The organism is Sphingopyxis sp. LARHCG72 (genome assembly GCF_052871675.1).
In genome coordinates this window covers 107,730-162,754 of sequence record NZ_JBIXJU010000003.1, presented here as the reverse complement: position 1 = coordinate 162,754, position 55,025 = coordinate 107,730, and the positions used below count along the sequence as shown (strand labels likewise).

Here is a 55,025-nt window from a genome sequence, read left to right as displayed (position 1 = left end):
GCCTGCAGCGCGGGAATGTCGGTGACGCCGGTATGGGCCTTGTCGCGCAAATCCAGCCCGCCCGCACTCATCGTCGCGGCGGTGAAATGCGAATGCGCGTCGATGAAGCCGGGGAGCAGGGTCGCGCCCGCAAGGTCGCGGACGGCGGCGCCCTTGCCCGCCGCCTTGCGCGCCGCCTTCTCGCTGCCGACGAAGGTGATCCGGCCTTCGCGCGTGACGACGGCTTCGACGGTTTGCGGCGCATCGCCGTCCATCGTGACGATCGGGCCGCCGCGGTAGAGGGTCATCTCCTGCGCGGACGCGGGCGTTGCGATCATGGCGAACAGCGCCGCAAGGCTGGCCGGTAATTTCATCTGTCTCTCCCTGTGTGTTCATCGTGCGGACCGTCCGCCGCGAGTCAAGTTTCCAGATGCAACTCATGTGGCGCCAAGCGTCGGAAGCCGCTTGCGAAACCCGTCGATGCATCGCATGAACCGGGCAGGGGAGCAGGGGGATTTTCATGCGATTGACTTGTGCAGCATCGATGCTGCTCGCGGTTCCGGGCGCGGCGATGGCGACGGGCCCCGAAGCGGCGGCGCGCCATTTTACCGAGAGCGAAATCGCGGCGATCGAAATGCCGGCTCTGGCGTTCAGGCCGACCGCCCAGGATGCCGGAACCTATGACAAATATTATTATTTCCACCGCGACGCGACGAGCTTCGATCAGGCCTTTGCCGATATCAGCGAGTGCGACGCGCTGGCGAGCGGGATCAGCTATTATCGCGGCGGCAGCGAGCCCTATCCGGGCTATTATGCGACGCAATATGGCATGGGCGGTGTCATTGGCGGGGTGATCGGCGAAATGTTGGCCGACGCCATCTTCGGATCTTCCGAGCGGCGCAAAGTTCGCCGCATCAACATGCGCAACTGCATGGGGTTCAAGGGCTATGTGCGCTACGGGTTGAGCAAGGAGCTTTGGGAGACCTTCAACTTCGAGGAGGGCAGCGGGCGCGAGGACGAGGCGACCCGGAATGCCGCGCTGCTGAAACAGGCGCGCGTCGCGTCGGGTGAAAAACCCCAACAAGCGGCGATCGAGCTGTGAGCCGCGCGCTGTTCCTCGCCGCCGCACTGCTTGGCTTTGCGAGTGCCGCCTTTGCCGCGCCCGCCGACGCGCTCGACGAGGGGAAGGTGTCGAGCGGAAAAACCGTACTCGACCCAGGAGCGGGCTATATCCTGCTCCATGGCTCCGGCCGGCAGGGCGGCACCTTCATCCGCGTTCCCGACGCCGAGGATCTGGAGGCGTTTCGCAAGGAGCGCGGGGACGCCTTCGCGAAGGCGCAGAAACGATATCAGAAGAAGCTCGCAGGCTGGGAGAGCGATGCGAAAATGGCCACGGCGCAGAAGAAGACAGCGCCCGCCAAACCCGCGGCACCCGACGAAGCGAGCTTTTCGATCGGCGATATCGAGACGCGCACCGCAGTGCAGTTCGGCCCCGACTTTGCCTATATCAAGGACAAGGCGAACGGGCGGTACAGCTATCTGATGGCGGTGAAGCCCGGCACCTATATCTGGTACGGCCCGGTGCTGTTCGACCCGGGTCAGGGGTTTGTCGGGCTCTGCTATTGCATGGGCAGCGTGCGCTTCGACGTGAAGCCCGGGGTCGTCACCAATGTCGGAAACTTTTTGACCGCCGCGCCGCTGGCCGAACAGCAGAAGAATGCGCCCTTGCTCGACATCCGCCATAATGGCGGCTTGTCGGGGTTCAAGGTCGAGGTGCCGGCCAGCTCGTCCGCGGTCGACTTCGCCGTGCCCTCCTCGCTCGGGAAATGGCCGGTCGAGCAGGCCATGTTCACCGCGAGCGGCAAGTTCAACAATATCTATGGTATCATGGTCTCGCGCCTGCCGCCGGTGCCGGGCGTGCTCGCCTATGAGCGCGACAGGGTGATCGACGCAAAGACCGGCGCGGTGGTCGGCAGCGGATTCTGAAGCGCGGGCGCGGAGGGTCAAACCTGCTGCGGCGGCACCTCGTCGGGGCCGCGGCCGGGCTGGTCGATATCGCCGCCGCCGGGGCGGCCGGGAATTTCGCTCGGTTGGCCGGCGGGGTCTTCGACCGGGGTTGGCTGAACCGGCTGTTCGGGCGGCGCCTGGGGTTCGATCGTGTCGGGCTTCGGCTTGGGAAGCGGATCGGGGCTGCTGGTCATTGTCACTCTCCTTGAGTTAACCAACGAACGGGCGCGAAGCATGTTCCGCCCGCGGGCGCTGAGCATGTTCCGCCCGCGGAACAGGGGGCTTTGCGCCCTTGCCCTTGGCGATGCGTCTGCTATAGCCCCGCGCGGCCCGCACGGGCGTGCGCGGCAGCGCGCGATTTCGTGCACCCGGCCGAAAACACCTGCGGGCGTGGCGGAATTGGTAGACGCGCTGGTTTTAGGTACCAGTATCGCAAGATGTGGGGGTTCGAGTCCCTTCGCCCGCACCAATCTGCAATGCAGGCCGGGATCATGGGGAACTTCGCCGTTTGGGCGGGGTTCGATACGAGATTTTGAGCAAGGATAAGACCAAGGCAATGAAGACCGTCGAAACGCTGAACGAAGGCCTGAAGCGCGAATATCGCGTCACCATCACCGCCAAGGATATCGACGCGCGCGTCGACGACGAGGTGAAGAGCATCGCCCCGACCATCCGCATGCCCGGCTTCCGTCCCGGCAAGGTTCCGCCGAACCTGATCCGCAAGATGCACGGCGCCGCGCTGTCGGCCGACGCGCTCAACAAGGCGATCGACGCCGGCGTGCGCGACCTGATGGCGAAGGAAAAGCTTCGCCCCGCGCTGCAGCCCGCCGTGGCGCTCGACGATGGCTATGAAGCCGGCAAGGACGCCGAGCTGACCGTCAGCCTCGAAGTGCTGCCCGACATCGAGGCGCCGTCGATCGATGGCCTGAAGCTCGAACGCCTGACCGTTCCCGCCGACGACAAGGCCGTGATGGCCAAGATCGAAGAATTCGCGGCGCAGATGAAGCGTTTCGAAGAAGCGCCGAAGACCAAGAAGGCCGCCACCGGCGACCAGGTCATCATCGACTTCGCCGGCAGCGTCGACGGCGTCGCCTTCGACGGCGGCACGGGCGAGGACATGGCGGTCGAAATCGGCTCGGGTCAGCTGATCCCGGGCTTTGAAGACCAGCTTGTCGGCGTCAAGGTCGGCGACGAAAAGGTGCTGAAGGTGACTTTCCCGGACGAGTATCCGGTTGCGGATCTCAAGGGCCAGCCCGCCGAATTCGCCGTGACGGTGAAGGAAGTGAAGGTTCCCGCCGCGTCGAAGATCGACGACGAGTTCGCGAAGTCGCTCGGCCTCGAAAGCCTCGACAAGCTGAAAGAGCTGATGAAGGACCAGGTCGAGCAGGAACTGAACGGCCTGACGCGCACCTATATGAAGCGCAAGCTGCTCGACCAGCTCGCTGCCGCGCACGATTTCGACGTGCCGCCGACGATGGTCGAGGCCGAGTTCAACCAGATCTGGCAGCAGCTCGAGCATGAAGTCAGCCACGAGGAAGATCCCGAAGCGGCGAAGGCCGAGCTCGAGAACGACCGCGACGATTACCGCGCGATTGCGGTCCGCCGCGTCCGCCTCGGCCTGCTCCTGTCGGAAATCGGCCAGGCGCATGGCGTGCAGGTATCGGCGCAGGAAATGCAGCGCCTGATCATGCAGGCGGCGCAGCAGTATCGCCCCGAAGATCGCGGCCGCTTCATGGAATATGTCCAGCAGGACGCGCTCGCCGCGGCCCAGCTTCGCGCGCCGCTCTATGAAGACAAGGTCGTCGACTTCCTGTTCGAAAAGGCCGAGATCAGCGACCGCGAAACCACCCGCGAGGAGCTGGAAGCCGCGATCGAAGCCGACGACGACGGCCATGTCCACGGCCCGGGTTGCGGCCACGACCATGACCACGACCACAAGCCCGCCAAAAAGGCTGCCGCGAAGAAGCCGGCCGCCAAGAAGGACGCGGTGAAGGAAGAGGCCAAGGCCGAGGAAGCGCCCGCCAAGAAGGCACCGGCGAAGAAGGCCGCCGCTCCGAAGGCGGAAGCCGAGGAAAAGCCGGCTGCTGCCAAGAAGGCTCCGGCCAAGAAGACCGCGGCGAAGAAATAAGCTTCGGCTGACGATCAACAAAAGGCCGGGTGGAGGATGCTCTACCCGGCCTTTTTGCGTGGGCAGTCGTCACCGGATGGCCGTCTTCCCGGCGGACGCGAATGTTATGGCTCCGGCTATGGTCAAATCACGGGCGCCGCGCGCTCTTGCGTCTGCATCCCGACAAGCTACGGGATCAAAGCCGTTTTCTCGCTGGGAATATTCATGCGTATCACGCGTATCTTGTCGCTTTTAGCCGCCGCATCCTTCGTCCCGGCGATCGCGTCCGCGCAATCGACGATGCCGCGACCGCTTCCAGCGGAGATACTGGCCGATGCGCCCGACAAGATGAAAGCCGACTGGCTGCGGGCGCATATCGTAGCTCAGGGCAAGGTCGCCGGCGGCATGAGCTTCGCTTTCCCCAAGGGCTTCTATCGCAGCCGGCTGATCCTGCTTGGTGAAAGTCATGGCGTCGCCGCCCCGCAGGGGCTCGACCTCGAACTTTTGACGCATCTCAACCAGCGGATCGGACTGGTCTATTATCTTGCCGAGATCGATCCGGTGCAGGCCGACTATTTCAATCGCTATCTCGAAACCGGCGACGAGGTGCTGCTGAAGCGCGTGTTCGACCATTGGACGAACAGCGGCGCCCAGTGGGGCAATCGGGCATTCGAGGACAAGGTCCGCGCAATCCGTAGCCTGAACGCCACCCTTCCTGCGGCGCGGCGTATCCGCTTTGTCGGCATCGATTCGGTGCAGGACTGGCGGCTCGTCGGCGAATGGATCGCCGGGCCGGGTGAGCCGCCCGCCGGGATTCTGGCGGCCAAGGCGGCGAATGATCGCGCATCCGCCGCGCTGACGGCACTCGGAGAAAAACCCGGCCATGTCGCCGCCGAACTTCGCGCCACATTGGCCGACATCGTCGCGGGCCAGCAGCGCGAGACAGTGATCTTCAACAACTATGCGCGCGCGGTCCGGGGCGGAAAGCTGGGCAACCGCCCCGCCTATGGCCTGTGGGGCCTATATCATGTGATGCAGGCTGGCGTGAACAAGACGCAGCCCTTTGCGGCGCGCGTAGCCGCTTCGGACCTTCCCGCCGCAAGCAAGATCGCCAGCATCGCCCTGCTGTCGCTCGACAGCGCGGTTCAGATTCCGGTTCCCTTTCCCGACGGCGTCAAGCGGCTGCGGTTGACGAACTTCAATATCGACGGTCCCTTCGTCATGGTGAAGGGCGCAGCGACCCTGCGTGCTGCCTCCGAACCCGCGACCATCACCCTGTTCGATACGGGCGCCCGCGGCTCGCCGATCGCGGCCACCGACTTCGGACAAATCACGACATCGGTCGGTCAGGGTTTCGTCCCTGACGATCCCGGTCCGCAGGCGCGCCGGCTGGTGCAATATGTCGGGGTATTCCGCGACTCCGATTGGGCTGCCCCCCGCGAATAGCGTCCGGCCCACGGCCGACGCGCCCGGCGCTCTCAGATCACATCCATATTGTAGCAATGCCAGCTGAAGATCGCCGCCGCACCGCGGTGCGGGCGCCAGGCTTCGGCGAGTTCGCGCGCCTGCTTCTCGCTCGGGCGTGCGCCGAGTTGCAAGATGCGGCCGACGGCTTCCTGTACCGCCAGGTCGCCCGCGGGCCAGATGTCGGGGCGCCCCTCGGCAAAGAGCAGGTAGATTTCGGCCGACCAGCGGCCGATGCCCTTGACCCGCGTGAGCAGCGCGATCGCTTCCTCGTCGTCGGCGGGGAGGGCGTCGAAGGCGAGTTCGCCGTCGAGGATGAGTTGCGCGAGGCTTTTGGCATAGCCCTGTTTCTGCCCCGAGAGGCCGCAGCCGCGCAGCGTATCGAAATCGGCCGCTGCGACGACCTCGGCCGGGCAGCCTTCGCCGAACTGCGCCTCCAACTTGTTCCAGATCGAATTGGCCGCGGCGACGCTGACCTGCTGGCCGACGATGGTGCGGAGCAGCGTCGTATAGCCCGGGGCGCGGATGCGCGGTTCGGGGTAGCCCGCATTGCCGAGCGCGCGTGCGAAGTTGGAATCCTGCGCCGCGAGCGCGTCGATTCCCGCGTTCAGCTGCTCCTGGCTGAGGCCCATCGCATATTCTCCTTTTGTTCCATCGGTAGCTGATAGCAACGCTTGATTTGCCGCGCAACGCGCGACATAGCGCCAGCGACAACGAAGATATGGGGACGAGCATGGCCAAGCTGATTGTCGTGACGCGCGACGGGACCGAACATGAGATCGAAGGCGACACGAGCCTGACGGTGATGGAAAATATCCGCGACGCGGGCTTCGACGAACTGCTCGCGCTGTGCGGCGGCTGTTGCTCGTGCGCGACGTGCCATGTCCATGTCGAGGCGGGCGCGACCGACCAGCTGCCCGCGATGAGCGAGGACGAGAACGACCTGCTCGATTCGACCACCGACCGCGACGATAATTCGCGCCTCTCGTGCCAGCTGCCGTTCAGCGACGCGCTCGACGGCCTCCGCGTGCGGATCGCGGCGGAAGATTAAGCCCCGCCATCGCCCCGGCGAAAGCCGGGGCCGCAAGCGATCCCGGCTTTCGCCGGGATGACGATCAGCCTTGCGCCGTCGCGACCGCGTAGAGCGCGATCGCCGCGGCGTTCGAGATGTTGAGGCTTTCCATCCGCGGCGAGATCGGGAGCTTCGCCAGCACGTCGCAATGTTCCATTACATTGTGGCGCATCCCGTCACCCTCCGAACCGAGCACGAGCGCGACCTTGCCGCCGTCGAGCGTCGAGGCGAGCGTCGTTTCGGTGTCGCCCATCAGCCCGATGCGCCAATATTGCGCCTCGGCGATTTCCTCCAGCGCGCGCGACAGGTTGACGACGCGCACCCATGGCACGGTTTCGAGCGCGCCCGACGCCGAGCGTGCGATGACGCCGCTTTCGGGCGGGCTGTGGCGATCCTGCGTGATGATCGCCGCCGCATCGAACGCCGCCGCCGAGCGGAGCACCGCGCCGATATTATGCGGGTCGGTGACCTGGTCGAGGATGACGAGCGGGCGCCGGCTGTCGGCGTCGGCTTCTTCCTGGAGCAGGTCGCCAAGATAGACGTCCTCGAGCGGGTCGACCTCGATCACCAGCCCCTGGTGCGGCGCATCGCGTGCGACGAGTCGCGCGAGATCGGTGACGTCGGCGTAGCTGATCGGGATCACCGGCGGCAGGTCGAGCTGCCCCAGCGCCTCGCGCGTGCCCCAGATGCGCTTGACGGTGCGTTCGGGGTTGGCGAGCGCGGCCAAAACGGCGTGGCGGCCCCAGAAACGGACGGCTTGTCCGCGCGAATTCTGGCCCTGCGGGCGGCGATGACGGGAAAATTGTCTCATGCGCGCGCCTTTCCCACGACTGCCATTGACAGGCAAGCCTCGTTTCGCCATTGGACCGCTTCCCAAAGCGGGCCCCAATGGACAGGTGGCCGAGTGGTTAAAGGCAGCAGACTGTAAATCTGCCCGGGTTTCCGTACGCTGGTTCGAATCCAGCCCTGTCCACCACCCTCTGGTCCGAGGGCATCTCCTAAAATCGCTAGAAACCGCAGAAAACCTAGGGTATTATCCCTCGGTCGCTCCTCTGCATCCCATGCCGTATCACTGCAGCGCAGTGAAAACTGTGGGGGGAATGTGGGGGTAAATTTTTGGACCCCTAAGAATCGGGCTTCCGAGTGTGGGGGTAAAAAGACGGGTTAACCATATGAAAAAGCTTACAGCTTTGGCGATCAAGGCAGCTTTGGCGAATCCTGGCACCTATCAGGACGGCGACGGCCTGTTTTTGAAGGTCGACAAGCGCGGCGGGGCTTATTGGCTATTGCGTCTGCAGCGCGATGGTAAGCGGCAAGACATTGGCTTGGGCAGCGCCAAATTGCTTCCGCTCGTGGAGGCTCGCCAGAAAGCCAGCGAGCTCCGCAAGGCGGTCAAGATCGATCGGCGCGATGTGCTGGCCGAGAGGAAGAGTGAAGCTGCTGCGAAGGTGACATTCCGCGAAGCAGCTCGCCAATATCACAAAGAGAATGCGGCTGGATGGAAAAGTGCCATCTATGCGCGCCAATGGCTTGCCAGCCTCGAAAGCCACGCCTTTCCGAAGTTGGGCGATGTTCCGACCGGCGGAATCGCCGCAGCGGATATCATCGACGTGTTGATGCCGATTTGGCAGGATATTCCCGAAACGGCCCGACAGGTGCGCAACCGAATCTGCGTTGTTCTGGACTATGCTCACGCCAAAGGCTGGCGCTCCAACGAAGCTCCGTCGGGAAATGGCAGCTTGAAAGCGGGACGCGGATTGCCTCGCCAAGTGAAGTCGCGGGAGAATCGCAAGGCCATGCCTTATAGCGCTCTGCCCGTCTTCCTCGCAGCTTTGCGCCGAAAGCCGGCATTCGGAAGGTTGGCGCTCGAACTGCTCATCTTGACCGGCGTACGCAGCCAGGAGGTCCGGCTCGCGACGTGGGACGAGTTTGATTTTGAGGGGCGGTTGTGGACCATTCCCGGTGATCATATGAAGCGGGGCAACGCCCATGTTGTTCCGCTGTCGGATGCGGCGTTGGCTGTGCTGACGAGAGCAAAAGCCTTCCGGCGTTCTGATATCGATGTGGTTTTCCCGGGAGCGGCCGGCAAGCCGATGTCTGATATGACGCTGCTAAAGGTGCTGCGCGACATGAAGGAGCCGTTTCACGTCCACGGTTTTCGGTCCACGTTCACCGACTGGGCCGCCAACGAAGATTTTGCCGATGCTGTTGTGGAGGCAGCGCTGGCGCACAAGACGCCCGACGCAGTGCAGGCGGCTTATCGGCGTACAACCTATCTAGGCACACCGGATCAGCCCGGTGCCCGTGTCAAATTGATGGAGGCGTGGGGGAGCTATTGTGCTGGCGGGGGTCCCGAAGCGGAGTAACATCGTCCCGCCGGGAAAAAAATGAGCGCGGCCGCAAATGCGCGCACACTGACGGCGGCAGGCGCCATCAGAGGTCGCGCGTTTTTACGGTTGGCCGCGCAGCGCTCTTGTTTCACTTCTTGCCGCCGCGGGCGCGCGGCCCTTGCGGCGGGTAAGCAGCGCGTGCGCTGCTCCGGGCGCGGCGTTGCCACGCCCGACCCGCCACCGGTCAGCGCACACCGCGGCGCCTGCGTCTGCGACAAGGGCGCGGTTGTTGTCCGATGGTGACGCCGCGCTGACCGCGCGTCGGCGCTGTGCTTGGGCCGGCCACGGACAGCGTGGCAGTCGGCGCACGGCTGTGGGACCGCTCGGCCGGCGCGCAAGCCGGGTCTTCGCCCCGGCTCCTCCATTGCATTACGGCCCTCTCGGGTGCGCGCCGTCCTTTGGCGCGGTCCCGTCGCCTTTCCTCGCCGCCCGCCCCGCCGTCCGGGGCCGGGTGTGGTTGAAGGAAAGGAAAAGCTCATGAAGCTCGATTTTATCGATGTGGACCATCTGTCGATTGCGGCGACCAATATGCGCGGGAAGGGCAAAGACCCCGATGTGTCCGACCTGCTGCCCAGCGTTCGCGCGCGGGGTGTGCTGGTTCCGCTGCTCGTTCGGCCCAATTGCGCCGCAGGCCATTATGAGATTGTTGCGGGCCGTCGGCGCTTTACCGCCGTCAGTGCCGTGGCGCGCGAGGGCGGGGCGGTGAAGCCGATCCCCTGCGCGATTCTCGACGAAGGGGACGACGCCGATGCGCTCGAAGCATCGTTGCTGGAAAACCTCGCCCGCGTTCAGCCGGACGAGGTCAGCCAGTGGGAGGCATTTGTTGCCTTGGTGAAGGCGGGCCGGTCGGTCGACGAGGTCGCCGACAGCTTCGGGTTCGAGCGGTCGGCAGTGAAGCGCATCCTCGCGCTCGGCAATCTCTTGCCGCGCATCCGCACGCTCTATCGGCGCTGCGAGATCGATGCGGGCACCGTTCGCCACCTGACCTTGGCAACGAAGAGCCAGCAAAAGGCATGGCTGGCGCTGTTCTGCGATGAAGCGGCCTATTGCCCGACCGGCCACCAATTGAAGGCATGGCTGTTCGGCGGCAACGCCATCGTGGTGAAACACGCGCTGTTCGATGTTGCCGAGGCGAAGCTCGCCATCGTCTCGGACCTGTTCGGCGAAGACAGCTATTTTGCCGACAGCGATGCTTTCTGGTCGGCGCAGATGGCCGCCATCGAAGCGCGCAAGGCCGAGTATCTCGACGCAGGATGGTCCGATGTCGTCGTCATGGCGCGCGGCGACTGGTTCCGGTCATGGGATCATGTTCATGCGGGCAAGCGCAAGGGCGGCCGTATCTATGTCGAGGTGCGCGACAGCGGCGAGGTCAGCTTTCACGAAGGTTATGTCACCACCAAGGAAGCGAAGCGCCTTTCGGGCGGCGGCGGCAGCGACGATGAGAACACGCCCGCAGCGAAGCCGGTGCGTCCCGAAGTATCGGGTCCGCTCAATGCCTATATCGATCTCCATCGCCATGCAGCGGTGCGCGCCGATCTCGCGAGCCACGGCGGCGTCGCACTCCGGGCGATGCTTGCGCATGTCATTTCGGGCGCGGACCTGTGGCGCGTCGATATCGAAAGCCAGCGCGCGCCCAAGGAAGACATCGCCGAGAGCGTCGAAACCTGCCCCGCCGAAACCGCCTTCGACGAGAAGCGCCGCGCGGTGCTTGCGGTGCTGGGGTTCGATGAAGACACTCCGACCGTAACGGGAAGGCCACTTCACCGGCCCCCTTTTGCCCCCTTGTTCGCGCGGCTGCTCGAACTGCCCGATCCGGTGGTGATGGAGATCATCGCGATCGTCATGGGCGAGACCTTGGCGGCGGGCAGCGAAGCGGTCGAGATGATCGGCGTTCATCTCGGCACCGATATGCGCCAGCATTGGCAAGCCGACGCGGCCTTCTTCGACCAGCTGCGCGACCGCGAAGTGCTGCTCGCCATCACCACCGAGGTTGCAGGCGCGGAGGTCGCGGCAGCGAACGCCGGTGAAAAGGCAAAGGGGCTGAAATCGATCATCGCCGACTGCCTTGCAGGCGCGAATGGCCGCACCAAGGCCGAGCCGTGGGTGCCGAGGTGGATGGCATTCCCGCCGACGGCCTACACGTCACGGGGCGGAGTCGGCAGCGTGAAGGCGGCGGCGCAGGCGGCGTTCGAGCTTTCCGCGCCCGCTGATCCCGATCCTGACCAGCAGGACAGGGAATCGGGCGCCGAGGGTACGCCCTTGGCGGCGTGAGGGGAGGGTGGGCGGCTCCGGTCGCCCGCCCTTTTCCGGCTGTAAATGTCGCGCTGGCCTTGCGGGCCAGCGCGGCGCTTGTGATTTTCGCGCGCCGTCGCCGCAAGCGGCTCCGGCGCGCGGGGCCTGACACCAAAAGGGGCGGCGCGAAGTCGCCTCCACGCCGCCCCAAACGAAGGATGCTGCATCCATCGCCCCACCGACCGCGGCGCGCCTGGGGTCGCAATCCGACACGCCGCCTCGGCAGATGCGGCGCCCGTTAGTGTCGTCGTTGCCGATTGAATTGTACGAAAACGCCAAATCGGAACACGCCGGCATGATTTTCTTGCTGCGAGGCCAGAAGGGGCGTCGGCGAGGATCGTCGATGTTCGCGGGCGGAGATGCTCCGGACGACGCGGATTACACGTTGATCGCTTCTCCCACTTAAATTGCGATGATTGATCGTTCCGGACGATACTGCGGAGGACGCCCCATCTGTCCCACAGGACCATTCCCGGCGACGGGCGAGATGACCTGTCCCGGCGCGGCGCCCCGCGAAAGTGCGGCGCCGCGATTATTTCCCCGCCGGCTGCGCCGGCTCCTCGCGGTCGCTTCGCTTTCAAATAATCGCGCCGCCGCACTCCTCCGCTTTGCTGCGGCCCTTGCAGGTTCGCGGAGCGCCTTATGCGCCGGTCCCTGGTCCGCCCATGCCGCAGGGATGGTCCCGCGGCACAGTGAAGGAGACGACCAATGGCAGCTATCGGCTTTGTGAACGGCACCATCGAAAAAGGCTTCGTGGGCCAGCTCAAAACCCTTTCGATCCGCGCTGCGATCGAAATCCGGACCAACCGCTCGAAGAACGGCGACGTCCAGCCAGACTACCGGGTTTATTCCGAAGGCGTCGAGATCGGTGCCGGCTGGGTCCGCATCGGCGAGGCATCGGGCAAACCCTTTGTGTCACTGACGCTGGCAGCCCCCGAGTTCGGGCCGCGCCGCATCTACGCCAACCTCGGCCGCGCCGCCGGCCAGGACAGCGAAGATGCTTATGCGATCATCTGGAACCCCGACAACTGAGCCGGGCTTCCACCCCGCGCCGCTTCGCGGCGCGGGGCTTTACCGTGTCGGCCCTCAGGCAGCGTTGCGGTCGCGGAGGCGGTCGAGATCGGCGATGGTGAACGAGTGCGGATTACGCAGCCACATTTCGACCTCGCCCGCGCGCCAGCCGCAACAGCGTGTCGCAAGCTTGTGCTGCGACGGGAAGGTCCCGGCGGCGATCTTGCGATAGAGGGTCGCGCGGCTGAGGCCGGTCAGATCGAGGACTTCATTGAGCCGCATGAGGCGGAGGGGGGATTGGAATGCCATGCTGTTCTACTCCATCTGTTGGACGAATTTGCGTCGACACGAGATAAAGAAAGCATGACGGGCGTTGTCGTCAACACCGCAGAAAACCGTCCTTTACGGCGTAGTGCGCTGGCGTAGGGCCGTGGGTATCCGCCGGTATCCATGGGGACTTCCTGGGAGTTGTGGCGTAGGCTGAAATTTTCTGTCTCATCAGGTCTCGCCGGCAATCGCTCCCCGCCTGATGAGGCCGTCGGGGACGGCCGCGTCCGCAGATGACGCGCCGTAAACGGCGCGGCGTCTTTCCGATTCGCGTGGAGGTGAGGGCGCCGCTGGCGCGCTCGCGGTCGCCGCTCTCGCGGCGGCGTCGTCTGTCCCGGCGCGGCGGGGGCAGGGTGGGCGTCACTCGCCTCTAGCCCCGCCCGGCCGGGCCGCAACCCGCGTACCGCGGGTCCTTCTCTCCGTTTCGGTCCTGCGGATGCAGCCCGCCCGATGATGCGGGTCTGCCGGCTCCTTCCTGCCGCCCACCCCGCCCCCTTCCGGGCCGGGGTGCGGTGGCTGGAAGGAGAAGGGACATGCGCAAGGAACGGAAAGAACGGGCGAGCCTCTACAGTGAGGTCACGAACAAGATCATCGCGGAGCTCGAAGAAGGACGGCTGCCATGGGTGCAGCCTTGGGACAGCGCGGCGTGCGGCTGCACGATGCCGCAGAATGCAGGGACGGGCCGCAAATATTCGGGGATCAATGTGCTGATCCTGTGGGCCGAGGTTGTTTCCAAAGGCTATAGCTCGCAGCGCTGGCTGACCTATCGGCAGGCCGAGGTGGCGGGCGGCAATGTCCGGCGCGGCAAGAAGGGCACGGTTATCTGTTATGCCGACCGCTTTACGCCGAAGGCCGAAGCCGAGGCCGCGCGCGGTGAAGACCGCGAGGCGCGGCAGGTTGCGTTCCTGAAACGCTTCGTCGTCTTCAATGTCGACCAGTGCGAGGGACTGCCCGACGACTATATCACGCCGATGATCAGCCCCGACCCGGTGCTTGCCATCGCCGAGGCCGATGCGCTTATCGCCGCGAGCGGCGCGCACGTGAACATCGGCGGCGGCGAGGCCTTTTACAGCCCGAGCCATGATTTCGTTCAGGTGCCGCCGCAGGGCGCGTTTCATGAGCCGATCAACTGGTATCGCACCGCGCTGCACGAGCTTGGCCATTGGACGGGTCATGGCAGCCGACTGGACCGCGACCAGAAGGGCGGGTTCGGGTCAGAGGCCTACGCCAAGGAAGAGCTTGTCGCCGAGCTGGCGGCGGCGTTTACCTGCGCGTCGCTTGGTATCGCGCCGACCGTGCGACATTCCGACTATATCGCGTCGTGGCTTTCGGTGTTGCGCGATGACGAGAAGGCTATTTTTCGCGCCGCGAGCCAAGCCAGCAAGGCGAGCGATTATCTGCTCGGCTTCGCGGGAGCCGAGCAATGAGCGCCCGCCTGTCGCGCGAGGAACGTCTAGCGCTGTGGCGCGCAGAGCGCGCCGTTGACCGCTTGCCTCGCATGACCCGCAAGGTCTTTCTCGCGATCCGCGTCGAAGAGCTGCGCTATTCCGAGATTGCCGCCCGGTTCGACATTACTGTCGCCGATGTCGAAGCCCATTTCGCGGTGGCCTTGCGCATCCTCATGAAAGTCATGGATGAAAAAGATCCATGGTGGTGGCGATTCCGGCGGTGATGACCGCGCGAAGGCCGGATGGCGCTTGCCATCCGGCCGATGCAATTACAGAGGTAAAGACGATGCGCACCGACCTCGATCATCTCCCCGCGAACAAGCAGCGCGAACTCGAGCGCGTGAAGCAGATTATCTTCGAGGAATTTGCCGACAGCATCGCGCTCGCGACGATGAGCTGGAAGAAGAAAGGCCGGATCGACAAGATCATTCTTTACGGCAGCTATGCGCGTGGCGGCTGGGTCGATGAGCCGCATACCGCCAAGGGCTATCGGTCGGACTTCGACCTGCTGATCATCGTCAGCGACAAACGGCTGACCGACAAGGTCGAATTTTGGCCGAAGATCGAGGACCGTCTCAATCGCGAGCTTCTGATCGACAAGACGCTGCACACGCCCGTGAACCTCATAATCCACACCATGTCCGAAGTGAACGACGGCCTTGCGCACGGGCGATATTTCTTCATGGACATCGCCAAGGACGGCATCGCGCTCTACGAGTTCGACGACAAGGAATTGCACAAGCCCAAGCCGAAGACGCCCGAGCAGGCGCTCGACATGGCGCAGGAGTATTTTGACGAGTGGTATCCGAGCGCGATGCGGGCTCACGTCAATTATGGCGACGATCTCGAACGCGGTTGGAATAAAGAAGCGGCGTTCATGCTTCATCAGGCTACCGAGCGGCTTTACCATTGCGTCCTGTTGGTCTGCACTTTCTACACCCCGCATGTTCACAATCTGGCGTTCCTGCGCACCCAGGCCGAACGCCTCGACATGCGTCTTGTCGATGTCTGGCCGCGTGAATTGAAGTCGGATCGCAGGCACTTCGAGAAGCTCAAGGAAGCCTATGTGAAGGCGCGCTATTCGAAACATTACCGCATCACCGAGGAGGAATTGCGCTGGCTCGGAGATCGTGTTGAGGAACTCGGTCGGGTCGTGCACGTGATCTGTTCGGAGCGGCTCGATCAGCTTCGCCGCGCGGCGGGACGACTGCCGTCCGAATAGCGCGGCGCGATTAATTCTGTTGAGCAGGTTTTCGGCATTTGTTTGGAAAGGATTGTCGCGCTAGAGGATGACCGAAGTGGTTAGCCCTCGAAGGAAAACGCGCATGGAAGATAGTGAAATGCTGGTCACGCTGACCGCCGATATTGTCGCGGCCCACGTCAGCAATAACAGCGTCGCCATATCGGATATCCCGCTCGTCATTCGCTCGGTGCACGAAGCGCTCGCCGGACTTGCGTCCGGCGCGGAACCCGAACCCGAACCGCAGCAGCCCGCCGTGTCGGTCCGGTCGTCGGTGAAGCCCGACTATATCGTCTGTCTCGAAGACGGCAAAAAGCTCAAGATGCTGCGCCGTCATTTGATGACGCACTATGCCATGACGCCCGAAGATTATCGCGCGAAATGGAACTTGCCGAAGGATTATCCGATGACCGCGCCCAACTATGCCGAGAAGCGCCGGGAACTTGCCAAGCAGATCGGTCTTGGCACCAAGGGCCGCGGCGGCGGTCGCAAGCCCGCTGCGCGCGGGAAAGCCAAGGCGAAACAGGGCTGAGGAATCGACCGGCAGGGGTACGTCCATGACGCTGAAATTTGCGAAGGCAGCGATGCTGTCGGTCCTTGTCGCGGCCTGTTCGCCGGAAGCCGAGCGCGACAAACTTCCGGATGTTGAGGCACGCGCGGTGAACTTCGGCGCCGATGCGTCGTCGCCCACGCAGCGCGACGCCGCAGTCACGGAGGGCGAGGCGCAGCTCGATTGAACGGCGCGTCGAGACCATCGGCAACGGATGTCGCCGCTCCGATTGTTGCGGCCCGCGGCCGGAGCGATTTTTGTTCGCGACATGCTGGACAGAATCAGTGCCCGCTCGCTACCGGCGCGCCATGGGTATCACCGCGACAATCATGAACACCGCCACCGGCCAGCCGATCCAGAAAATGAGCTTCGGGCGCATGCCGAAGCCCTGGGCAAGCTTCACGCTCGAAAGCGGCGAGCTGGTCACCGCCGAACGCATCGACGTCGGTAAACCTGCACCGGGCAAGTTCACCGCGCCAATCTCCATCTGGGTGACCGTTAAACCGCGCGGGTAAGCGCCGACGCAATGACGCGCGTCAGGTATCGCCCACACCGGCTATCCGACCTCGCCGCTATCGAACGCGCGCTTGCCGCGACGACGCCATAATGTCAGCTGCCGTTCGCGCGTCTCGCCGCGCAGCGTCGCGGCCGCTTCGACCAGCAGCCCGAGAATGACGGCGCGATCATCGTCGGTGAGTTCGATCAGATCGGCCTTGGCCACGAGGCCGCCAAGCTCGATCAGCTGGCGTGTGCGTTCGCGGCGCTTCACCTGCCACGCCCGCGTGTCATGCCGCGCCCGCTTCGCCTGAAGGCGATTGCGGGCTTGTATTGACCGCCGAAGCGCCGCGCGCGTTCCGGCCAGCGCCTTTGCGAATGCGGGCGCCTTCTCCGCGAAAGAAGGCCGCGCCGCTCTTGCGCCACGCCTCCTTCCGCGTCGTGTCTGCGCCGACAGCGTCGAGTAGGGCACCGGCAAGCTGCTCGATCGGCAACGCGTCGGCACCCGTCGCGATGACAAGCTCGCCAAGCTGCCCTTGCTTCTTCGTCTTGAGCGCCTTGGCCTTGTCGGTCAGCGCCTGAAGTTCGGCGTCGAAATCACGCGGTTTGCGCATCGTCTGTCCTTCCGTTTGTGAGGGTCGGACGAACCAGCTATGCCGAGTCTCAACCTCGTTCAAGCAGCTGAAATCTCCCGAGACTTTGTGATCCCGAGCGCGATGAAATCGTGTGAGGGCGCGCTTATACGTCGTGCCGACGTGCTCGTTTTGCTGTAAATGGATCGCCCTTATGGCGATCTATCATTTCTCGGCAAAAGTCATTTCCCGCGCGACCGGCAGCAGCGCGGTTGCCGCTGCTGCCTATCGGTCCGCCGATCGGTTGCATGATGAACGCCTCGGCCGCAGCCATGACTTCTCGAACAAGGCGGGCGTCGTCCACAGCGAGGTGCTGCTGCCCGAAGGGGCCCCCGAGGAGTGGCGCGACCGCGAAAAGCTGTGGAATGATGTCGAGGCGGCCGAGATCCGCAAGGACGCGCAACTCGCCCGCGAGATCGAGTTCGCCATCCCGCGCGAGATGACCGAGGAACAGGGGGTCGAGCTTGCCCGCGACTTCGTTCAGACCGAGTTTGTCGACCGCGGAATGATCGCTGACCTCAATGTCCATTGGGACGTGGGCGCCGACGGGCTGGCGCGGCCGCACGCCCATGTGATGCTGACGATGCGCGAGATCCGCATCGGCGACGATGGAAGCGCGGAGTTCGGCGCCAAGGTCCGCGACTGGAACCGCACCGAGCTTCTGACCCACTGGCGTGAAGCGTGGGCCGATCATGTCAACGAACGGTTGGCATCGCTCGATATCGACGCGCGCATCGATCACCGCAGTCTCGAAGCGCAGGGGATCGACCTCGAACCGCAGCACAAGATTGGTCCCGCGGCGTCGCGGATGGTGGAGCAGGGGCTCGAGGTCGACCGCGCCGAAGAGCATCTCGATATCGCGCGGCGGAACGGCGAGAAAATCCTCGCCGACCCGTCAATCGCGCTCGACACCATCACCCACCACCAGGCGACGTTCACCAACCGCGACCTCGCCATGTTCGTGCACCGCCACAGTGCCGGAACCATCCAGTTCGGCGCGGTCATGGGTGCGGTGAAAGCATCGCCGGATCTTGTCGCGCTTGGAAAAGATGGCCGTGGCGAAGATCGGTTCACGTCGCGCGCAATGATCGAGACCGAGCACCGCCTCGAACGCGCGACGGCGACGCTCGATGCGCGACGCAATCACGGTGTCGCCGAGCGTCATCGCGAACGGGCGCTTGCGAGAGCATCGGCCCGCGGGCTCGACCTGTCGGTGGAGCAGCGCGGCGCCTTTGAACACGTCACATCGGCCCGCGGCGTCAGCAATGTCATCGGCTATGCCGGAACGGGCAAGAGCGCGATGCTCGGCGTTGCGCGCGAAGCGTGGGAGGCGGCAGGCTACAAAGTGCAGGGCGCCGCGCTGTCGGGCATTGCCGCGGAAGGACTCGAACATGGCTCGGGCATCGCGTCGCGCACGCTCGCGGGCCTCGAGCATCAGTGGGGTCAGGATCGCGAACGACTGACGAGCCAACATATCCTCGTCATCGACGAGGCGGGAATGGTCGGCACACGTCAGCTCGAGCGTGTCGTGTCCGAGGCCGAACGTCAGGGCGCCAAGGTCGTCCTTGTCGGTGATCCGCAGCAGCTTCAGGCGATCGAGGCGGGCGCCGCGTTCCGCGCCGCCGCCGAGCGTCACGGCGCCATCGAAATCATGGACATCCGCCGCCAGCAGGAAGACTGGAAGCGCGAAGCGACGCGCGAACTTGCCACCGGGCGGACAGGCGCGGCGATCGATCGCTACGCCGGCGCCGGGTTCGTCCATGCTGCGGACACGCGCGAGGCTGCGCGCGCCGAGCTGGTCGATGCGTGGGATCGTGACCGGCAGGCGCATCCGGGCGCGAGCCGCATCATCCTCACCCACACCAACGACGAAGCGCGGTTGCTCAACACCGAGGTGCGCGAACGGCTGAAGGAAGGCGGAGCGCTTGCCGACGAGGTGACGTTGAAGGTCGAGCGCGGCGAGCGGAGCTTCGCGGGCGGCGATCGCATCATCTTCCTCCGGAACGAACGCGAGCTTGGCGTGAAGAATGGCTCGCTCGGCAGCGTTGAAAGCGTGAGCCCGGCGCGCATGGCTGTGACGCTCGACGACGGGCGGCGCGTGGCATTCGATCTGAAGGATTATGCCCATATCGATCACGGTTATGCCGCCACGATACACAAGGCGCAGGGCATGACGGTCGACCGGGTCCAGGTGCTCGCGACGCCGGGGGTAGACAGCCACTCAACATATGTCGCGCTGTCCAGGCACCGCGAGCAGGTGGAACTCTACTATGGTCGCAATGACTTTGCCAATCAGTCGAAACTTGTCCGCGTCGCCTCGCGCGAGCGCGGGAAGGATATGGCGAGCGATTACAAGGTTGCGGAGGCGACGAAGGCCGCCGAACCCAAGCGTTCCATGTTCGACGGTCTCAAGCTCACTGTCCCGCGCAAGGCGCTCGAAGAGCCTGCGCCCCCGCTGCGGCGCGATGCTCGCCTCTCCGAAGTGAAGATCAGTGCTCGAAGCCTCGACCCCGCACCGGCGCGCTCGCCCCTCGACGAGGCGGTCGAGCGCTTTGCGCGCGTGACGAAGGAGATCGTCGACGTCCGGCGCGCCGGCGGGAAGGAACTGCCGCACGAACTCGACACCTACAACAAGGCCCGGGCCGAGCTCGATGCGCTGCGCCCCGGCGGCGCGAGCGATCTGCGCGAGGCGTTCGGGAAGAGCTACAAGCTGACCAGCGAGGCAGCGGCAGGGCGCACCGCGGGCGCGATCGCAGCGATGGACGGCGCAGTTGCGGCCCGCGCTGCTGAGCGCGCAGCCGCCGACCGCGCGGCGCGCGATCAGGCGCGGCAGGCGGCTGCGGAAAAGCGGCTTGCCGCCGAGCTCGAGAAGCGCGCCGAGCTGTTCGTCGCCTCGTGGCAGAAGGAGAGTGCCCAGGCGCGCAAGGCCCCGTCCTATGCCGCGCGCGATGCGGCGCGCGCCAGCCTCAACGACATGGCGAAGAGCCTGCACCGCGACCCGCAGCTCGAGTCGCTGCTCCGGAACCGCCGCGCCGACCTCGGCCTGAAACCCTCTGCGACAGGATCGCTGTCGCACGACCTCCAGCAATATCTCGGCCGCTCGCGCGGGATGGGGATATCGATGTAGGCCGATGCCATGACAGCAAAACGCACCCGCTCGCCTACGCCGCCGACCAATGATGCCGCCGCAGCCTTCGACGACCTACGCAGCGAAGTATCCCTTCTCCGCGCCGCAATCGAAGGGCTCACTGCCGCCAAGGACAAGCTGCCGGACTACTCGCCTACACTTCGCGCCATCGAAGCGCGTCTCGACCATATCGATCAGCAAATCGAAAGCATCCATGACAAGCCGGCGATGCGGCTCACGCCGCTGACCCTGGCCGCCGAGAGCCACGAAGCAGCGAGGTCTTATGGAGCCGAGGATCGCAAATCGGTCGGGCAAGCCCGCGAGGAGCTGGCGCGGTCGCTTGGGCGCGTCGAGGGCATGATCGAGCAGAAGCGATCGAATGCGGAACAGGATTGGTGGGTGACCTGGGTCGGCATGGGTGGATTATTGTTCGGGGCATTTTTGGCTTTGATCGGCGTTGCGGTCTGGGGGTAACTCCGCTCAGCGCGGCCGCTTTGCGCCTCATGTCGGTCGTTGCGGCTTTTGGCGACCAGTGCCCGAAAGCGGACATTCGCTTCTCGACGATCAAAGGCGGCCGCGCGCCCGATGTTCCCGGGGACGCCGTTCAGGCCTCGTCTTCATATTTGAGCTCAAACCTGATCTTACCGCGGAAAGGTTCGATGGGTTCGGCTGCCGTGATGACATAATCGGCATCGAATGAGGACAGCGCCTCGGGCGTCTCGAACGAGAAGCTGAAGGTGTCGAGAACCTCTTCGCGGTGATGTTTGAGATCGCGAAAATGAAAGGATACCCGCCGGGCTTCGGGGTCGATGTCCATCGGGCGAACCAGCGAAGACATATAATCGGGGAAACGCGGCGCGGCGATCTCCGGTACCGAGAAAGGGTATAGCGCCGGCGCCGGCGGCGAGGGTGTTTTGGGCGGTTCGGGAAGCGCGCCTCGATCTCCGAAAAAGGTGATGAAGTCCGGAAACTGTATTTCGAGATCGATGTCGGTGGCCGGCGCCGTGCCGATATTCTTGAGCAGGAGGTCCACGTCCAACGACCGGATCATCAGGCGCTCATATTCCTTCTGTTTGTCGAGGTAGCGCTCGTAACTGCGATAATAGGCTTCGACCTTCTCGTTATGCGCGGCGCGCTGCTGGCGCGACCAACGTTCGACCGCCTGCATGTTCGACACAGGGATGACGGGCGGCGATGCGCTTTCTCGTCCGAGATAGATGATGTCGGGCGGAGGGTCGGGGTCAAGGAGGGGCGTTCGTTCCTTAATCTGGTCGAGCGTTGCGAAGCCGCGCAGGCTTGGCTCGCGCCGCGCAACGTAAATGCCTCCCTCCTCGGTTGCGCAGTCCACCACAAGCAATGGCTCGCGAACGATCGGCTTCGCGGCTTTGACCTGTTTTGCGGCCTTGAGGAGCGCGGGCGCGATCACGCCCGTAAATTTCTCCTTCAGAGCTTGGGCAGCTTCAGCCTTCTGCTCGTCGCTCGCATCGCGGTGCAATTTGTAGGTGACCGGCTGGCGCCAATGGCGAAGGTCAAACGGCAGCTTGGCGAGCGCCGCACCCTCGGCCTGGTTCATGACGAGCACGATGCGCTCGTTCCCAAGGACCTTGAGCGCATAGCCGAGCTCAATCATGACATTGGGGTTAGGCACCATCTTGCCAGCCCTCGTCGTGGCGATCGGCGTGAGATCGGCGACGAAGACGGCCGCCCCCTCAATTTTCTCGAGGATCTTGTCGGCGATCTTCGGAGACCCACCGACACCGAGCGTATCATAATCGACTTCGATGCGGTTCGACCTGACATCGTCTTCGCCGGTTTCTGCTGAAGCCTCCGGCCGCTCGGCTTCGTCGGTGTCGTCCTCGCCCTTGAGTTCCTCCGCGATGCTACGAAGCACCTCCCGCACGAAATAGCGCCCCGTCGGTTGGTGCGTGTCGCTTTGCCAGGACCAGAAGATTTTCATTCATTCCTCATGGCAAGAAACATCGGCGGGCGGGAGTGAAATTCGTCGCGACACAGATCGGCGAATGGCAATGCGCCAATGGATATCGGGTGGTTCGCCAGGGCGCTTTCCCTATTCCCCTCTTACACATCACCAGGAAAGCAACACTGCTCATTCGCCCAGAAACTCGACTAACGCTTCGATCCGAACGGGGTATGGCACCCACAAAAGGGCCAAGATTAAAGCAACATAGACTGCCGCAACAGGGACGACTGACAGCCGGTAGACCCATCGAGCCTTCGAGATCGGCTGCACGACAAGCTCATTCCATTGTGCTGCCGACATGAACGCATAGAGGCGTTTCCTCCACTGCTCCCGGACGCCTCTGGCGAGGACATCGAAACGCCAGTTGGAGAGCACTGTCGTGACCAGGCTTGCAAAGAGGAGGGCCGCGGCACTTAAGGCGATAAGATTTACCATCGTCGCATTGGCCGTCGCAGTGCGCAGTGCGAATGCCGCGCCGGCGATGGCAGCATCTCGCCAAAGGGCAGTGAGAAGGTCGCGCGTCGCGGTCTGGGTGCGAGACACCTCATCCTGTAGCGCCTTGCGGAGATCCCCGAGCGACTTGATCGCCTCTTTACTGTCCTCTTGAAGATGAAATGCAAACGCCTCGCGCGCGCTCGCCAGAGAATTCTGCAGCACCTCGGCCAAGCCGAGGGGCCACACATCACCATCTCGCCAATATAGCGCCAAATGATTGTTAAGCAGATGAAATTTCGTCTCCGTATCCCGTCGCTGGTCGTAGATCCAGCGCACGGCATCGGTCAGCGCATCGAACATTGGTGCCACCGACTGGGTGGCATTCACGTCGGCGAAGGCCGATCGAGCGCCTTTTAATACGACCTGGAAGCCGTCGTTAGCAGACCGGATTTCGGTTGGCAGGCAGAAGGCGAGCTGCTTTGCAGCCTGCTCCTTCCATGTTGCGAAGACGGCAGACCCGTCGTCACCGGGAACGGTGAGATACCATGGCCCGACATCACTCGGGGCCAGATGGTGGCTTTGATCGCGCACCAACCGGCGCGGGCTATCGAAAATATCCGCCGGGCCAATCGGGTCCGCCATGGCTCCCCAGGGCGCGTAAACGCATTTTTGCGTGGCGAACGGCAGAAACTCGTCCGCAACCCAAATCTTTCTGACACCAAGTATGAATGGATCGCGGCCGAGGGCCGCTTCGAATCCGGCGTGCGTAAGAAAATAGGCGTCGTCCGGCCCCGATTTCTTCGTCAAGCGGACGGATACCGTCTCGCCTTCGATAGCCGAGACTGGCTCCGCACCGAGATCGACCTTCCCGCTGATGTCTGCATAGACTTCGAGGCTCCCTAGATCCGAACCGGAAAGGGTCGAAGCCAGCTGTGCAATCCGTGTCAGGTTGCCTTCGGACAACCCGGCAACCTGGTCGGCTCGGCAGATCGTCTCCGTTTCGCTAAAGGTGGCGCCATCGGTTCCAGCCAATCGCTGAAACAGGTCGCCGAGCTCAATCATCTCCTCAAGGGTCATAGGCTGCTCAACCGGCGGGTCGTGATGGTGACAACGGTTCCGGCATCGGTGTTTGCCGTTTTAAAGGTGTCCGAAGCCTGCTCCGGAATCTCGATCTTCACGCCCTCCGCGGTCTTATACTTTTGTGGCCGCCGCTTTTTCACGGCACCTTTGTCGAATTTGAATGCCTCACCCTGCATTCCCTTCTTTACTAGGAGCTTATCAAAGCTTGCGCGGACATTGGTGCTGCCATGCGAACCGAAAAACTCAGAGAAAAAATCATTTGCATCAAATCTCTCGCGCTTCTGGACAGTTTCATAATAGCGGTCGCGAATGTTCTGCGTAATTTCATTCGGTAGTTCGTCCTGGTGCCTTTTGGCGATTTCGACGACAACGGCCTCCACGACCTTAGTCATCTGCTCATCGTCATAGAGCCGCTTGCATGCGAGAAATCCCCGGAAAAAGTCCGTAATCTCATGTCTGACGGTCTTGTCTATGACGACGATACTCTCGGCATCGTCCAAGATTTCGATCAATGCCGATTTCTGCAATGCGTCAGGTGATTTGGTGAACGAGTTCGCGATCGCCTTGAGGATGGCCTTCGCATCATCCGTGATGTCGTAGGTCACGGCCTCTTCATGATCATATTTTAGGAGCGACAACAGTCTGCGCTTGCCGGTGGATAGTTGCATCAGAATCATGACGCCAGCTTTGATGCGCTTGTCCCTGCCGGCATGGAATGCCTGTGCCAACGTCTTCGACACCGGAACAAATGCCTTGTCGTCATCCAGTATCTGTTTGAGCAAGGTTCTCGTAATCGACCCATCGGCAAACAGGAACCGGTTGCCTTTCAACGTCTCCATGGCTCTCGCTAGAAAAAAGTCCTCGAAGTCGCCGATCGGCGTCTCGTCGAGAAGTATCGGCTCGTCAGTACGCTGATGGACGACATGAAAGATGAACTTGTCGATCGAGAGATTTCCGATCTCTTCGTCTGAAAACTGCACTTGATTCCCCCCCAATGAATTCACGCGGAGCGCAAGCTACAGATTTCGTTCAGGAACGCAATTCGTTCTCATTATGTTCTATATTAGGCGGCAGGGGTTAGCAAGCCCGCAGTGAACGAGGTACGGCGCCCGTTGGTGCGCGAGAGGAAGAAAAACCGAAATCTGCCGGGCCGCTGGCGGCCGCCAGCTAGCGCAAAAGAAGCTGCGAGCGCCATCAAATCTGGGTAAGGATTGCGCTGGTTGCCGCCATCTTCCATGTAGGTTGTTGATGGCTTGCCAAGCATACGCTCATCCGAGTGTGCAGCGGATGCCACGGCAGGTTCGATAGTGTTGTTGTACAAAGCTGCTTGGCCGTTAATGGCCAGCGGCAGACGACGACGCGGTTCCCATGATCGATGACATGGCGGATACCCTCGGGGAACATCCTCTGGAAGATAAGTCCTATTTGACTTGAGGCGCGCCCTTTCCGCTCGCTCATACTGACATCGATCATCGGCGTGCTATGACATTTTGCGGCATCGCCAGGGAGAGAGAGCAATGAGCATACTTGAGTTTGTTAATCAGGATGTACTCGACGACCTTGACGAAGATCCAAACACCGCTTTCATGCAACTCGTAAACGCCGCGCAACGCAGCCTTTCTTCCAAGATCGATGCCCTCGATCCTGACAATCAATATGAGTGGCAGAAAATTGAGGAATTTCGATACAGCTTTATGAATGTCGTCGTGGCAGCCGGCAAACGCTTCGAGATCGAACCGTTTCATTCGATGCAGGTGCCACAATACTCGAATTTTCGCGATGCTGACCATCGTCAGTTTAAGTCTGACCTCGATCATTATGTGACCCAACTCGTTTTGGATAATAGCCTTCGCGCGAAGCGCGACACGGTCGAGGTGCTTCCGAAGACGAAGGACCAGTTGAGGACTTACGTCAGCGGCCTCAGGCAGTGTGTCGAGAAGGGAAATATGAGCGCCGCCAAGCGCGAAGCGCTGCTGAAGAAACTCGACGCCTTCGAAGCTGAGTTGGAGAAGCGTCGACTCAACATGATGGCCGTCGCGCGATTGACCTATCTTGTTCTAAGTGTGCCTGGCACCGTTTGGGCATCGGCAGACATAACGCACAAGCTGACCACCAATATTATGCAGACCGTGGCGGAGGCGAAGGCTGCAGAGGAGGAAACGAAGCAGCTTCCGGCCGCCGCTCCACCGAAAGCTCTAAGTGCTCCCCGCAAACCTCCGACACCGCGGCCGCCGTTTGATGATAACCTCGATGACGACGTGCCCTTTTAAGCCGTGCTATCATCAAAGCTGTTGAATGTCCGCTTCTCTAGGTGTCCGACCTAGAAGCTGCCAGTCTCCTAACGGCCATTAACCGCGATACCGCGCCTCGGACAGATCGAGCTCGCGGATCAGTTTTCGGGCCACCTCGCTACCGATCGCGCGAGCGCGGCCAAGCTTCACCAGTGCTTCGCGTTCGGCTTTGACACCGACCAGCTGAAATTCCCGGATGAGTTGCTCTTCCGCCCGGCGTGCCTCGGAGAGGCCCTGGCTGCGGCTCTCGATTCGCTCGCGGTAAAAGTCCATGACGCGCGCGCCCGCGGCGGCATAGAGGTCGGCTTCGCCATGATCCTCGGACAAGGCGTGCTGGCGCCGCTCGATCGCGCGGATGGCTGCTTCGGCCGTTGCTACGCGAGCCGCATCCTCCTCGGCCTGTTTCGATGGTTCCGGCGGCATCACCAGCCCCTTGAGCAACAACGGCAATGCGACGCTGGCCAGGACCAGCGAGACGATGATGACACCCGCCGCCAGAAAAATCGCAAGATCGCGCGCCGGAAAAGCTGTGCCATCGTCGAGCGCCAGCGGCAGCGTCAGTACGCCTGCCAAGGTGATCGCCCCGCGCACGCCGGCGAACGACATGGCGGCAACCAGTCGCCAGTCGGGGCTTTGAAGGCCGCTGTCCTTGTCGCGCTTGCGCAAGATGGTGAGCCTCAGGGAAACCCACACCCAGAGGAAACGCAGCGCCGCCAGTCCGGCCACGATCGCGATCACATAGATGCCGAGCCACCAGGGTGCGCTGTGGCCGGTCAGCGTCACGGTCTCTTTCGCGCCAGCGAGGATCGCGGGCAGTTGTTCGCCGAGCAGCACGAAGATGATGCCGTTAAGCGCGAACTGAATCGTGTCCCACACCGAATTACGCCGCATCCGCGTGACCGCCATCGCCTGGCGCGATATTTCCGCGAAGCTCATGGTCACGCCCGCGCTCACCGCGGCAAGGATGCCCGAGGCGTGAAAATGCTCGGCGAGGAGGTAGGAGCCGAAGGGGATCAGCAGGCTGACGAGAACCTGTGAGCCCGTATCCTCGCCCCAGCGCTTCGTCACCCAGGCTTTGACGCGGGTCACGGCCAGCGTGACCGCGACGCCGATCGCCAGTCCCACGCCCGCGACCCACAGGAAATTGAGCGCGGCGGTGCCGGCCGAGAAGGTGCCGGTCAGCGCGGCGGCGATGGCAAAACGCAGGCAGACGAGCCCCGACGCATCGTTCAGCAGCGACTCACCTTCCAATATGTGCATCATCCGCTTGGGGATCGGCACGCGGGCCGCGATGGCGGAGACCGCAATAGGATCGGTCGGCGATACGACGGCGGCGAGCGCGAAGGCGACCGCCATCGGCATCGCCGGGATCATCCAGTGGATGAACAGGCCCATGCCGACGACTGTTATCAGGACGAGGCCGAGCGCGAGTTCGACCACCGTCGAGACGTCTTTCAGCAATTCATCCTTGGGAATGCGCCAGCCGTCGAGGAACAGCAGCGGCGGCAGGAAAAGCAGCAGGAACAGTTCGGGGTCGAGCTCGACGCGGTAGGATGTCGATAGACCAATGCCCGCTCCTAGCAGGATCTGCACGAGCGGGGTTGGCAAGGATATGGGGAGCATTCGCGATATCGCGCCGCTGACGACGACGGCCAGCAGCAGAAAGAGGACGATCGATACCGTATCCAAGAAATTTCGCTCCATTTTGCGGGTTGCCGGCCATCTAAAAGGCGGGACGTTGTCAGGGCAACCCTTTGCCGTTTCCGTCCGGGTGGTCGGGCATCGGGTTTTCTTCGTTCGAGGTGCGCCGTTCCTTCACGAACCCGTGCATGCCGAACCACCATTGCAAGGCGATGGTCGCGCCCTTCGCGGGCTGAAGAATGCCGATCATCAGTATCAGCATCGACGACACGATGATCGCGGCCAGGGCGGCCAGTGACAGTGCCGTCTCCTGAACGAGCGCGATGATGATCGGCGCCATGATATGCCCGGTCAGCAGGATCGACACATAGGCCGGGAAATCATCAGCCTGCTGATGGGTCCAGTCTTGCCGGCACCGGGGGCAAGTCGCCACCGGTTTGAGGAAGCGATGAAAGAGCTTCGCATCGTTACAACGCGGGCATCGGCCTCGCGCGCCGCGGGCCATCGCCTCCCAACCGGAGGATGGAAGCGCAAAGTCTTCGCCTTCCGGATCCTGATCGTTCGGCGGCGGAATCTTCCTGGTGATGGGGCGGTCGAATGGCGACACCATGAAATCCGGCATCAGCCGCGTTCTCCGCGGAAAATCTGCGAACTATAATCTTGGCGGACACAAGTCACGGTTGATCGATTGCTTGGCATGATCGATATATACAGTATTAGATGATGGTGTTAAGATTGATAAATGATGTATCAAACATCGAGGAGCTGATATGATCACCTCACAGCAGATGCGGGCCGCGCGTGCCCTTCTTGGGATCGATCAGCGTCAACTCGCCGAACTGGCGGGCCTCTCTCTTCCGACCATCCAGCGGATGGAAGCATCCAATGGCCAGGTTCGCGGTGTCGTCGATACCTTGGTTAAGGTGATCGGCGCGCTCGAAAGCAACGGCATCGAACTGCTTGGCGAATATTCTTCGAGCACCGGGCAGGGGCGTGGCGTGCGACTGCGCGAAGCGGCCCTCGCCGATCCCGCGCGGCCCGGGCGCGGGCTTCTTTCCGCCAAATTTCCGAGCCGGCCCGAAATTCGGTGAAACCCGAGACCTATACGCCGAAGCTCCTGACGGTCTTTCGCGAGGGTTATTCCGCCGCCACCTTCCGCGCCGACGCGATCGCCGGCCTGACGGTCGCGATCGTCGCCTTGCCGCTCGCGATGGCGCTTGGAATCGCCAGCGGCGCCTCGCCCGACAAGGGACTGATCACGGCGGTTGTCGCGGGGTTCCTGATCTCGGCGCTCGGCGGATCGCGTGTTCAGGTCGGCGGCCCAACCGGCGCCTTCGTGGTCGTGATCTTCAATGTGATTGCGAGCCATGGTTATGACGGGCTGCTCGTCGCCACACTGCTCGCGGGGATCATCCTGATCGTCGCCGGGGTGCTGCGGCTCGGGCAGATGATCAAATATATCCCGCATCCGGTCGTGACCGGTTTCACGGCGGGTATAGCGGTGATCATCGCCTCGAGCCAGGTGAAGGACTTCCTTGGTCTTGCGATCGACAAGGTTCCCGCCGACTTCCTTCCCAAGTGGCAGGCGTATCTTGGAGCGTTGCCGAGCGCGAGCTGGGTGACCATCGGCGTCGGCGTCGGCGCGCTGGCGCTTATCATTATGCTGCGCCGATGGTCGCCGCGCCTTCCCGGCTTCCTGATTGCGGTGGTGGCAAGTTCATTCGCCGTAGCGCTGCTCAATTTCCCGGTCGACACGATCGGTTCGCGTTTTCCCGATATCCCGGCGGGTCTTCCGATGCCCTCGCTGCCGGAGATTTCGTTCGCGAAGATCAATGCCGTCCTGCCGTCGGCGTTCACCATCGCCTTTCTCGCGGGGATCGAGGCGCTGCTATCCGCGGTCGTCGCCGACGGCATGGCGGGCACGCGGCATCGCTCGAACCAGGAACTCATCGGGCAGGGTGTCGCCAATATCGGCTCCGCACTCTTCGGCGGGCTTCCGGCAACGGGTGCGATCGCCCGCACGGCGACCAACATCCGCTCGGGTGCCAAGACGCCCGTGGCGGGCATGATGCATGCGGCTTTCCTGCTGCTCTTCATCCTCTTCGGTGCCGACCTGATGGCCTATGTTCCGATGGCGGCGCTCGCGGCGATCCTCTTCATGGTCGCTTGGGGTATGAGCGAATATCAGCGCTTCCTCGCCTTGCTGCGGATGCCGAACAGCGATCGGGCGGTGCTGCTGCTCACCTTTGGGCTGACGGTGCTTGTCGACCTGACGGTCGCGATAGGCGTCGGCGTGACGCTCGCATCGCTGCTGTTCATGGCGCGCATGGCCGAAACGGTTGAGGTCGATGGCAGCGGCAAGCGCGATGCCGAACTCGACGTCGAAGACCTCGATCAACGCGATGATTTGCCGCCGGGTGTCGAGGTGTTCCGGATCGCGGGCCCCTTCTTCTTCGGCGTTGCGGGCGAACTGCTCGACACGCTGCGCCGGTTGGGACAATCGCCGCGCGTCATCATCCTGCGCTTGCGGCTCATGCCGCTGCTCGATGCGAGCGGGGCGCAGGCGCTCGAAGAATTTGTCGAGCAGGCGCGGCTCGCCGGGGCCGAGATCATCCTGTCCGGCGTGCAGCCGCAGCCCCGTTCGATGCTCGATCGTGTCGGGCTTGGCGAAACATCGGCGAAGGTCTCGCATGCGGCCGATTATGCGCACGCGCAGTCGCTCGCCGCCGAGCTACTCGCAAGGAAGTGAATGCGGTGCCCGCCTCGCCCTGAAAACCGGACGCATCGGCGCGACCGATCGGCCGTCCAACCCCAATGGAGCATGAAATGACCCACGATAATGAATATGTTTATGACGAGGAGAGCGGCGAGTGGATGCCCGCCTCCGAACTCGCCGCCCGGCAAGCCGCCGCGGGGCAGATCGAGGTGCGCGATGCGGTAGGCAACATCCTCCAGGACGGCGATCAGGTGGTTCTGGTCAAGGACCTCGACGTCAAAGGCGCCGGCAAGACGCTCAAGGTCGGGACCGTCATCAAGTCCATCCGGCTGACCGGCGATCCGCAGGAAATCGACTGCCGCCACGAGGCGATCAAGGGTCTTGTCCTGCGAGCCGAGTTCGTGCGCAAGCGCTGAATCTTCGCCGCCGCCGGCCTTCCTACGCGGGCTTACATGATGCGATGGCGGATGACGGTCTTGGTCGATCCGCACAGGCCGCACGATGCTTTGCCGCGGTCGAACCTCTTGTCGTCGCCGAGGTCGCGCGTCACCGCGTTGGCCTGGCTGCGGACCGACAGGTTGAGCCGGTCGGTGATGCAATCGTCGCAGGTCGCCGCGCCTTCTAGAGATTCGATCAGCTGCTCGATCTGTCCTGCTATCGTCATCCGCCGGGGCATAGACCTGCCATAGTCATCGTCGTTGCTCGCTGAAAGATCGAATATCTGGTTGAGGCTGATATGGCGCCCGCTTACATTCTCGAATGACGTTTAAAACATCAAATATCAATCTTAACAAGCCAAGAAGATATTGTATATGTACATTGTGCCCGCTGATGGGTCACCCGGCTGGGAACGTCGAATGCGGTCATTCCAATCGCAATCGGGGCTTCGCCCAATCCGGTCCGATGGGCGCCCCGCAGGGCCAGAAAAACATGGTGCTTGTGACATGACCTCTCCACCCAGCCCGAAGCCGACTGTCCGCAACCATGAATTCTACCTGGCTCGCATGAATGCCTGCCAAGCAGAGGCAAGTGAGACGTTGCTCCCGAATGTCCGGGACCGGGCCCTCCGGGCGGCGGCGGCGTGGCAGGAGATGTACAACAAGGCTCAGCAGTTTGACGAGAAGCGGCAAGGACGTTGACCCTGCGGGGACGTCGTGACCGCGGCGGGGCGCTGTTTTCGCTGAAGGTCGTTTCGGACGGGAGGCAAATATGACGACATTCCTGATCATCCTTGTCACCGTTTTTCTGCTGGTTTTGTTCGTTGGCGTCACCATTGCCGGCGGACGGGCGCACGATCGGCAAAATGAACATCGCGACGATGACAGATAGGGCTGCAGAATGCTTCGAAGCCGAGGCCGACTTGGCCTGCGGACCCGAGACAGCTCAAGACCTGCATGGCGACGATTGGGTGAGAGCCGAGCTTGATCATTTTCTCGATCACCTCGACGATAACGACCGGGATCAGCGTCATTTTGAACGATATGGCACCGACAGTGACGATCCAAATCTGATCGAGCAAAGCGGATTGGACGCCCCGTTCATCTTCGAACTGGGCACTATGCGAAGCCTCCTCGCAAATTGGGCCTTTGTGCAAAGCATAATGAGCATCGACGATCCGGACAGGCTGATTCTCGACTATACGCGCCAGATGATGGGGTTCCTGCTGTTCAATCCCTCTCCGCAGACGATCGAGATGATCGGACTCGGTGGCGGATCGCTGGCAAAATATTGCTACAAATATCTGCCCGATGTCTCGATTACCGCAGTCGAGATCGATCCCGAGGTCATTGCCGTTGGCGACCAATTCTTCATGCCGCCCGAGGATGATCGCTTCGAGATAGTCTGTGATGACGGCGCCGCGTTCGTCAAGCGGGACGCAGGAACCTGCGATGTCTTGCTCGTCGATGGCTTTGACAAGGACGGGCAGCCCGCCGAGCTCTGCTCTTCGGAATTTTACCGCGATTGCCATTCGCGGCTGAATCCGGGCGGGGTCTTCGTGGTCAACCTATGCGATCATCACTGGAAGCATGCCGCAATTCTGTCCCGCATACGCCAGTGCTTCGGACTGGTTATCGATCTTCCGGTCAAAATTGGAATGAACCGGGTCATATTTGCATTCAGGGACGAACGACCCAACCTCAACCATGCGACGATCCAGCGGATTGCCCGCGATCTCGACCAAGCCCATCCGATGTCCTTTTCGCCGCTGGCGAATGAAATTCTGCGCAGGCTAAAGTCTCTCGATCGTACCGCCGCGAAGGCGGGATCTGGTTATGGCGCATCGCAGTCCCTATCGATGGCCCGGCTGTGGTCTGCCGATTGAGTTTCGGCGCCGCTGCGTCGGATATGGTCGGCCGACCAGTCGCACCACGCGCGGGTTAACGCCCGCCTTGATGCCCACCCGACGTTTGGGCGGCGGGAAAGCCACTCGATATTCTTGCCTCGCGGCCGATTTTCTCGATGGCCGCGGCATTTATCTCTGGCGGGATGCGGCAGTTCAATAGGTAGACATCGCCGTGAGAAGATCCAGATGGCCAAAAAAAGGGACGCGGTTCTGAACCGCGCCCCTTCATCAACTTTTTTTGGGAAGCTCAGCCCTTGCAGGGGCCGACATTGGTGCTGGTGACCTGCATCTGCATTTCCATGTCGCCGCCGCCCATCGGCGACTTGCCCTTCGAGGTAACGAGAACGTCGGTCTTCTTGGTGTCGAGAGTTCCGGCGAGGGCGAGTTCGACCTTCTGCGCACCTTGTGTGCAGGTGCCCGCGACGTCGATCTTGCCGCTGCCGATCTCGTTCTTGCTCCAGGTACAGGCGTCGCCGTAGCCCTTCGATAGCGCGCTGGCGACATCTTCCTTGTCGGCCTGTTCCTGCGTGAGGCACTGCTCGGTGCCGCTGGCGGCCGCGAGCTGCTTCGACATCTGGTTTTTCACATTATCGGGAACGCCCGGCATCTCGAACTTGACCAGCTTGATGTCGGTCTTCCAGTTGCCGGCCTCGCGCTTCACCATCCGGGCCGACGCAGCCGCCGTATTCTCACTCTTGCCACAGCCGCTCAATGCCAGCGCCGCGCCGAACGCGGCGACCGTCAAAAACTTCTTCATGCTTCGATGTCCTTTTCGATTGCTGTTCTTGGCCCCTCCCGGAAGGTCGCAATTGCTTCACTTTCTGAGCGATCGCGAGCGGGCATGTATCAAGATTTCAATGGGATGCACGCCCAAAGCGGCGAGAAGGCTATATGTCCAGGAACATTCCGCGAAATATTCGGGGTATCGATGCCCATCGCTCATGTTTCCGAGTGCATCGTCAAAAGACAGATCGCACATGCATCGCGTCATTCGTCGCTGGCTGTCGATCGGTGCGACCGAGAGCCGATGGTCTGCGCCCACCACTTGACGGCGCGCACGCAACGTCCGCTCTCTCAAATTCGCGCCCAGAAGCAGACTGCCAGCAACCGGCCAGGTTCAGCGGTTACATTGGCCCGCGGCACTCAGATGGCCGTCGTGACCGAAATGGGGTGGCAAGCGACCGCTGCGGAATAGATTTCAGGCGAGCACTTTTCCGAATCGAGCATTCAATTTCTGTGCCCGAAAACGCCTCGCATGGGCCGGCCAAGGATTGCCCAAAACCTTATCCAGCTTATCATTTTGTGAATCGAACAAGCGTTAGATGATCAGAAATGTGGGGGGGAGTGTGGGGGTAAGTATTCGGATTCTTTATAAAAATAATATAATATCAATGCTTAACGGTTAGGTTCGAATCCAGCCCTGCCACCACCGCCCCGCGAGGGCGCTGCAAATCCCTGAAAGCACAGGCTTCCGATCTTTCGTGGCTCTTGATGATCGGCCGCGCGTCCCGCATTCTCGGCGCATGAGCAAGCCCAGCCAGAGCCCCAAGGGGCTGCGCCAGTTCCTCGATATCGAACAGCAGGCCGCGTGGCTGGAGGGGCGGGCGGAACCCGCCGACGTCGAGGAGCGGCACGATTCGATCGAGCAGCGGATGAAATACGCGCCTCGCTTCCAGAAACTGCTTCGCCGGCCGCAGGCGTCCGGGCTGTTCGAGATACTCGAGCGATATGGCCGGACGTGCATTCCCATCCCCCGCGCGACGGAGCGCGCCTATTGGTCGGTCTCCTGCCTGCCATCGACGTCGGACAAGCCGCTGGTCCGCGTCAACGCAAGCTGGATGGAGCTGTTCACCCTCTACGCCGACGGCGACGATCTTCGCGCGCGGTTCATCGTGCATCTTTCGGACCTGACACCCGGCGGCGTGCTCGTGCCCGAGGCGGTCGACGCGGCGCTGCTGGAGCAGTGCGTCCGGGAGCCCGGGAGTGTGAGCTGGTCCTCTCCGGAAGGGCCCGACCTCTCGATCGTCAAGATCCGTGGTACGGCGTCGATCGGGGACTTCCTCACGGCCGATCGTGCTGTGCGCATCATCCGGCGGTTCAACCTGACGCACATGAACCGCGGCAGGAACGCCTATCAGGCCAGCCACTCCTATAGCGTGGCGGACTATATGCTGGGGGAAGGCGCCCGCTGAGGCGGTGATATCCGGCGCGATCAAGCACACCGAGCGGGGCGGCCGCGCTCAGTTCCAGTCGCGCGCGAGGAAACGCGCCTTTGCGCCGCCGAGGACGGCGATGGCGCGATCGATGTTGCGCTCTTTCGCCGCATCCGATTTCAGATTGGCGAGGTAACGCAGGACTTCTTTCCGGAGGCTGGGCTGGAGGCTGTCCCATCGCGCCTTGACCCCGGCGTCTTGGTCGAGGCGCGTGGCGAATTCCGGGGGCATGTCGTCCTGCGGGCCGCTGCGATAGTCGGGATCGAAAAGGACCGAGACGTCGACGGTGTCGCCGACATCGGTGCCCGATGCCTTGCGGACAACGCCGTCGAGATAGAGATAAAAGCGCCCGTCGCCCGCCGGCATCATGTTGACCCGCCACGCGGGCTCCGGCTGGCCGTTCACCTGCACCAGCACGGGCAGGGGCTTTTTCCAGTCGGGCTTGATCCGCCGTGCCCGCGCAGCGCTGACCATCACAACGGGATTGATCCCCCTGTGTTCGATCTTAGCCCTGAATTGCATCGGGTCCGGGTCAGCCGATCGTGCTGGCGAGTTCGCGGTTGAGCCACAGCGCGACGAGCGTGCCGATCGCGCCCGAGAGCAGATAGGCGCCCGCGGCGATCAGCCCGAACTGGCTCGACAGCCAGAGCGCGACCATCGGCGCGAAGCCGGCGCCGAACAGCCAGGCGAGGTCGGAGGTGAAGGCCGAGCCCGTGTAGCGGTGGCGCGGGTGGAAGTTCGACGAGAGCGCGCCCGACGACTGGCCGAACGAGAGGCCGAGCAATGCGAAGCCGAGGATCATGAAGGTCGCCTCGCCGATCTCGCCCGCGTCGAGGAGCTGCGGCGCGAAGCCGCTGAACACCGCGATGGCCGCGGCGGTGCCGGCGAGCAGGGTGCGGCGCCCGATGCGGTCGGCGAGATAGCCCGACGCGATGATCGTCCCGATCCCGACGACCGCGGCGATCGCCTCGATCATCAGGAAGCGCACGGGGGTTTCGTCGGTGAACAGGAACACCCACGACAGCGGATAGACGGTGACCATGTGGAACATCGCGAAGCTGGCGAGCGGCGCGAAGGTGCCGATGACGATCGTCTTCCATTCCGACCGCACCGTTTCGAGCAGCGGCGCGGGCTGGAGCGCGCGATTCTCGAACAGTTCGGCATATTCGGGGGTGACGACGATGCGCAGCCGCGCGAAGAGCGCGACGACGTTGATCGCGAAGGCGACGAAGAAGGGATAGCGCCAGCCCCACGCGAGGAAATCCTCCGCCGGAAGCGCCGAGATCAGGAACATGAAGAGCAGGCTGGCGACGATCAGGCCGAGCGGCGCGCCGAGCTGCGGGATCATCGCGTACCAGCCGCGCTTGTTCTCGGGCGCGTTGAGCGCGAGCAGCGAGGCGAGACCGTCCCACGAGCCGCCGAGCGCGACGCCCTGTCCCATGCGGAACAGCGCGAGGAGCAATGCAGCGCCGATCCCGATCGACTGGTAGCCGGGCAGGAAGGCGATCGCCGCGGTCGATCCGCCGAGCAGGAAGAGCGCGATGGTGAGCTTGGCGCCGCGGCCATAGGCGCGGTCGATCGCGGTGAAGATGATCGTGCCCACGGGGCGCGCGACGAAGGCGAGAGCGAAGATCGCGAACGACCAGAGCGTGCCGGTCAGCGGGTCGAGGTGCGGAAAGACCAGCTTCGGGAAAACGAGCACCGACGCGATCGCATAAACGAAGAAGTCGAAGAATTCGGATGTCCGGCCGATGATGACGCCGATCGCGATTTCCGCAGGGTCGATGCGGTGGCCGTCTTCATGGAGGGCGCGGGCGTCGCGTTCGACCTCGGTGGTGGGGACGGTATCGGCAGCCATGGCAACAATCCTTGAGCTGGCGCCCTCCGCAAGACAAGATGCGGCGGCACGAGTCGGTCATAGGGCAAAATCGCCCGGAATGAAAATGCCCCTGCGCGATGATGAACGGTCGCGGGATTGGACAAAATGTCCTATGTGCACTGCAACAAAGGAGGCCTAGGCGCGCATCATGCCAAGCAATCTCCCCCGTTTTTCCGCCCGATTGCGGCTTTTGCCGCTGCTCGCCGCGCTGCCCCTGCTTTCGGGCTGCGGGTTGATCGTGCTCGACCCGGCCGGCGACGTTGCGCGCCAGCAGGGCGACCTGATCGTCCTGTCGACCGTGCTGATGCTGCTGATCATCGTGCCGGTGATGGCGCTGACGATCTTCTTCGCGTGGAAATATCGCGCGTCGAACAAGGAGGCGACGTACAAGCCCGACTGGGACCATTCGACGCAGCTCGAGCTCGTGATCTGGTCGGCGCCGCTGCTGATCATCATCTGCCTTGGCGCGGTGACGTGGGTCGCAACGCATCTGCTCGATCCGTACCGCCCGCTCGCGCGCACCGCGCCGGGCAAGCCTGTTGCGGCCGAGGTGAAGCCGCTCGACGTGCAGGTCGTTGCGCTCGACTGGAAATGGCTGTTCATCTACCCCGAACAGGGCGTTGCGACGGTGAACGAGCTGGCGCTGCCGGTCGATCGTCCAATCCGTTTCCGTATCTCGTCGTCATCGGTGATGAACAGCTTCTATGTGCCCGCGCTCGCCGGGCAGATTTATGCGATGCCCGGCATGGAAACCAAGCTGCACGGTGTCTTCGACAAGACCGGCAATTATGAGGGCTTTTCGGCCAATTATTCGGGCTGGGGCTTTTCGAACATGCGTTTCGCGGTGAAGAGCCTGCCCGCGGGCGAGTTCGACAAATGGGTCGCGACCGCCAAGGCTTCGGCCGAAGGCGACCTCAGCCGCGCCGAATATCTGAAGCTTGAAAAGCCGACGCACAAGGAACCCGTTCGCCGTTTCGCCGCGAGCGATCCGCAACTGTTCGACGCGGTCGTCAACATGTGCGTCGAGCCCGGCAAGATGTGCATGCACGACATGATGTCGCTCGACGCCGCGGGCGGCGCGGGGATCGCGGGCATCCAGAATGTCCGGCAGGTCACCTATGACAAGTTCGCGGCGCGCGGCACTGCGGAGGCGGCGCGCTGGAGCATGCGCTATGTCGCGGCCTATTGCAGCTCGCCGGTGATGTCGAACGACCGCCCCGACGCGAAGCCGGTGGCGCCCGAAAAGCTAAAGGGTGAGGGGCTTCCCCATCCTGCCAAGCCTGAACGCACGGCGCTGCGCGCACCCGCTGCCGCCGATCGCCCGATGTCCTGAACGAGACCCCCATGACCATCCCGCATCCCGCACCCGAAACCGGTCCGATCCTCGGCAAGCTGTCGCTCGAGGCGCTGCCGCTGCACGAACCGATCCTCGTCGTCACCTTCATCGGTGTCGTCCTCGGCGGCATCGCCGTGCTCGGCCTGATCACCAAATTCCGCCTCTGGGGCTATTTGTGGAAGGAGTGGTTCACCACCGTCGACCACAAGCGCATCGGGATCATGTACATGATCCTCGGCTTGATCATGTTCCTGCGTGGCTTTGCCGATGCGATCATGATGCGTATCCAGCAGGCGATGGCCTTCGGCGGATCCGAGGGGTATCTGACCCCGCACCATTATGACCAGGTGTTCACCGCGCACGGCGTGATCATGATCTTCTTCGTCGCGATGCCGTTCATCACCGGGCTGATGAACTATGTCGTGCCGTTGCAGATCGGCGCGCGCGACGTCAGCTTCCCCTTCCTCAACAATTTCAGTTTCTGGATGACGACCGCGGGCGCGGTGCTCACGATGATCTCGCTGTTCGTCGGCGAATATGCGCAGACCGGCTGGCTCGCCTATCCGCCGCTGTCGGGCATATCCTACAGCCCCAATGTCGGCGTCGATTATTATATCTGGGGCCTCCAGATAGCCGGGATCGGCACGACCTTGTCGGGCATCAACCTGATCGTCACGATCCTGAAGCTGCGCGCGCCGGGCATGGGCCTGATGAAGATGCCCGTCTTCACCTGGACGAGCCTCTGCGCGAATATCCTGATCGTCGCGTCCTTCCCGATCCTGACCGCAACGCTCGTGCTGCTGACGCTCGACCGTTATGTCGGCACGAACTTCTTCACCAACGACCTCGGCGGATCGCCGATGATGTATGTGAACCTGATCTGGATCTGGGGTCACCCCGAGGTCTATATCCTCGTGCTGCCGCTGTTCGGGGTCTTCTCCGAAGTCACCTCGACCTTCTCGGGCAAAAGGCTCTTCGGCTATACGTCGATGGTCTATGCGACGATCTGCATCACGATCCTGTCGTATCTTGTCTGGCTGCACCATTTCTTCACCATGGGGTCGGGGGCGAGCGTCAACAGTTTCTTCGGCATCACGACGATGGTGATCTCGATCCCGACAGGCGCCAAGCTCTTCAACTGGCTGTTCACCATGTATCGTGGCCGCATCCGGTTCGAATTGCCGATGATGTGGACGGTCGCCTTCATGCTGACCTTCGTCATCGGGGGCATGACCGGTGTGTTGCTCGCGGTGCCGCCCGCCGACTTCGTGCTGCACAACTCGCTGTTCCTGATCGCGCACTTCCATAATGTGATCATCGGCGGCGTGCTGTTCGGCCTGTTCGCGGCGATCAACTATTGGTGGCCCAAGGCCTTCGGCTACAAGCTCGACGTCTTCTGGGGCAAGGTCAGCTTCTGGTGCTGGGTCGTCGGTTTCTGGGTCGCGTTCACGCCGCTCTATATCCTCGGCCTGATGGGCGTGACGCGGCGGATGCGCGTGTTCGACGACCCGAGCCTGCAAATCTGGTTCGTGATCGCGGGCATCGGCGCGCTGATCGTTGCCGCGGGCATCGGTGCGATGCTGGTCCAGTTCGCGGTGAGCATCTGGCGCCGCAAGGAATTGCGCGACGAAACCGGCGGCGATCCGTGGGACGGCCGCACGCTCGAATGGGCGACCAGCTCGCCGCCGCCCGACTATAATTTCGCCTTCACGCCCGTGATCCACGATCTCGACGCGTGGTACGACATGAAGAAGCGCGGGCATCAGCGGCCGGTCGATGGTTATCGCGACATCCACATGCCGAGCAACACCGGCACGGGGATCATCCTGTCGGGCTTCTGCCTCGTCATGGGTTTCGCGCTGGTCTGGCACATCTGGTGGCTCGTCGCTCTGAGCTTTGTCGCGACGATCGCGGGCGCGATCTATCACACCTTCAACTACAAGCGCGATTTCGACATTCCGGCGGCGACGGTCACCGCGGTCGAGGAAGCGCGCACCCGCCAGCTGGCGGCCGGAGCCTGATGCGATGAGTGCCAAGACGATGACTGCGGACGAACCCGTCCAGTTCTACGACCTCGACGAGCATGCGCATCCCGAGGGGCACAGCACGATGCTGGGCTTCTGGATCTACCTGATGAGCGATTGCCTCATCTTTGCGATCCTCTTCGCCTGCTATGCCGTGCTCGGCGGCAGCTATGCCGCGGGCCCCGCGCCGAAGGATCTGTTCGACCTGAAGCTGATCGCGCTCAACACCGCGATGCTGCTCTTCTCGTCGATCACCTATGGTTTTGCGGTGCTCCAGATGCAGCAGGGCAAGGTGAAGGGCGTCCAGATCTGGCTCGCGATCACCGGCCTGTTCGGGCTCGCCTTCCTCGGGATCGAACTTTACGAGTTCCATCACCTGATCGAGATCGGCGCGACGCCGCAGCGCAGCGCCTTCCTGTCGAGCTTCTTCACCCTCGTCGGAACGCACGGGCTGCACGTCACCTTCGGCATCGTGTGGCTGGTGACGCTGATGTTCCAGCTGTCGAAGCACGGCCTCATCGCCGCGAACAAGCGCCGCGTGATGTGCCTCAGCATGTTCTGGCACTTCCTCGACGTCGTGTGGATCGGCGTCTTCACCTTTGTCTATCTGATGGGAGTGCTGCGATGAGCGCCGATCCCCACAATCACGCCGCGCACGGTCCTCACGAGATCGAGATGCCGCACGCGACGATGCGCGACTATGTCATCGGTTTCGTCCTGTCGGTGATCCTGACCGCCATCCCCTTCTGGCTGGTGATGACGATGCCGCTGAGCGCCGGTGCGACGGGCGCGATCATCATGGGTTTTGCCGTGGTCCAGATCGTCGTCCACATGGTCTTCTTCCTCCATATGACGCCGAAGGCCGAGGGCGGCTGGTCGCTGACCTCGCTGATCTTCACCGTGATCGTCGTCGTGATCATGCTCGCGGGTTCGCTGTGGGTGATGCACCATCTCAACACCAACATGATGCCGATGCCGCACGAGCCGACCAGTCAGACGGCGGGCCAGGCGCTTTGACCCGCACCCGCCGCGCGGCCTTTGCCGCTGCGGCGCTGATCGCGGCGCTGGCGCTGGCCGCGCTCGGCGTCTGGCAGCTCGAACGGCGCGTCTGGAAGCATGAGCTGATCGCAGCGGTCGACGCGCGTATCGATGCGGCGCCGGTGGCAGCGCCGGGGCCCGACGCATGGACCCGGATCGATGCGAAGCGCGATGCCTATCGCCGCGTGACCGCGACGGGCGTTTTCCGGCACGACCGCGAGACGCTGGTGCAGGCGGTGACCGACCGCGGCGCGGGTTATTGGGTGCTGACGCCGCTGGAAACGCCCGGCTTCACCTTGCTGGTCAATCGGGGTTTCGTGCCGACGAACCGGCGCGATCCGGAGACTCGCGCCGCGGGCAATCTCACGGGGACCGCGGCAGTGACCGGTCTGCTTCGCGTTACCGAGCCCGGAGGTGCTTTTCTGCGCACGAACGATCCGGCAAAGGACCGGTGGTTTTCGCGCGATGTCGCCGAAATAGCGAAGGCGAGGGGGCTTGCCCGGACCGCGCCCTATTTTGTCGACGCCGATGCGAAGCCCAGCCCCGGCGGCTATCCCGTCGGCGGGCTGACCGTCGTGCAGTTTCGCGACCATCATATGGTCTATGCGCTGACGTGGTTTGCGCTTTGTGCGCTCAGCCTCTTTTTTGCGTGGCGGCTGTGGCGTATTCGGGATTGATGACCCAACCGGCGATCCTGTCCGAAGGCCCTGCCGGCGCCAGCGCCGGCCGCCGCAACATGGCGCTGCTGATCCAGTTGCGCTGGCTCGCGGTCGGGGGGCAGCTCGCGACGATCGGCATCGTCAGCGGCCCGATGGGCATATCGCTGCCGCGCGCGCCCTTGCTCGCCGCGATCATGGTGCTGGTCGCGATCAACTTCGCGAGCATCGCGCTGCTCCGCCGCGGCCGCGCGGTCACCAATATCGAGCTGACCGCGGCGCTCTTGTTCGACGTCGCGGCGCTGGGGTGGCAGCTCCATCATAGCGGCGGGCTCGCCAATCCCTTTGCCTCGCTGTTCCTGCTCCAGGTCGTGATCGGGGCGATCCTGCTGACCCCGCGATCGTCGTGGGCGATCGTCGTCGCCGCGCTCGCCGCGCTCGCCACGCTGCGCGTCGATCCGACGCCGCTCGTCCTGCCGCCGCGCTATGCTGCCGACCCTATGGAGCTGTATCTGCAGGGCAGTTTCGTCTGTTTCCTGCTGATCGCGGTGCTGCTCGTCGCCTTCGTCACGCGCATCAGCCGCAATCTGCGCGACAGCGACGCGGCGCTCGCGACGAGCCGCCAGCGCGCGGCGGAGGAGGATCATATCGTGCGCATGGGCCTGCTCGCATCGGGCGCGGCGCACGAGCTGGGGACGCCACTGTCGACGCTGTCGGTGCTGATCGGCGACTGGAAAGCGGCGCCGCGGTTGAAGGACGACCGCGAATTGCAGGAGGACCTCGCCGACATGGATGTGGCGGTTCAGCGCTGCAAGGCGATCGTCAGCGGCATATTGATGTCGGCGGGCGAAGCGCGCGGCGAGGGGCCGCAGCTGACGACGATGCGCGCCTCGTTCAACGAGATCGTCGCGCACACGCGCGCGGTGCGCCGTCCCGGTACGGTCGAATTCAACGACCGCTTCGGCGCCGATGTCGCGATCGTGTCGGACCCCGCGCTGCGGCAGGTGATCGGCAACATCCTCGACAATGCGGCCGAGGTGTCGCCCGACTGGACAAGCATCACGACGTCGCGCGACGGCGATATGCTGGTGATGGAGATCGCCGATCGCGGGCCGGGGTTCAGCGCGGAGATGCTGGAGAATTTCGGCCAGCCCTATCGATCGACCAAGGGGCGTCCCGGCGGCGGTCTGGGACTGTTCCTGCTCGTCAACGTGTTGCGCAAGCTCGGCGGCGGCGCCAGCGTGTCCAATCGCGACGCAGGCGGCGCGCTGGTGCGGATATTCCTGCCCATCTCGGCGCTCGCGCGCGGCAATGGAGATGCGACATGAGCGAGCGGCGGCAATTGCTGATCGTCGAGGATGACGAAGCCTTCGCACGGACGCTCAAGCGCTCGTTCGAGCGGCGTGGTTATGACGTGCGCGTTGCGCACAGCCCCGACGCGCTGGATGAGCTGCTCACCGACTGGCGCCCCGGCTATGCGGTCGTCGACCTGAAGCTCGGCGGCGCGTCGGGGCTAGCGTGCGTCCAGACGCTGCGCGCGCTCGATCCGGCGATGCGGATCGTCGTGCTGACGGGCTTTGCGAGCATCGCGACCGCGGTCGAGGCGATCAAGCTCGGCGCCTCCTATTATCTCGCCAAGCCGTCGAACACCGACGATATCGAGGCGGCGTTCGAACGGTCCGAGGGCAATGCCGACGCGCCGCTCGATGCGCGCCCGACGTCGATCAAGACCGTCGAGTGGGAGCATATCCACCAGACTTTGGTCGAGACCGATTTCAACATATCGGAGACCGCGCGGCGGCTGGGGATGCACCGCCGCACCTTGGCGCGCAAGCTGGAGAAGCGGCAGATCCGCTGAACGTCGTGCCTCAGCCGCCCGCGCCCGCGACGCGGCGGAGGTGGCCGTCGAGGCGGGTCAGCGCGAGCGCGCCGAGCAGGCCGGCGTCATCGCCAAGGCCGGGGCGCACGATGACCGTTTCGGGGTCGCCGCTGAAATAGCCGTTCGATGCGGCGCTCGCTTCGGCGCGGACGCGTTCGATCAGCCCGGGCGTCGCCATGACGCCGCCGCCGAGGATGATGCGCGCGGGCTCGAGGATCGCCTGAAAGGTGACGACGGCCTGCGCGAGATACCAGGCGATGATGCCGTGCGCGGCATGACCGGCGGGGAGTTCGGACAGTGAGGCGCCCCACCGCGCCTTGATCGACGGACCCGCCGCGAGGCCTTCGAGGCAGTCGCCGTGAAAGGGGCAGTTGCCCGCGAACGCCCGGTCATCGGGGTGGCGCGGCATACGGATATGCCCCATCTCGGGGTGGCCGACGCCGTGGATGAGCCGTCCGTCGACGACCGCACCGCCGCCGATCCCGGTGCCTACCGTCAGGTAAAGCGCCGACTTCGTTTCCGCGCCCGCACCCCACATCGCTTCGGCGAGCGCGGCGCCGTTGACGTCGGTATCGATCGCCACCGGGCAGGCGAGCGCGCGCCCGAACGGCCCGGCGATGTCCGCGCCGCTCCAGTGCGGCTTGGCCGTCCGCCGGATGTGTCCCCACGACGGCGATGCGGGATCGAGGTCGAGCGGGCCAAAGCTGGCGATGCCCACCACCGAATAATCGTCGCCCTGCGCCTGCAGCCAGCCGATCGCCGCGGCGATGGTTTCGTCCGGATGCGTCGTGTCGATCCGCGTCCGCGCGAGGATCTGGCGCGTCGCGTCGCCGACGCCGACGACGAACTTGGTACCGCCAGCCTCGATCAGCGCGATCCTGCCCGGCATGCCCGCTATTTCTTCTCGACCAGTTCGCGCGTGAGGAAGGCGTGGAGCATCGCTGCGCGCACGGCATCCTCGGCATGGTCGGCGCCGACCGAATGGCCGCCCTCCAGATATTCGTGATAATAGACGCGGTTGCCGTTCTCCATCAGCCGCGCGGCGAATTTGCGCGCGTGGCCGGGGTGGACGCGGTCGTCCTTCGTCGAAAGATAGAGGAAGATCGGCGGGTATTTCACGCCCTTGCGGATGTTGTGATAGGGCGAATATTTCGACAGGAAGGCCCAGTCGCCGGGCACATCGGGATCGCCATATTCGGCGACCCACGATGCGCCCGCGAGCATCTTGTCGTAGCGCCACATGTCCTTGATCGGCGAGCCCGAGATCACCGCGCCGTAAAGGTCGGGACGCTGCGTCATCACGGCGCCGACGAGCACGCCGCCGTTCGAGCGGCCCGAGATCGCGATCCGGCCTTTCGCGCTGACGCCGGTCTTGACGAGATCCTCGGCGACGGCATGAAGATCGTCGAAGCTGTTCTGGCGCTTCTCGCGCAGCGCCGCCTGATGCCAGGCGGGACCATATTCGCCGCCGCCGCGGATATTGGCGAGCACATAGGCATTGCCGTCCTCGACCCAGAACAGCCCGAGCGGACCGGCGCGGTACGGCTGGCCGGTGAGATAGCCCGGCGTCTGCGCCGCGCGGAAGCCGCCATAGGCGTGGATCAGCGCCGGGACCGGCGCTTCGCTGTCCGATTTCTTGCGGACGAGGAAATAGGGCACCCGCGTGCCGTCCTTCGAGGTCGCGAAACGCTTTTCGACGAGCATGTTGCTCGCGTCGAAGGTCGCGGGCAAGCTCTGCACCGCTTGCGGCGCGCCGGTTTCGCCGACGGCATAGAGCGTCGGCGGCATCAGCATCGTTTCGGCGGTGGCGAGGACGATATCGCGCTTGCCGATCGTCCCCGCGATGGTGACGGTCGCCTTGTCGGCGAGCGGCACTTCCTTCTGGCTCCAGCGGCCGGTTGCGGGATCGCGGCGCAGCGCGAACAGCTTGCCCTCGACATCGTCGAGCGCCTTGACCCAGAGGATATTGTCGGTGGCGGAAACATTTTCGATTGCCTGCGCCTTCGTCGGGGTCATCGCGGTGACGATCGGCACCTGCCGGTCGGCCGACATGTCGGCAAGCGAGAGCGAGACGAGCGAGCCGGCGGGGATGTTTGCCCAGTCCTGGTTGAGGAAGATGACAAGCTGTCCGTCGACGACGTCTCGCACGCTCGCGGTATCGGGGACGATCGACGAGATGTAGCGCGATCGGTCGATATTCGGCAGCTTGACGTCGGCGGTGTAGAAGGTCTTGCCGCGGCTGATCATCGGCCAGCGCGTGTCGCCGTCGGTGAAGGCGAAGACGTTCATGCCGACGTCCTCATGCTCGCCCTCGGCCACGATTTCGGCCGACGCGAGCGGCGTGCCGCGTTTCCAGCGCTTGACGATGCGCGGATAGCCCGACGCGGTCATGCTGCCCGCGCCATAATCGGTCGCGACGAGCAGGGTGTCGGCGTCCTCCCACGTCACGCTGCTTTTCGCCTGCGGCAGGGTGAAGCCGCCCTCCACGAAGCTTTTCGTCGTGCGGTCCCATTCGCGCACGACGTCGGCGTCGGTGCCGCCGGGGCTTAACGAAACGAGGCAAAGCTTATAGTCGGGGGCGAGGCAATCGGCGCCGTGCCAGACCCAGCTCTGCTTTTCGGCCTTGCCGAGCGCGTCGACGTCGATCAGCGTCGTCCAGACGGGCTTGCCCGCGAGATACGCGTCGAGCGGGCTCTGCCGCCACAGACCGCGCGGATTGACCGCGTCGCGCCAGAAATTGGTGATCGTGTCGCCCATGACCTCGCCGGGTTCGGCGATCTGTCGGTCGTCGTCGAGAATTTCGCGCGCGCGCTTGCGGTCGGCCTCGAACCCCGGACGGCCGGTGACCAGCCTGTCGGTCGCCGCATTTTCCTTTTTGACCCAATCCAGCGCCTTCGCGCCCTCGATATTCTCGAGCCAGAGATAGGGGTCTTTGGCGTCCTGTGCCGCCGCCGCGACGGCGGTGAAGGAACAGCTGAGGGCAAGCGCGGCGAGGCTGGCGCGGATCATTCGGAAAGTCTCCCCTGGGGTGTGGTGACGCTGTGCTAGCAGCATTGCACACCCAAGGGGAAGGAGGCGAAACGCCTATTGGTCGATGATCATCGTGCCGGGATGATGCTTGTCGAGATGCTTCTTGATGATCTTGAGATTGCGCGTGTTCGAGCGGAAGAAAAAGTCGAACGCGTCGCCGACGAGCGGGACCGCGCCGAGTGCGGTGTCGACGCCGAGGTTGCCGACCATGCGCCAGATCTTCCATTTCGGCATGCCGAGGTTGCGCGCTTCCCAGATCAGGTACGCGCCCATCGTCGCGGCGATCACGTCGCCGACGACGGGAACGAGGCCGACGATCGCGTCGAGGCCCACCGGGCGGTTGATGCCGGGGATGATAAAGCTGCGTTCGAGCAGGATTTCGAGCGTCTCGACGCGCTTGCGCAGCGCCGCGGGGTCGGCCCGGTTCTGGACCAACGCATCGAAAATCGCATCGGGATTGGGGGGCGAAGGGGCCATCGGGGTCCTTTCAAAAGCGCCCGAACTTGAAGCGCCACTGTATTAGTTAGGTAAGGCGATGAGATGTTTCAATGGGTGCTGCGCGCGGCCGTTGGCGCGCAGGCCCGTCAGACGCTGCGATGCGACCGACCAGCGCAGCGGCGTCGCGAGCGGGATGAAGGGGGCGTAGCGGGCGAGGACGGCTTCGGCCTCGCTCACTTGCTGCGCGCGCTGGCCGGGGTCGATGTTGTGCGTCGCCTGGTCGATCAGCTCCTGCGCGTCGCGGTTGCAGAGCGTGTCGCGACGGCACGACAGGCGGCGCAAGGCCCATAAGGCGTCGTCGTTGGGTGCGACCTCGTCGATCAGGCGGAGATCGGCGGCCGAGGCCATCGCGACCCGGCGGCTGGGTACGCCGATCGCCGCGAAATCGGCCGAAACATAAGCGAAGAGGATGCGGCCGCCCGGCGTGTCGGGAACGGCGATGCGCAGCGGCTCGATCGCGCGCCCCGCGCCGCGCCAGGCATCGACGGCGCGCTTCGCCTGCGCGACCCGCGACGCCTCGTCATACTCGGCCCATACGGGGACCAGCGGGGCGGGGCCGCCATCGCGCGCATAGAGCGCGGGGCGGAGCGTGACCTGCGGCTGCCATTCGGCGAGCCCGAAGGCCTCGACCAGCCGCTCGCGCCGGATCGCGCGGACGAGCGCTTCGCGATTGGTATCGGTCGCGAGAAAACCCTCGGCGCGGACGAAGGACAGGCCGAAGAGCCCGGGGACGGGGTCGACGACGAGCCGCGAGCGGCCGATGTTCGACGCGACGAAATAGGGCAGGGTCGAAAAGCGGCCGCCGATCACACCGTCGGCATAGCCGTTCTTGAAGCGCGCGAGCGCGCCCGCGGGCGACGTCCCGGTGAGCTCGATCGACGAGGCCGGATCGTGCGCGGCCGCCTCCGCGGCTTCGGGGTCCTCGGCGAGCGGGTCGGGGACGGGTGAGAGCAGCACGGCGCGGCCGATCTTGCGCGCGCGCATCGGACCCCAGCCCATACCCTTGTTGACGATCGCCATCGACGGCTGCGCGAGCAGTTCGAGGAGCGCGGGTTGCGGCACCGCGAGGCGGATTTCGATCACGGTATCGGTCATCGCCTTGATCGTCTCGACCTCGGGAAAATCATCCTTCAGCAGATGGCGGCTGGCGGGCGCCAGATAGGAGCGCAGGATCGCGGCGACCTCCTCGGCGGCGACCTTGCGCCCGTTCGTCCATTTGGCTTCGCGCAGGCGGAAGATATAGCTGCGCCCGTCGGTGGTCACGGTCCAGCGATCGGCAAGCCCGGTGTCGATCTGTCCCTCGCCGTCATAGCCGACGAGCCCTTGCGAGGTGGCGTCGAGCAGGGCGGCGTTGGCGGCGGAGAGTTCGCCGTCGAGCGGTGTCGCGGCGGGGTTGAGCGACCCCATAGCGGCGATTTTCACCGGGCCGCGCTCGCCGAACAAGCCGCAGCTCGACACGCTGAGCGCAAGGCCTGCCGCCGCCGCCATGACCTTGGCGGTGCGTCCATATCTGCCTTGTACCGTCATTCCGCGTCTTGCCTCCCAATTCCGTAAGCCAATCATAACCATGTGCTGCGAAACCGGAATAGGGCTATCGCAACAAAGGGGAGCGAATGCGGCATCGGGAGGAAGGGCAGGCCGACGAAAGCGTCGCGCTGCGCGTCGAGGTGGCGGGGCGGACGCTCGGCCATGTGCGGCGGCGGCTGCGCGTCGTGCCGCACGGCCTCGACGCCGTGCTGGCGGGTTCGCCCGGCGACCTGCCGCCTGCGGGGCCGGACGGGTGGCTGCTCCGCTCGCTGCCCGCCGCGCGGCTCGCCGCGGTTGCGGCGTCGATGGCGGGCTGGCTGGTAGCCGTGCGGCAGGCCTATCCGCGCCACTATATCGCGATGGAGGGGCAGGGGTTCGACGATTGGTGGCAGGGCTTTTCATCGAAGACGCGTTCGACCCTGTCGCGCAAGGCGCGGCGGCTGGCCGAGCAGTTCGAGGAAGGGTTTTCGGTGCGCTCCTATCGGACCGCCGACGAGATCGCCGAGTTCATGACGGTCGCCGGCGCACTGTCCGGGCGCACCTATCAGGCGCGGCTTATGCAGGCCGGGCTGCCCACCGGCGAGGCGGATGTGGCGGAGGCCGTGGCCGCGGCCGCGGCGGACAAGGTTCGTGCGTTCCTGCTGCTCGCGGGCGGACGGGCGATTGCCTATCTCTACCTGCCGGTCGAGCGCGGCATGCTCGTCTATGCGCATCTCGGCTATGATCCCGATTTCGCCGATCTGTCGCCGGGCACCGTCCTGCACGTCGAGGCGATGCGCGCGCTCTATGAAGAAGGCGGTTTTCGCGCGTTCGATTTCACGGAGGGCGATGGCGCGCACAAGGCGCAATTCGGCCGCGCGTCGGTGGCTTGTGTCGACGTGCTGCTGCTGCGTCCGACCGTGCGCAATCGCGCCGCGCTCGCGGTGATGCACGGGGTCGACGCGCTGGCGGCGTGGGGGAAGGGCGCGCTCGACCGGATGGGGATGCGGGCGAGGGCGAAAGCGCTCATCCGGCGCTAACGAGTCCGATCGGGAATTTGCAGGGCGACAGGGTGTCGAATTCCGACCGCGCCTATCGAAACAATGGGGCGGCGCACTTCATGAACACGCCCCATTGTCTCAATCGTACGGCGTTGTGGCCGCCTGGCTACACAGCCGCCCATGTATAGCGACCCGACATCAGACGGATGCGAGTATCATCCCGGCTCGGTTCCACCCAGCTATGTCTGGATAGCTCCAATGCCCTTCAGGACGGCGGCTGCACCGCGACATTGGAAGGTTACGGCCCCAGTCGTTACGGACGCCCCCACCGTAGTCGGCCAAGACGGTTCGGCGCCCGCCAGGCCGCTCGCGGCCGTGCAGCGATAGGCGTAGCCGTTCGGCGTGCTCGGAATCACGTAAAAGCCAGGGTAATAATCGGGGCTGTTCGGGATGAAGGTGAAGCCGGCGATGCCGCTGGTGACACAGCCGGAATACTCGTAGCCGCCCGCCACCAGCTCTTGCTCGATCCGCATTCCCTTGGTCAGCCAGCGACCCATTTGGCCGTCAGCGTCGCGCTGAAGGCGCTCGGTCGCACGCGCGCCGTTTGCAAGCGTCATCTGCGTTGTTTCCAGCGGCCCCATCCATGCGTTTGCCTCGCCAGTCCAGCGAACATAACCATCGAGCGCAACCAGATGATTGAGGTAGTTGGCGGTCGCGTAGACACGCTGAATGCCACTGACTTCTATTTTCTGATTAATCTGGTTGTTACGCAGGTGAAGAACACGCTCGTCATTATTGCCGTTGATCGTCAGGAACTTGGCGTTCACATCACCTTCGGACTGACAGCCTTCGATAACCCATGCGTCCGGGCCGGCTCCGCTGATCTCGAACATCTTGGAAGTGGCGTAAACCAGCCCTGCTGCGCAGTGCCTGACGGGCGAGAAGCCGAAGCCGGGGAATTTGAACGCAACGCCCTGAATCTGCCAAAGGCCTATACGTTCGATGAGGGAGTTGTCGGCAGCATTCATCGCATTGACGATGAAACCGTCGATGCAACTGTGCATGGTTCCTTCGCGGAAGGTCGTGGAGTCGCACTGTTCCAGCGGGGTTGCGGCATTCGCATCGCCCCACCGGACGCCGACGCCGGCGCCCATGATTGTGAATTTCTCGAACAACAGCTCCTTTGTCGAAGGGTTATTGTCGGAACCGATGCTGATCGCGGTGCGGCCATCGGACGGTTCGCCGCAATCGATGCCCAAACCCCTGAATTCGCAATCCTGCACAGATCCACAGCGGATCGCAGGATTGGACGGGTTACCCCGGTACGCGATCCACGCGCCTTCGAAGATGTTGCCGACGCCGTGTTCATAAATGTAGTGGTGGCCGCTGCCGACGAGATTGATGCCGCTCGGCATGACAATCGTGCTTTCGGTGCGGTAGCGCCCGTTGAGGCGAACAGTGGAAACGCCGCGGGCCTGCGCCTGAGCAATCGCCGTAGCAAAGGCTGGATAGTTATCAACGGCAAGCGATGGGTCGGTGATGTAATCCTCCACCCATATCTCGCGCTGGAGGCGTGAAGCCATGGTAGATGGAACCGCTGCGGCGTCGGCTTTGTAACCAACCATCGCTCCGCCAGTCGGCGAGGCGAGGATATCCTGTGATACTCCAATGGCTTCGATGGCCTGCTTCGTACGAAGCGGGGTCATCGTCTTGTCATTGACTGCGCCAGCTTCTGCTTCCGCTTGCGTGGCGATAGGTAGGCAGCTCATATGCTCTCCTTGTAAATCGGTCGCACGGACCGGGAACAAGAAGGGAACATCTGAAATCCTACATCGCAACCTACATCGCGTCCTATTTCGTGCAGTGTCGTATTACTCCGGCGATCGGTGGTGCGTGTCTTGCTAGCGGCTGAAACGGTGCTGCCACGTTTGCGGCATGCAGCCGCCAAGCTGGTGCGGACGGCGGGACTTGAACCCGCATGACACTAGGCCGGCAGATTTTAAGTCTGCTGCGTCTACCGATTTCGCCACGTCCGCACGCGCGGTGCCGGTCAAGCCGATGGGCCGATGGAGGTCAAGCGATGTTTGCCGCTTCACGCGGTCGGGCGGCTCCGCTAGACCCGGCGGCATGACTCCAGTCCTCGAGATTTCCGGCCTCGGAAAAACTTACAAGAGCGGTCACAAGGCGTTGAGCGACGTCGACCTCACCATCAACAAGGGCGAAATTTTCGCGCTGCTAGGGCCGAACGGTGCGGGCAAGACGACGCTGATCAGCATCGTCTGCGGGATCGTGACGTCGAGTGTCGGGACGGTGACGGTTGCCGGACACGACCATGCCCGCGACTATCGCGCGGCGCGCTCGCTGATCGGGCTGGTGCCGCAGGAACTGCACACCGACGCGTTCGAGACGGTGCTGGCGACGGTCAGCTTCTCGCGCGGGCTGTTCGGCAAGCCGCGCAATCCCGCCTTTATCGAACAATTGCTGCGCGACCTGTCGCTGTGGGACAAGCGCGATTCAAAGATCATGGAATTGTCGGGCGGCATGAAGCGCCGCGTGATGATCGCCAAGGCGCTCAGCCACGAACCCGAAATCCTGTTCCTCGACGAGCCGACCGCGGGCGTCGACGTCGAGCTGCGCCGCGACATGTGGCAGATGGTGCACGGGCTTCGCGAGCGCGGCGTGACGATCATCCTGACCACCCACTATATCGAGGAGGCCGAGGAAATGGCCGACCGCGTCGGGGTGATCAGCAAGGGCCAGCTCATCCTGGTCGAAGAGAAAAATGCGCTGATCAAGAAGCTGGGGCGCAAGACACTGACGCTCAATCTCGCCGAACCATTGCAGGCGGTGCCCGCCGAACTCGGCGACTGGAAGCTCGAACTGGCGGGTGACGGACACGAGCTCGTCTATGAATTCGACAGCCAGGCCGAGGCGACGGGGGTGCCGTCGCTGCTGCGGCGGATGAGCGACATCGGCGTCGGTTTCAAGGACCTGCACACGAAGCAAAGCTCGCTCGAGGATATTTTCGTCGGGCTGGTGCATGAAAAGAAGGAAGAGGCCGCATGACCGCGAACTGGCGCGGTGTGCGCGCAATCTACGCCTTTGAACTGGCGCGCTTCGGGCGCACCTTCTGGACCAGCCTGATGCTGCCCGTGATCACGACGGCGCTCTATTTCGTCGTCTTCGGATCGGCGATCGGCAGCCGGATGACCGAGGTGAGCAACGTGCCTTATGGCGCCTTCATCGTGCCGGGACTGATGATGTTGACGATGTTCACCGAGAGTATCAGCAACGCGTCGTTCGGCATCTATATGCCCAAATGGACGGGGACGATTTACGAGATGCTGTCGGCGCCGCTGTCGCCGCTCGAAACGGTGATCGCCTATGTCGGCGCGGCGGCGACCAAATCGGTCATCATCGGGACGATCATCTTTGCGACCGCACACCTGTTCGTCGACGTGCAGGTCGCGCATCCGCTCTTGATGGTCGCGTTCATGATCCTGATGGCGGTGACATTCTGCCTGTTCGGCTTCATTATCGGTATCTGGGCGCAGAGCTTCGAGCAGTTGCAGGTGATCCCGCTGCTCGTCGTCTATCCGCTGACTTTCCTCGGCGGCGCCTTCTACTCGCTCGACATGCTGCCCGCCGCGTGGCGGACGGTCACGCTGTTCAACCCCGTCGTCTATCTGATCAGCGGGTTCCGCTGGACCTTCTTCGGCAAGGGCGATGTCGGCATCGAGGTCAGCATGGGCGCGGTCGCGTTTTTCCTCGCGCTCTGCCTCGGCGTGATTTTCTGGATGTTCCGGACCGGATACCGGCTCAAGAACTGAGGCCGGTATCGCGGGCCGTGACGGCCAAGGTGCGCGGTGTCAGTCGTTCAGACGCTCGCGCATTTCCTTGCCCGGTTTGAAATAGGGCACGCTTTTGGCCTTCACGTCGACCGCCGCGCCCGTTCGCGGGTTGCGGCCGGTGCGCGAGTCGCGCGATCGGGTCGAGAAGGCCCCGAAGCCCCGAAGTTCGACGCGTCCGCCCGAGGCGAGCTGGTCGACAATCGAATTGAAGAAAGTGTCGACGATACGCTCGACTTCCTCGAGCCGCAAATCGCTGTTTTCGCTCGCGATCTTCTGAACCAGTTCTGACCGGATCATGTGCTTCCCCTATGGTATATATTCACGCCATTCCCGCCGAGGCGGGCATCCGGTCGTTGCCGGCCCTTTTGCGCGAGACCCCTCCCAACGCACGGGGAAGGTATCACGAATCACTGTCCGGTCAAAATATATCACCGAAAGAAAAAGGCCCGCAGAGGGACACTCTGCGGGCCTTTTCATTTGCCTTGCGGCGGAAGGATGAAATTATCAGTCCTTCTTGCCGGCCTTCAGCGCTTCGCCGAGGATGTCGCCGAGCGAGGCGCCCGAGTCCGACGAACCATATTGCGCGACAGCCTGCTTCTCTTCGGCGATCTGCATCGCCTTGACCGAGAAGTTCGGCTTTTTCGAGCGGTCGAAGCCGATGACCATCGCATCGAACTTCTGGCCGACCTGGTAACGTTCGGCGCGCTGTTCGTCGCGGTCGCGGCCAAGGTCGGCGCGCTTGATGAAGCCGGTGGCGCCATCGTCGCCAGCCTGAACTTCGAGGCCGTTGTCGCGGACTTCGAGGACCGAGACGGTGACGACGTCGTTCTTCTTCAGCGAACCGGCAGCAGCGGCGCCGCCGCCAACGGCCGGAGCACCCTTTTCAAGCTGCTTGATGCCGAGGCTGATGCGTTCCTTCTCGACGTCGACGTCGAGAACGACGACCTGCACGGCCTCGCCCTTGCGGTGGAGGTGCAGCGCTTCTTCGCCCGAGATGCCCCATGCGATGTCCGACATGTGAACCATGCCGTCGACGTCGCCCGGCAGGCCGACGAACAGACCGAATTCGGTCGCATTCTTGACTTCGCCTTCGACGACCGAGCCCACCGGGTGGGTTTCGGCGAACGCGCCCCAGGGGTTCGACTGGGCCTGCTTGAGGCCGAGGCTGATGCGGCGCTTGTCGCTGTCGACTTCGAGGACGATGACGTCGACCTCCTGGCTCGTCGAAACGATCTTGCCGGGGTGGACGTTCTTCTTGACCCACGACATTTCGCTGACGTGGACCAGGCCTTCGATGCCGGGTTCGAGTTCGACGAACGCACCGTAGTCGGTGATGTTCGTGACGGTACCCGACAGCTTCGCGCCGACGGGGTACTTGGCGGCGACGCCTTCCCACGGATCGCTTTCGAGCTGCTTCATGCCGAGGCTGATGCGCTGCGTGTCGCGGTTGATGCGGATGATCTGCACGCGGACATTGTCACCGAT

At 63.5% G+C, this 55,025-nt stretch carries 55 protein-coding genes and 3 tRNA genes (2 of these 58 cut by a window edge); 34 read left to right on the top strand and 24 right to left on the bottom strand.

All coding sequences use genetic code 11. The features are described from left to right. Positions 1 to 353, bottom strand: the beginning of a protein-coding gene (locus tag ACIPPQ_RS08475; RefSeq protein WP_446543683.1) for an amidohydrolase. It extends 1,327 nt beyond the left edge of the window; 353 of the gene's 1,680 nt are visible here — the first part of the coding sequence; its start codon is at positions 351 to 353; its stop codon lies beyond the left edge, outside the window. Between the two features lie 146 nt (positions 354 to 499). Between ACIPPQ_RS08475 and ACIPPQ_RS08470 the strand changes: the two genes are divergently transcribed. Both ACIPPQ_RS08470 and ACIPPQ_RS08465 read left to right on the top strand, forming a co-directional pair. After that, positions 500 to 1,081: a hypothetical protein gene (locus ACIPPQ_RS08470; RefSeq protein WP_446543682.1), complete on the top strand. Its 582-nt coding sequence runs from the start codon at positions 500 to 502 to the stop codon at positions 1,079 to 1,081. Beyond that, complete coding sequence (locus ACIPPQ_RS08465; protein WP_446543681.1) at positions 1,078 to 1,965, top strand: hypothetical protein; 888 nt, start codon at positions 1,078 to 1,080, stop codon at positions 1,963 to 1,965. Before ACIPPQ_RS08470 ends, ACIPPQ_RS08465 begins: the two co-directional genes overlap by 4 nt. 17 nt (positions 1,966 to 1,982) lie before the next feature. Here ACIPPQ_RS08465 and ACIPPQ_RS08460 read toward each other — a convergent pair whose 3' ends face one another. Next, on the bottom strand, positions 1,983 to 2,180 hold the full coding sequence (locus ACIPPQ_RS08460) for a hypothetical protein (RefSeq protein ID WP_446543680.1): 198 nt from the start codon (positions 2,178 to 2,180) through the stop codon (positions 1,983 to 1,985). 190 nt (positions 2,181 to 2,370) lie between these two features. Here ACIPPQ_RS08460 and ACIPPQ_RS08455 point away from each other — a divergent pair. The 3 genes from ACIPPQ_RS08455 (at position 2,371) to ACIPPQ_RS08445 (ending at position 5,539) form a co-directional block, all read left to right on the top strand. Next, positions 2,371 to 2,455 (top strand) — tRNA-Leu (locus tag ACIPPQ_RS08455). Positions 2,456 to 2,542: 87 nt separating this feature from the next. Further along, positions 2,543 to 4,114: a trigger factor gene (gene tig / locus ACIPPQ_RS08450; protein ID WP_446543679.1), complete on the top strand. Its 1,572-nt coding sequence runs from the start codon at positions 2,543 to 2,545 to the stop codon at positions 4,112 to 4,114. 204 nt (positions 4,115 to 4,318) lie between these two features. Next, the gene (locus ACIPPQ_RS08445; protein WP_446543678.1) at positions 4,319 to 5,539 is read left to right on the top strand and encodes a hypothetical protein; all 1,221 of its coding nucleotides are present in this window, start codon (positions 4,319 to 4,321) and stop codon (positions 5,537 to 5,539) included. A 32-nt stretch (positions 5,540 to 5,571) separates the two neighbouring features. On the opposite strand, the gene ACIPPQ_RS08440 is transcribed toward ACIPPQ_RS08445, so the two are convergent. Further along, complete coding sequence (locus ACIPPQ_RS08440; RefSeq protein ID WP_446543677.1) at positions 5,572 to 6,189, bottom strand: DNA-3-methyladenine glycosylase family protein; 618 nt, start codon at positions 6,187 to 6,189, stop codon at positions 5,572 to 5,574. Positions 6,190 to 6,290: 101 nt separating this feature from the next. On the opposite strand from ACIPPQ_RS08440, the gene ACIPPQ_RS08435 reads away from it, so the two are divergent. Continuing rightward, complete coding sequence (locus ACIPPQ_RS08435) at positions 6,291 to 6,608, top strand: 2Fe-2S iron-sulfur cluster-binding protein (RefSeq protein ID WP_446543676.1); 318 nt, start codon at positions 6,291 to 6,293, stop codon at positions 6,606 to 6,608. 64 nt (positions 6,609 to 6,672) lie between these two features. Here the strand turns inward: ACIPPQ_RS08435 and rlmB are convergent, their stop codons facing one another. After that, a complete protein-coding gene (rlmB, locus tag ACIPPQ_RS08430; protein ID WP_446543675.1) occupies positions 6,673 to 7,440 on the bottom strand; it encodes a 23S rRNA (guanosine(2251)-2'-O)-methyltransferase RlmB in 768 nt (255 codons plus the stop codon). A gap of 79 nt (positions 7,441 to 7,519) precedes the next feature. Between rlmB and ACIPPQ_RS08425 the strand changes: the two genes are divergently transcribed. The 4 genes from ACIPPQ_RS08425 to ACIPPQ_RS08410 all read left to right on the top strand — a co-directional run bounded on the left by ACIPPQ_RS08425 (position 7,520) and on the right by ACIPPQ_RS08410 (position 12,343). Continuing rightward, positions 7,520 to 7,605 (top strand) — tRNA-Tyr (locus ACIPPQ_RS08425). Positions 7,606 to 7,801: 196 nt separating this feature from the next. Then, a complete protein-coding gene (locus ACIPPQ_RS08420; RefSeq protein WP_446543674.1) occupies positions 7,802 to 8,995 on the top strand; it encodes a tyrosine-type recombinase/integrase in 1,194 nt (397 codons plus the stop codon). Between the two features lie 501 nt (positions 8,996 to 9,496). Then, positions 9,497 to 11,290, top strand: coding sequence for a ParB/RepB/Spo0J family partition protein (locus tag ACIPPQ_RS08415; protein ID WP_446543673.1), 1,794 nt, complete (start codon positions 9,497 to 9,499; stop codon positions 11,288 to 11,290). A 729-nt stretch (positions 11,291 to 12,019) separates the two neighbouring features. Continuing rightward, positions 12,020 to 12,343: a DUF736 domain-containing protein gene (locus ACIPPQ_RS08410; RefSeq protein WP_446543672.1), complete on the top strand. Its 324-nt coding sequence runs from the start codon at positions 12,020 to 12,022 to the stop codon at positions 12,341 to 12,343. 54 nt (positions 12,344 to 12,397) lie between these two features. On the opposite strand, the gene ACIPPQ_RS08405 is transcribed toward ACIPPQ_RS08410, so the two are convergent. After that, positions 12,398 to 12,631 (bottom strand): helix-turn-helix transcriptional regulator, encoded by a 234-nt coding sequence (locus ACIPPQ_RS08405; protein ID WP_446543671.1) that lies wholly within the window; start codon positions 12,629 to 12,631, stop codon positions 12,398 to 12,400. A gap of 551 nt (positions 12,632 to 13,182) precedes the next feature. On the opposite strand from ACIPPQ_RS08405, the gene ACIPPQ_RS08400 reads away from it, so the two are divergent. The 6 genes from ACIPPQ_RS08400 (at position 13,183) to ACIPPQ_RS08375 (ending at position 16,402) form a co-directional block, all read left to right on the top strand. Next, positions 13,183 to 14,076: an ArdC family protein gene (locus ACIPPQ_RS08400; RefSeq protein ID WP_446543670.1), complete on the top strand. Its 894-nt coding sequence runs from the start codon at positions 13,183 to 13,185 to the stop codon at positions 14,074 to 14,076. Then, positions 14,073 to 14,321 (top strand): sigma factor-like helix-turn-helix DNA-binding protein, encoded by a 249-nt coding sequence (locus ACIPPQ_RS08395; RefSeq protein WP_446543669.1) that lies wholly within the window; start codon positions 14,073 to 14,075, stop codon positions 14,319 to 14,321. Before ACIPPQ_RS08400 ends, ACIPPQ_RS08395 begins: the two co-directional genes overlap by 4 nt. 62 nt (positions 14,322 to 14,383) lie before the next feature. Continuing rightward, positions 14,384 to 15,319, top strand: a complete 936-nt coding sequence (locus ACIPPQ_RS08390; RefSeq protein WP_446543668.1) for a HEPN domain-containing protein — start codon at positions 14,384 to 14,386, stop codon at positions 15,317 to 15,319. A 103-nt stretch (positions 15,320 to 15,422) separates the two neighbouring features. Next, positions 15,423 to 15,869, top strand: a complete 447-nt coding sequence (locus tag ACIPPQ_RS08385; RefSeq protein WP_446543667.1) for a MucR family transcriptional regulator — start codon at positions 15,423 to 15,425, stop codon at positions 15,867 to 15,869. A gap of 25 nt (positions 15,870 to 15,894) precedes the next feature. After that, positions 15,895 to 16,074: a hypothetical protein gene (locus ACIPPQ_RS08380; protein WP_446543666.1), complete on the top strand. Its 180-nt coding sequence runs from the start codon at positions 15,895 to 15,897 to the stop codon at positions 16,072 to 16,074. Positions 16,075 to 16,195: 121 nt separating this feature from the next. Further along, positions 16,196 to 16,402 (top strand): hypothetical protein, encoded by a 207-nt coding sequence (locus ACIPPQ_RS08375; RefSeq protein ID WP_446543665.1) that lies wholly within the window; start codon positions 16,196 to 16,198, stop codon positions 16,400 to 16,402. 41 nt (positions 16,403 to 16,443) lie between these two features. Here ACIPPQ_RS08375 and ACIPPQ_RS08370 read toward each other — a convergent pair whose 3' ends face one another. After that, a complete protein-coding gene (locus ACIPPQ_RS08370; protein ID WP_446543664.1) occupies positions 16,444 to 16,656 on the bottom strand; it encodes a conjugal transfer protein TraD in 213 nt (70 codons plus the stop codon). A 16-nt stretch (positions 16,657 to 16,672) separates the two neighbouring features. Beyond that, on the bottom strand, positions 16,673 to 16,996 hold the full coding sequence (locus ACIPPQ_RS08365) for a conjugal transfer protein TraD (protein ID WP_446543663.1): 324 nt from the start codon (positions 16,994 to 16,996) through the stop codon (positions 16,673 to 16,675). Between the two features lie 172 nt (positions 16,997 to 17,168). Here ACIPPQ_RS08365 and traA point away from each other — a divergent pair, with 172 nt between their 5' ends. Then, positions 17,169 to 20,141, top strand: a complete 2,973-nt coding sequence (gene traA / locus ACIPPQ_RS08360) for a Ti-type conjugative transfer relaxase TraA (protein WP_446543662.1) — start codon at positions 17,169 to 17,171, stop codon at positions 20,139 to 20,141. 9 nt (positions 20,142 to 20,150) lie between these two features. Continuing rightward, on the top strand, positions 20,151 to 20,615 hold the full coding sequence (locus tag ACIPPQ_RS08355; RefSeq protein WP_446543661.1) for a hypothetical protein: 465 nt from the start codon (positions 20,151 to 20,153) through the stop codon (positions 20,613 to 20,615). A 130-nt stretch (positions 20,616 to 20,745) separates the two neighbouring features. On the opposite strand, the gene ACIPPQ_RS08350 is transcribed toward ACIPPQ_RS08355, so the two are convergent. From ACIPPQ_RS08350 to ACIPPQ_RS08340, 3 genes are all read right to left on the bottom strand, one after another. Further along, positions 20,746 to 22,098 carry a hypothetical protein gene (locus ACIPPQ_RS08350; RefSeq protein WP_446543660.1) on the bottom strand — a complete coding sequence of 451 codons (1,353 nt, stop codon included), beginning with the start codon at positions 22,096 to 22,098 and terminating at the stop codon, positions 20,746 to 20,748. 150 nt (positions 22,099 to 22,248) lie between these two features. After that, a complete protein-coding gene (locus ACIPPQ_RS08345) occupies positions 22,249 to 23,634 on the bottom strand; it encodes a hypothetical protein (protein ID WP_446543659.1) in 1,386 nt (461 codons plus the stop codon). Continuing rightward, positions 23,631 to 24,617, bottom strand: a complete 987-nt coding sequence (locus ACIPPQ_RS08340; protein WP_446543658.1) for a nucleoid-associated protein — start codon at positions 24,615 to 24,617, stop codon at positions 23,631 to 23,633. The genes ACIPPQ_RS08345 and ACIPPQ_RS08340 overlap by 4 nt, the downstream gene beginning before the upstream one ends. A 537-nt stretch (positions 24,618 to 25,154) precedes the next feature. Between ACIPPQ_RS08340 and ACIPPQ_RS08335 the strand changes: the two genes are divergently transcribed. Then, positions 25,155 to 25,907, top strand: a complete 753-nt coding sequence (locus ACIPPQ_RS08335; protein ID WP_446543657.1) for a hypothetical protein — start codon at positions 25,155 to 25,157, stop codon at positions 25,905 to 25,907. A 78-nt stretch (positions 25,908 to 25,985) separates the two neighbouring features. Here ACIPPQ_RS08335 and ACIPPQ_RS08330 read toward each other — a convergent pair whose 3' ends face one another. Then, positions 25,986 to 27,617: a Na+/H+ antiporter gene (locus ACIPPQ_RS08330; protein ID WP_446543656.1), complete on the bottom strand. Its 1,632-nt coding sequence runs from the start codon at positions 27,615 to 27,617 to the stop codon at positions 25,986 to 25,988. 52 nt (positions 27,618 to 27,669) lie between these two features. Then, complete coding sequence (locus ACIPPQ_RS08325) at positions 27,670 to 28,191, bottom strand: DUF983 domain-containing protein (RefSeq protein ID WP_446543655.1); 522 nt, start codon at positions 28,189 to 28,191, stop codon at positions 27,670 to 27,672. A gap of 148 nt (positions 28,192 to 28,339) precedes the next feature. Between ACIPPQ_RS08325 and ACIPPQ_RS08320 the strand changes: the two genes are divergently transcribed. The 3 genes from ACIPPQ_RS08320 (at position 28,340) to ACIPPQ_RS08310 (ending at position 30,701) form a co-directional block, all read left to right on the top strand. Further along, complete coding sequence (locus tag ACIPPQ_RS08320) at positions 28,340 to 28,660, top strand: helix-turn-helix domain-containing protein (RefSeq protein WP_324071886.1); 321 nt, start codon at positions 28,340 to 28,342, stop codon at positions 28,658 to 28,660. Then, positions 28,657 to 30,318, top strand: coding sequence for a SulP family inorganic anion transporter (locus tag ACIPPQ_RS08315; RefSeq protein ID WP_446543654.1), 1,662 nt, complete (start codon positions 28,657 to 28,659; stop codon positions 30,316 to 30,318). The genes ACIPPQ_RS08320 and ACIPPQ_RS08315 overlap by 4 nt, the downstream gene beginning before the upstream one ends. 77 nt (positions 30,319 to 30,395) lie before the next feature. Further along, positions 30,396 to 30,701, top strand: coding sequence for an alkylphosphonate utilization protein (locus ACIPPQ_RS08310; protein ID WP_446543653.1), 306 nt, complete (start codon positions 30,396 to 30,398; stop codon positions 30,699 to 30,701). 32 nt (positions 30,702 to 30,733) lie between these two features. Here ACIPPQ_RS08310 and ACIPPQ_RS08305 read toward each other — a convergent pair whose 3' ends face one another. After that, positions 30,734 to 30,949 (bottom strand): hypothetical protein, encoded by a 216-nt coding sequence (locus ACIPPQ_RS08305; RefSeq protein ID WP_446543652.1) that lies wholly within the window; start codon positions 30,947 to 30,949, stop codon positions 30,734 to 30,736. Positions 30,950 to 31,588: 639 nt separating this feature from the next. Here ACIPPQ_RS08305 and ACIPPQ_RS08300 point away from each other — a divergent pair. Then, complete coding sequence (locus ACIPPQ_RS08300; RefSeq protein WP_446543651.1) at positions 31,589 to 32,608, top strand: fused MFS/spermidine synthase; 1,020 nt, start codon at positions 31,589 to 31,591, stop codon at positions 32,606 to 32,608. A 268-nt stretch (positions 32,609 to 32,876) separates the two neighbouring features. Here ACIPPQ_RS08300 and ACIPPQ_RS08295 read toward each other — a convergent pair whose 3' ends face one another. Next, the gene (locus ACIPPQ_RS08295; protein WP_446543650.1) at positions 32,877 to 33,386 is read right to left on the bottom strand and encodes a DUF3617 family protein; all 510 of its coding nucleotides are present in this window, start codon (positions 33,384 to 33,386) and stop codon (positions 32,877 to 32,879) included. A gap of 766 nt (positions 33,387 to 34,152) precedes the next feature. On the opposite strand from ACIPPQ_RS08295, the gene ACIPPQ_RS08290 reads away from it, so the two are divergent. Then, entirely contained in the window at positions 34,153 to 34,821 is a 669-nt protein-coding gene (locus ACIPPQ_RS08290; protein ID WP_446543649.1) for a hypothetical protein, read from the top strand. A gap of 48 nt (positions 34,822 to 34,869) precedes the next feature. On the opposite strand, the gene ACIPPQ_RS08285 is transcribed toward ACIPPQ_RS08290, so the two are convergent. Both ACIPPQ_RS08285 and ACIPPQ_RS08280 read right to left on the bottom strand, forming a co-directional pair. Next, the gene (locus tag ACIPPQ_RS08285; RefSeq protein WP_446543648.1) at positions 34,870 to 35,364 is read right to left on the bottom strand and encodes a YdeI/OmpD-associated family protein; all 495 of its coding nucleotides are present in this window, start codon (positions 35,362 to 35,364) and stop codon (positions 34,870 to 34,872) included. A 10-nt stretch (positions 35,365 to 35,374) separates the two neighbouring features. Then, on the bottom strand, positions 35,375 to 36,700 hold the full coding sequence (locus ACIPPQ_RS08280; RefSeq protein WP_446543647.1) for an MFS transporter: 1,326 nt from the start codon (positions 36,698 to 36,700) through the stop codon (positions 35,375 to 35,377). 169 nt (positions 36,701 to 36,869) lie between these two features. Here ACIPPQ_RS08280 and cyoA point away from each other — a divergent pair, with 169 nt between their 5' ends. Genes cyoA through ACIPPQ_RS08245 form a run of 7 tightly spaced genes read left to right on the top strand, consistent with a single transcriptional unit; the run spans position 36,870 to position 43,633 of the window. Then, positions 36,870 to 38,054 (top strand): ubiquinol oxidase subunit II, encoded by a 1,185-nt coding sequence (cyoA, locus tag ACIPPQ_RS08275; protein WP_446543646.1) that lies wholly within the window; start codon positions 36,870 to 36,872, stop codon positions 38,052 to 38,054. Between the two features lie 11 nt (positions 38,055 to 38,065). Next, complete coding sequence (cyoB, locus tag ACIPPQ_RS08270) at positions 38,066 to 40,078, top strand: cytochrome o ubiquinol oxidase subunit I (RefSeq protein ID WP_446543645.1); 2,013 nt, start codon at positions 38,066 to 38,068, stop codon at positions 40,076 to 40,078. 4 nt (positions 40,079 to 40,082) lie between these two features. Continuing rightward, positions 40,083 to 40,709, top strand: a complete 627-nt coding sequence (gene cyoC / locus ACIPPQ_RS08265; protein ID WP_446543644.1) for a cytochrome o ubiquinol oxidase subunit III — start codon at positions 40,083 to 40,085, stop codon at positions 40,707 to 40,709. Beyond that, a complete protein-coding gene (gene cyoD / locus ACIPPQ_RS08260) occupies positions 40,706 to 41,098 on the top strand; it encodes a cytochrome o ubiquinol oxidase subunit IV (protein WP_446543643.1) in 393 nt (130 codons plus the stop codon). The genes cyoC and cyoD overlap by 4 nt, the downstream gene beginning before the upstream one ends. Continuing rightward, complete coding sequence (locus tag ACIPPQ_RS08255; RefSeq protein ID WP_446543642.1) at positions 41,095 to 41,796, top strand: SURF1 family protein; 702 nt, start codon at positions 41,095 to 41,097, stop codon at positions 41,794 to 41,796. Before cyoD ends, ACIPPQ_RS08255 begins: the two co-directional genes overlap by 4 nt. Then, positions 41,796 to 43,103: an ATP-binding protein gene (locus tag ACIPPQ_RS08250; protein WP_446543641.1), complete on the top strand. Its 1,308-nt coding sequence runs from the start codon at positions 41,796 to 41,798 to the stop codon at positions 43,101 to 43,103. The genes ACIPPQ_RS08255 and ACIPPQ_RS08250 overlap by 1 nt, the downstream gene beginning before the upstream one ends. Continuing rightward, the gene (locus ACIPPQ_RS08245; protein WP_446543640.1) at positions 43,100 to 43,633 is read left to right on the top strand and encodes a response regulator transcription factor; all 534 of its coding nucleotides are present in this window, start codon (positions 43,100 to 43,102) and stop codon (positions 43,631 to 43,633) included. Before ACIPPQ_RS08250 ends, ACIPPQ_RS08245 begins: the two co-directional genes overlap by 4 nt. A 10-nt stretch (positions 43,634 to 43,643) precedes the next feature. Here the strand turns inward: ACIPPQ_RS08245 and ACIPPQ_RS08240 are convergent, their stop codons facing one another. From ACIPPQ_RS08240 to ACIPPQ_RS08225, 4 genes are all read right to left on the bottom strand, one after another. Continuing rightward, on the bottom strand, positions 43,644 to 44,543 hold the full coding sequence (locus ACIPPQ_RS08240; RefSeq protein ID WP_446543639.1) for an ROK family protein: 900 nt from the start codon (positions 44,541 to 44,543) through the stop codon (positions 43,644 to 43,646). Between the two features lie 5 nt (positions 44,544 to 44,548). After that, positions 44,549 to 46,663 carry a prolyl oligopeptidase family serine peptidase gene (locus tag ACIPPQ_RS08235; protein WP_446543638.1) on the bottom strand — a complete coding sequence of 705 codons (2,115 nt, stop codon included), beginning with the start codon at positions 46,661 to 46,663 and terminating at the stop codon, positions 44,549 to 44,551. A 75-nt stretch (positions 46,664 to 46,738) separates the two neighbouring features. After that, entirely contained in the window at positions 46,739 to 47,161 is a 423-nt protein-coding gene (locus tag ACIPPQ_RS08230) for a DUF4112 domain-containing protein (protein WP_446543637.1), read from the bottom strand. Positions 47,162 to 47,203: 42 nt separating this feature from the next. Continuing rightward, positions 47,204 to 48,709, bottom strand: coding sequence for an ABC transporter substrate-binding protein (locus ACIPPQ_RS08225; RefSeq protein WP_446543636.1), 1,506 nt, complete (start codon positions 48,707 to 48,709; stop codon positions 47,204 to 47,206). Positions 48,710 to 48,795: 86 nt separating this feature from the next. Between ACIPPQ_RS08225 and ACIPPQ_RS08220 the strand changes: the two genes are divergently transcribed. Next, the gene (locus ACIPPQ_RS08220; RefSeq protein WP_446543635.1) at positions 48,796 to 49,728 is read left to right on the top strand and encodes a GNAT family N-acetyltransferase; all 933 of its coding nucleotides are present in this window, start codon (positions 48,796 to 48,798) and stop codon (positions 49,726 to 49,728) included. Positions 49,729 to 49,928: 200 nt separating this feature from the next. Here ACIPPQ_RS08220 and ACIPPQ_RS08215 read toward each other — a convergent pair whose 3' ends face one another. Together ACIPPQ_RS08215 and ACIPPQ_RS08210 are read right to left on the bottom strand one after the other, a co-directional pair. After that, positions 49,929 to 51,458 (bottom strand): hypothetical protein, encoded by a 1,530-nt coding sequence (locus tag ACIPPQ_RS08215; protein WP_446543634.1) that lies wholly within the window; start codon positions 51,456 to 51,458, stop codon positions 49,929 to 49,931. Between the two features lie 181 nt (positions 51,459 to 51,639). Next, positions 51,640 to 51,725 (bottom strand) — tRNA-Leu (locus tag ACIPPQ_RS08210). Positions 51,726 to 51,816: 91 nt separating this feature from the next. Between ACIPPQ_RS08210 and ACIPPQ_RS08205 the strand changes: the two genes are divergently transcribed. Continuing rightward, positions 51,817 to 52,755, top strand: a complete 939-nt coding sequence (locus ACIPPQ_RS08205; RefSeq protein WP_446543633.1) for an ABC transporter ATP-binding protein — start codon at positions 51,817 to 51,819, stop codon at positions 52,753 to 52,755. After that, a complete protein-coding gene (locus tag ACIPPQ_RS08200) occupies positions 52,752 to 53,519 on the top strand; it encodes an ABC transporter permease (RefSeq protein WP_446543632.1) in 768 nt (255 codons plus the stop codon). Before ACIPPQ_RS08205 ends, ACIPPQ_RS08200 begins: the two co-directional genes overlap by 4 nt. Before the next feature lie 39 nt (positions 53,520 to 53,558). Here the strand turns inward: ACIPPQ_RS08200 and ACIPPQ_RS08195 are convergent, their stop codons facing one another. Both ACIPPQ_RS08195 and rpsA read right to left on the bottom strand, forming a co-directional pair. Next, entirely contained in the window at positions 53,559 to 53,837 is a 279-nt protein-coding gene (locus tag ACIPPQ_RS08195; RefSeq protein ID WP_446543631.1) for an integration host factor subunit beta, read from the bottom strand. A 207-nt stretch (positions 53,838 to 54,044) separates the two neighbouring features. Further along, on the bottom strand, positions 54,045 to 55,025 hold the 3' portion of the coding sequence (rpsA, locus tag ACIPPQ_RS08190) for a 30S ribosomal protein S1 (RefSeq protein ID WP_327450659.1). It continues 732 nt past the right edge of the window; the window shows 981 of its 1,713 coding nt (coding positions 733-1,713); its start codon lies beyond the right edge, outside the window — the gene reads right to left on this strand; it ends in the stop codon at positions 54,045 to 54,047.

Coding starts and splice junctions, on each gene's coding strand:
- ACIPPQ_RS08470 (WP_446543682.1), top strand. CDS start 500: ATGCGATTGACTTGTGCAGCATCGATGCTGCTCGCGGTTCCGGGCGCG.
- ACIPPQ_RS08460 (WP_446543680.1), bottom strand. CDS start 2,180: ATGACCAGCAGCCCCGATCCGCTTCCCAAGCCGAAGCCCGACACGATC.
- tig (WP_446543679.1), top strand. CDS start 2,543: ATGAAGACCGTCGAAACGCTGAACGAAGGCCTGAAGCGCGAATATCGC.
- ACIPPQ_RS08445 (WP_446543678.1), top strand. CDS start 4,319: ATGCGTATCACGCGTATCTTGTCGCTTTTAGCCGCCGCATCCTTCGTC.
- ACIPPQ_RS08440 (WP_446543677.1), bottom strand. CDS start 6,189: ATGGGCCTCAGCCAGGAGCAGCTGAACGCGGGAATCGACGCGCTCGCG.
- ACIPPQ_RS08435 (WP_446543676.1), top strand. CDS start 6,291: ATGGCCAAGCTGATTGTCGTGACGCGCGACGGGACCGAACATGAGATC.
- rlmB (WP_446543675.1), bottom strand. CDS start 7,440: ATGAGACAATTTTCCCGTCATCGCCGCCCGCAGGGCCAGAATTCGCGC.
- ACIPPQ_RS08420 (WP_446543674.1), top strand. CDS start 7,802: ATGAAAAAGCTTACAGCTTTGGCGATCAAGGCAGCTTTGGCGAATCCT.
- ACIPPQ_RS08415 (WP_446543673.1), top strand. CDS start 9,497: ATGAAGCTCGATTTTATCGATGTGGACCATCTGTCGATTGCGGCGACC.
- ACIPPQ_RS08410 (WP_446543672.1), top strand. CDS start 12,020: ATGGCAGCTATCGGCTTTGTGAACGGCACCATCGAAAAAGGCTTCGTG.
- ACIPPQ_RS08405 (WP_446543671.1), bottom strand. CDS start 12,631: ATGGCATTCCAATCCCCCCTCCGCCTCATGCGGCTCAATGAAGTCCTC.
- ACIPPQ_RS08400 (WP_446543670.1), top strand. CDS start 13,183: ATGCGCAAGGAACGGAAAGAACGGGCGAGCCTCTACAGTGAGGTCACG.
- ACIPPQ_RS08395 (WP_446543669.1), top strand. CDS start 14,073: ATGAGCGCCCGCCTGTCGCGCGAGGAACGTCTAGCGCTGTGGCGCGCA.
- ACIPPQ_RS08390 (WP_446543668.1), top strand. CDS start 14,384: ATGCGCACCGACCTCGATCATCTCCCCGCGAACAAGCAGCGCGAACTC.
- ACIPPQ_RS08385 (WP_446543667.1), top strand. CDS start 15,423: ATGGAAGATAGTGAAATGCTGGTCACGCTGACCGCCGATATTGTCGCG.
- ACIPPQ_RS08380 (WP_446543666.1), top strand. CDS start 15,895: ATGACGCTGAAATTTGCGAAGGCAGCGATGCTGTCGGTCCTTGTCGCG.
- ACIPPQ_RS08375 (WP_446543665.1), top strand. CDS start 16,196: ATGGGTATCACCGCGACAATCATGAACACCGCCACCGGCCAGCCGATC.
- ACIPPQ_RS08365 (WP_446543663.1), bottom strand. CDS start 16,996: ATGCGCAAACCGCGTGATTTCGACGCCGAACTTCAGGCGCTGACCGAC.
- traA (WP_446543662.1), top strand. CDS start 17,169: ATGGCGATCTATCATTTCTCGGCAAAAGTCATTTCCCGCGCGACCGGC.
- ACIPPQ_RS08355 (WP_446543661.1), top strand. CDS start 20,151: ATGACAGCAAAACGCACCCGCTCGCCTACGCCGCCGACCAATGATGCC.
- ACIPPQ_RS08350 (WP_446543660.1), bottom strand. CDS start 22,098: ATGAAAATCTTCTGGTCCTGGCAAAGCGACACGCACCAACCGACGGGG.
- ACIPPQ_RS08345 (WP_446543659.1), bottom strand. CDS start 23,634: ATGACCCTTGAGGAGATGATTGAGCTCGGCGACCTGTTTCAGCGATTG.
- ACIPPQ_RS08335 (WP_446543657.1), top strand. CDS start 25,155: ATGAGCATACTTGAGTTTGTTAATCAGGATGTACTCGACGACCTTGAC.
- ACIPPQ_RS08325 (WP_446543655.1), bottom strand. CDS start 28,191: ATGCCGGATTTCATGGTGTCGCCATTCGACCGCCCCATCACCAGGAAG.
- ACIPPQ_RS08320 (WP_324071886.1), top strand. CDS start 28,340: ATGATCACCTCACAGCAGATGCGGGCCGCGCGTGCCCTTCTTGGGATC.
- ACIPPQ_RS08310 (WP_446543653.1), top strand. CDS start 30,396: ATGACCCACGATAATGAATATGTTTATGACGAGGAGAGCGGCGAGTGG.
- ACIPPQ_RS08305 (WP_446543652.1), bottom strand. CDS start 30,949: ATGACGATAGCAGGACAGATCGAGCAGCTGATCGAATCTCTAGAAGGC.
- ACIPPQ_RS08300 (WP_446543651.1), top strand. CDS start 31,589: ATGAACATCGCGACGATGACAGATAGGGCTGCAGAATGCTTCGAAGCC.
- ACIPPQ_RS08295 (WP_446543650.1), bottom strand. CDS start 33,386: ATGAAGAAGTTTTTGACGGTCGCCGCGTTCGGCGCGGCGCTGGCATTG.
- ACIPPQ_RS08290 (WP_446543649.1), top strand. CDS start 34,153: ATGAGCAAGCCCAGCCAGAGCCCCAAGGGGCTGCGCCAGTTCCTCGAT.
- ACIPPQ_RS08285 (WP_446543648.1), bottom strand. CDS start 35,364: ATGCAATTCAGGGCTAAGATCGAACACAGGGGGATCAATCCCGTTGTG.
- ACIPPQ_RS08280 (WP_446543647.1), bottom strand. CDS start 36,700: ATGGCTGCCGATACCGTCCCCACCACCGAGGTCGAACGCGACGCCCGC.
- cyoA (WP_446543646.1), top strand. CDS start 36,870: ATGCCAAGCAATCTCCCCCGTTTTTCCGCCCGATTGCGGCTTTTGCCG.
- cyoB (WP_446543645.1), top strand. CDS start 38,066: ATGACCATCCCGCATCCCGCACCCGAAACCGGTCCGATCCTCGGCAAG.
- cyoC (WP_446543644.1), top strand. CDS start 40,083: ATGAGTGCCAAGACGATGACTGCGGACGAACCCGTCCAGTTCTACGAC.
- cyoD (WP_446543643.1), top strand. CDS start 40,706: ATGAGCGCCGATCCCCACAATCACGCCGCGCACGGTCCTCACGAGATC.
- ACIPPQ_RS08250 (WP_446543641.1), top strand. CDS start 41,796: ATGACCCAACCGGCGATCCTGTCCGAAGGCCCTGCCGGCGCCAGCGCC.
- ACIPPQ_RS08245 (WP_446543640.1), top strand. CDS start 43,100: ATGAGCGAGCGGCGGCAATTGCTGATCGTCGAGGATGACGAAGCCTTC.
- ACIPPQ_RS08240 (WP_446543639.1), bottom strand. CDS start 44,543: ATGCCGGGCAGGATCGCGCTGATCGAGGCTGGCGGTACCAAGTTCGTC.
- ACIPPQ_RS08235 (WP_446543638.1), bottom strand. CDS start 46,663: ATGATCCGCGCCAGCCTCGCCGCGCTTGCCCTCAGCTGTTCCTTCACC.
- ACIPPQ_RS08230 (WP_446543637.1), bottom strand. CDS start 47,161: ATGGCCCCTTCGCCCCCCAATCCCGATGCGATTTTCGATGCGTTGGTC.
- ACIPPQ_RS08225 (WP_446543636.1), bottom strand. CDS start 48,709: ATGACGGTACAAGGCAGATATGGACGCACCGCCAAGGTCATGGCGGCG.
- ACIPPQ_RS08220 (WP_446543635.1), top strand. CDS start 48,796: ATGCGGCATCGGGAGGAAGGGCAGGCCGACGAAAGCGTCGCGCTGCGC.
- ACIPPQ_RS08215 (WP_446543634.1), bottom strand. CDS start 51,458: ATGAGCTGCCTACCTATCGCCACGCAAGCGGAAGCAGAAGCTGGCGCA.
- ACIPPQ_RS08205 (WP_446543633.1), top strand. CDS start 51,817: ATGACTCCAGTCCTCGAGATTTCCGGCCTCGGAAAAACTTACAAGAGC.
- ACIPPQ_RS08200 (WP_446543632.1), top strand. CDS start 52,752: ATGACCGCGAACTGGCGCGGTGTGCGCGCAATCTACGCCTTTGAACTG.
- ACIPPQ_RS08195 (WP_446543631.1), bottom strand. CDS start 53,837: ATGATCCGGTCAGAACTGGTTCAGAAGATCGCGAGCGAAAACAGCGAT.